This window comes from Pseudomonas sp. L7 (assembly GCF_046605565.1).
GTDB classification, from domain to species: Bacteria; Pseudomonadota; Gammaproteobacteria; order Pseudomonadales; family Pseudomonadaceae; genus Aquipseudomonas; species Aquipseudomonas wayambapalatensis.
This window is the reverse complement of sequence record NZ_CP176784.1, coordinates 3,949,536-4,005,206: the sequence shown is the minus strand read 5'-3', so window position 1 is coordinate 4,005,206 and position 55,671 is coordinate 3,949,536. Positions and strand designations below refer to the sequence as shown.

At 59.6% G+C, this 55,671-nt stretch carries 55 protein-coding genes, 1 tRNA gene and 2 pseudogenes (2 of these 58 running past the window's edge); 39 read left to right on the top strand and 19 right to left on the bottom strand.

Translation table 11 applies throughout. From position 1 onward, the window contains the following. The 21 genes and pseudogenes from ACK3BK_RS18480 to ACK3BK_RS18380 all read left to right on the top strand — a co-directional run. Positions 1-354: the 3' portion of an LPS O-antigen chain length determinant protein WzzB gene (locus ACK3BK_RS18480; protein ID WP_411383046.1), read on the top strand. Its footprint begins 696 nt before the window's first position; only the last 354 of its 1,050 coding nucleotides appear in the window; the start codon falls outside the window, past its left edge; its stop codon occupies positions 352-354. Between the two features lie 173 nt (positions 355-527). Then, a complete protein-coding gene (locus ACK3BK_RS18475) occupies positions 528-1,907 on the top strand; it encodes a Wzz/FepE/Etk N-terminal domain-containing protein (RefSeq protein WP_411383045.1) in 1,380 nt (459 codons plus the stop codon). An 897-nt stretch (positions 1,908-2,804) separates the two neighbouring features. After that, a pseudogene (rfbC, locus tag ACK3BK_RS18470) lies at positions 2,805-3,356 on the top strand (dTDP-4-dehydrorhamnose 3,5-epimerase); the annotation flags it as partial. Beyond that, a complete protein-coding gene (locus ACK3BK_RS18465; RefSeq protein WP_411384493.1) occupies positions 3,330-3,797 on the top strand; it encodes a sugar 3,4-ketoisomerase in 468 nt (155 codons plus the stop codon). The pseudogene rfbC and the gene ACK3BK_RS18465, both read left to right, overlap by 27 nt. After that, positions 3,772-4,239: an acyltransferase gene (locus ACK3BK_RS18460; protein ID WP_411383044.1), complete on the top strand. Its 468-nt coding sequence runs from the start codon at positions 3,772-3,774 to the stop codon at positions 4,237-4,239. Before ACK3BK_RS18465 ends, ACK3BK_RS18460 begins: the two co-directional genes overlap by 26 nt. Further along, entirely contained in the window at positions 4,232-5,329 is a 1,098-nt protein-coding gene (locus tag ACK3BK_RS18455) for a DegT/DnrJ/EryC1/StrS family aminotransferase (protein ID WP_411383043.1), read from the top strand. Before ACK3BK_RS18460 ends, ACK3BK_RS18455 begins: the two co-directional genes overlap by 8 nt. A gap of 142 nt (positions 5,330-5,471) precedes the next feature. Beyond that, positions 5,472-6,743, top strand: coding sequence for an O-antigen translocase (locus ACK3BK_RS18450; RefSeq protein WP_411383042.1), 1,272 nt, complete (start codon positions 5,472-5,474; stop codon positions 6,741-6,743). A gap of 43 nt (positions 6,744-6,786) precedes the next feature. Next, entirely contained in the window at positions 6,787-7,692 is a 906-nt protein-coding gene (locus tag ACK3BK_RS18445) for a glycosyltransferase family 2 protein (RefSeq protein WP_411383041.1), read from the top strand. Next, complete coding sequence (locus tag ACK3BK_RS18440) at positions 7,689-9,038, top strand: hypothetical protein (RefSeq protein ID WP_411383040.1); 1,350 nt, start codon at positions 7,689-7,691, stop codon at positions 9,036-9,038. Before ACK3BK_RS18445 ends, ACK3BK_RS18440 begins: the two co-directional genes overlap by 4 nt. Further along, on the top strand, positions 9,038-9,925 hold the full coding sequence (locus tag ACK3BK_RS18435; RefSeq protein WP_411383039.1) for a glycosyltransferase family 2 protein: 888 nt from the start codon (positions 9,038-9,040) through the stop codon (positions 9,923-9,925). The genes ACK3BK_RS18440 and ACK3BK_RS18435 overlap by 1 nt, the downstream gene beginning before the upstream one ends. A gap of 39 nt (positions 9,926-9,964) precedes the next feature. Continuing rightward, positions 9,965-11,890, top strand: coding sequence for an asparagine synthase (glutamine-hydrolyzing) (asnB, locus tag ACK3BK_RS18430; RefSeq protein ID WP_411383038.1), 1,926 nt, complete (start codon positions 9,965-9,967; stop codon positions 11,888-11,890). A 27-nt stretch (positions 11,891-11,917) separates the two neighbouring features. Continuing rightward, positions 11,918-12,724: a glycosyltransferase gene (locus ACK3BK_RS18425; RefSeq protein ID WP_063545764.1), complete on the top strand. Its 807-nt coding sequence runs from the start codon at positions 11,918-11,920 to the stop codon at positions 12,722-12,724. Positions 12,725-12,730: 6 nt separating this feature from the next. Next, positions 12,731-13,690, top strand: a complete 960-nt coding sequence (locus ACK3BK_RS18420; RefSeq protein WP_411383037.1) for an NAD-dependent epimerase — start codon at positions 12,731-12,733, stop codon at positions 13,688-13,690. Positions 13,691-13,702: 12 nt separating this feature from the next. After that, the gene (locus ACK3BK_RS18415; protein WP_411383036.1) at positions 13,703-15,043 is read left to right on the top strand and encodes a UDP-glucose dehydrogenase family protein; all 1,341 of its coding nucleotides are present in this window, start codon (positions 13,703-13,705) and stop codon (positions 15,041-15,043) included. 1 nt (position 15,044) lies between these two features. Further along, positions 15,045-16,016, top strand: coding sequence for an NAD-dependent epimerase/dehydratase family protein (locus ACK3BK_RS18410; RefSeq protein WP_411383035.1), 972 nt, complete (start codon positions 15,045-15,047; stop codon positions 16,014-16,016). 23 nt (positions 16,017-16,039) lie between these two features. Then, a complete protein-coding gene (locus ACK3BK_RS18405) occupies positions 16,040-17,053 on the top strand; it encodes an MraY family glycosyltransferase (protein ID WP_411383034.1) in 1,014 nt (337 codons plus the stop codon). 36 nt (positions 17,054-17,089) lie between these two features. Then, entirely contained in the window at positions 17,090-19,099 is a 2,010-nt protein-coding gene (locus ACK3BK_RS18400; RefSeq protein ID WP_411383033.1) for a polysaccharide biosynthesis protein, read from the top strand. 136 nt (positions 19,100-19,235) lie between these two features. Further along, complete coding sequence (gene rfbB / locus ACK3BK_RS18395; protein WP_411383032.1) at positions 19,236-20,306, top strand: dTDP-glucose 4,6-dehydratase; 1,071 nt, start codon at positions 19,236-19,238, stop codon at positions 20,304-20,306. Further along, positions 20,303-21,199, top strand: a complete 897-nt coding sequence (gene rfbD / locus ACK3BK_RS18390; RefSeq protein ID WP_411383031.1) for a dTDP-4-dehydrorhamnose reductase — start codon at positions 20,303-20,305, stop codon at positions 21,197-21,199. The genes rfbB and rfbD overlap by 4 nt, the downstream gene beginning before the upstream one ends. After that, entirely contained in the window at positions 21,196-22,086 is an 891-nt protein-coding gene (rfbA, locus tag ACK3BK_RS18385; RefSeq protein WP_063545757.1) for a glucose-1-phosphate thymidylyltransferase RfbA, read from the top strand. The genes rfbD and rfbA overlap by 4 nt, the downstream gene beginning before the upstream one ends. A 468-nt stretch (positions 22,087-22,554) precedes the next feature. Continuing rightward, entirely contained in the window at positions 22,555-22,890 is a 336-nt protein-coding gene (locus ACK3BK_RS18380) for a ComEA family DNA-binding protein (RefSeq protein WP_411383030.1), read from the top strand. A gap of 53 nt (positions 22,891-22,943) precedes the next feature. Here ACK3BK_RS18380 and ACK3BK_RS18375 read toward each other — a convergent pair whose 3' ends face one another. Then, positions 22,944-23,111, bottom strand: coding sequence for a DUF2897 family protein (locus ACK3BK_RS18375; protein WP_411383029.1), 168 nt, complete (start codon positions 23,109-23,111; stop codon positions 22,944-22,946). Between the two features lie 180 nt (positions 23,112-23,291). On the opposite strand from ACK3BK_RS18375, the gene pyrF reads away from it, so the two are divergent. Then, positions 23,292-23,993: an orotidine-5'-phosphate decarboxylase gene (pyrF, locus tag ACK3BK_RS18370; RefSeq protein ID WP_411383028.1), complete on the top strand. Its 702-nt coding sequence runs from the start codon at positions 23,292-23,294 to the stop codon at positions 23,991-23,993. A gap of 75 nt (positions 23,994-24,068) precedes the next feature. Here the strand turns inward: pyrF and ACK3BK_RS18365 are convergent, their stop codons facing one another. Then, positions 24,069-25,070, bottom strand: coding sequence for an NADP-dependent oxidoreductase (locus tag ACK3BK_RS18365; protein ID WP_411383027.1), 1,002 nt, complete (start codon positions 25,068-25,070; stop codon positions 24,069-24,071). 229 nt (positions 25,071-25,299) lie between these two features. Here ACK3BK_RS18365 and ACK3BK_RS18360 point away from each other — a divergent pair, with 229 nt between their 5' ends. Beyond that, positions 25,300-26,061, top strand: coding sequence for an SDR family oxidoreductase (locus ACK3BK_RS18360; protein WP_411383026.1), 762 nt, complete (start codon positions 25,300-25,302; stop codon positions 26,059-26,061). On the opposite strand, the gene ACK3BK_RS18355 is transcribed toward ACK3BK_RS18360, so the two are convergent. Beyond that, positions 26,012-27,187: an MFS transporter gene (locus tag ACK3BK_RS18355; protein WP_411383025.1), complete on the bottom strand. Its 1,176-nt coding sequence runs from the start codon at positions 27,185-27,187 to the stop codon at positions 26,012-26,014. The genes ACK3BK_RS18360 and ACK3BK_RS18355 overlap by 50 nt on opposite strands. A 120-nt stretch (positions 27,188-27,307) precedes the next feature. On the opposite strand from ACK3BK_RS18355, the gene ACK3BK_RS18350 reads away from it, so the two are divergent. The 3 genes and pseudogenes from ACK3BK_RS18350 to ACK3BK_RS18340 all read left to right on the top strand — a co-directional run bounded on the left by ACK3BK_RS18350 (position 27,308) and on the right by ACK3BK_RS18340 (position 30,765). Next, positions 27,308-28,705 (top strand): PLP-dependent aminotransferase family protein, encoded by a 1,398-nt coding sequence (locus ACK3BK_RS18350; RefSeq protein WP_411383024.1) that lies wholly within the window; start codon positions 27,308-27,310, stop codon positions 28,703-28,705. Between the two features lie 116 nt (positions 28,706-28,821). Next, positions 28,822-29,853, top strand: a pseudogene (locus tag ACK3BK_RS18345) (methyl-accepting chemotaxis protein); the annotation flags it as partial. A gap of 36 nt (positions 29,854-29,889) precedes the next feature. Continuing rightward, positions 29,890-30,765 carry a methyl-accepting chemotaxis protein gene (locus tag ACK3BK_RS18340; protein ID WP_371264443.1) on the top strand — a complete coding sequence of 292 codons (876 nt, stop codon included), beginning with the start codon at positions 29,890-29,892 and terminating at the stop codon, positions 30,763-30,765. A gap of 148 nt (positions 30,766-30,913) precedes the next feature. Here the strand turns inward: ACK3BK_RS18340 and ACK3BK_RS18335 are convergent, their stop codons facing one another. Next, entirely contained in the window at positions 30,914-32,104 is a 1,191-nt protein-coding gene (locus ACK3BK_RS18335) for a benzoate/H(+) symporter BenE family transporter (protein WP_186666568.1), read from the bottom strand. Between the two features lie 142 nt (positions 32,105-32,246). On the opposite strand from ACK3BK_RS18335, the gene ACK3BK_RS18330 reads away from it, so the two are divergent. Continuing rightward, entirely contained in the window at positions 32,247-32,849 is a 603-nt protein-coding gene (locus ACK3BK_RS18330) for a glutathione S-transferase family protein (RefSeq protein ID WP_411383023.1), read from the top strand. 48 nt (positions 32,850-32,897) lie between these two features. Here ACK3BK_RS18330 and ACK3BK_RS18325 read toward each other — a convergent pair whose 3' ends face one another. From ACK3BK_RS18325 to ACK3BK_RS18305, 5 genes are all read right to left on the bottom strand, one after another. Beyond that, on the bottom strand, positions 32,898-33,269 hold the full coding sequence (locus ACK3BK_RS18325; protein WP_186711216.1) for a glutaredoxin family protein: 372 nt from the start codon (positions 33,267-33,269) through the stop codon (positions 32,898-32,900). Positions 33,270-33,345: 76 nt separating this feature from the next. Further along, the gene (gene folE / locus ACK3BK_RS18320; protein ID WP_054891992.1) at positions 33,346-33,891 is read right to left on the bottom strand and encodes a GTP cyclohydrolase I FolE; all 546 of its coding nucleotides are present in this window, start codon (positions 33,889-33,891) and stop codon (positions 33,346-33,348) included. A gap of 69 nt (positions 33,892-33,960) precedes the next feature. After that, a complete protein-coding gene (locus ACK3BK_RS18315; protein WP_411383022.1) occupies positions 33,961-34,521 on the bottom strand; it encodes a Smr/MutS family protein in 561 nt (186 codons plus the stop codon). 70 nt (positions 34,522-34,591) lie between these two features. Further along, the gene (locus tag ACK3BK_RS18310; protein WP_411383021.1) at positions 34,592-34,912 is read right to left on the bottom strand and encodes a hypothetical protein; all 321 of its coding nucleotides are present in this window, start codon (positions 34,910-34,912) and stop codon (positions 34,592-34,594) included. 80 nt (positions 34,913-34,992) lie between these two features. Beyond that, the gene (locus tag ACK3BK_RS18305; protein WP_125931680.1) at positions 34,993-35,583 is read right to left on the bottom strand and encodes a cysteine hydrolase family protein; all 591 of its coding nucleotides are present in this window, start codon (positions 35,581-35,583) and stop codon (positions 34,993-34,995) included. 176 nt (positions 35,584-35,759) lie between these two features. Between ACK3BK_RS18305 and prmB the strand changes: the two genes are divergently transcribed. After that, positions 35,760-36,668, top strand: coding sequence for a 50S ribosomal protein L3 N(5)-glutamine methyltransferase (gene prmB / locus ACK3BK_RS18300; protein WP_065862117.1), 909 nt, complete (start codon positions 35,760-35,762; stop codon positions 36,666-36,668). A 36-nt stretch (positions 36,669-36,704) separates the two neighbouring features. On the opposite strand, the gene ACK3BK_RS18295 is transcribed toward prmB, so the two are convergent. Together ACK3BK_RS18295 and ACK3BK_RS18290 are read right to left on the bottom strand one after the other, a co-directional pair. Further along, positions 36,705-37,487 (bottom strand): hypothetical protein, encoded by a 783-nt coding sequence (locus tag ACK3BK_RS18295; RefSeq protein ID WP_186666562.1) that lies wholly within the window; start codon positions 37,485-37,487, stop codon positions 36,705-36,707. Positions 37,488-37,627: 140 nt separating this feature from the next. Then, positions 37,628-38,599 carry an alpha/beta hydrolase gene (locus ACK3BK_RS18290; RefSeq protein WP_411383020.1) on the bottom strand — a complete coding sequence of 324 codons (972 nt, stop codon included), beginning with the start codon at positions 38,597-38,599 and terminating at the stop codon, positions 37,628-37,630. 122 nt (positions 38,600-38,721) lie between these two features. Here ACK3BK_RS18290 and aroC point away from each other — a divergent pair, with 122 nt between their 5' ends. The 3 genes from aroC to ACK3BK_RS18275 all read left to right on the top strand — a co-directional run bounded on the left by aroC (position 38,722) and on the right by ACK3BK_RS18275 (position 41,569). Next, positions 38,722-39,813, top strand: coding sequence for a chorismate synthase (gene aroC, locus ACK3BK_RS18285; RefSeq protein WP_288376179.1), 1,092 nt, complete (start codon positions 38,722-38,724; stop codon positions 39,811-39,813). A gap of 71 nt (positions 39,814-39,884) precedes the next feature. Then, on the top strand, positions 39,885-41,039 hold the full coding sequence (locus ACK3BK_RS18280; RefSeq protein WP_411383019.1) for an MFS transporter: 1,155 nt from the start codon (positions 39,885-39,887) through the stop codon (positions 41,037-41,039). After that, the gene (locus ACK3BK_RS18275; RefSeq protein WP_411383018.1) at positions 41,039-41,569 is read left to right on the top strand and encodes an oxidase; all 531 of its coding nucleotides are present in this window, start codon (positions 41,039-41,041) and stop codon (positions 41,567-41,569) included. The genes ACK3BK_RS18280 and ACK3BK_RS18275 overlap by 1 nt, the downstream gene beginning before the upstream one ends. A 75-nt stretch (positions 41,570-41,644) precedes the next feature. On the opposite strand, the gene ACK3BK_RS18270 is transcribed toward ACK3BK_RS18275, so the two are convergent. After that, a complete protein-coding gene (locus ACK3BK_RS18270) occupies positions 41,645-41,917 on the bottom strand; it encodes a DUF3509 domain-containing protein (protein ID WP_186666558.1) in 273 nt (90 codons plus the stop codon). A gap of 268 nt (positions 41,918-42,185) precedes the next feature. Here ACK3BK_RS18270 and ACK3BK_RS18265 point away from each other — a divergent pair, with 268 nt between their 5' ends. Next, positions 42,186-42,707 carry an ankyrin repeat domain-containing protein gene (locus ACK3BK_RS18265; protein WP_411383017.1) on the top strand — a complete coding sequence of 174 codons (522 nt, stop codon included), beginning with the start codon at positions 42,186-42,188 and terminating at the stop codon, positions 42,705-42,707. A 55-nt stretch (positions 42,708-42,762) separates the two neighbouring features. Continuing rightward, positions 42,763-43,293: a hypothetical protein gene (locus ACK3BK_RS18260; protein ID WP_186666553.1), complete on the top strand. Its 531-nt coding sequence runs from the start codon at positions 42,763-42,765 to the stop codon at positions 43,291-43,293. A gap of 57 nt (positions 43,294-43,350) precedes the next feature. On the opposite strand, the gene ACK3BK_RS18255 is transcribed toward ACK3BK_RS18260, so the two are convergent. After that, positions 43,351-44,289, bottom strand: coding sequence for a ZIP family metal transporter (locus ACK3BK_RS18255; protein ID WP_186666551.1), 939 nt, complete (start codon positions 44,287-44,289; stop codon positions 43,351-43,353). A gap of 128 nt (positions 44,290-44,417) precedes the next feature. On the opposite strand from ACK3BK_RS18255, the gene ACK3BK_RS18250 reads away from it, so the two are divergent. The 4 genes from ACK3BK_RS18250 to ACK3BK_RS18235 all read left to right on the top strand — a co-directional run bounded on the left by ACK3BK_RS18250 (position 44,418) and on the right by ACK3BK_RS18235 (position 47,771). Continuing rightward, a complete protein-coding gene (locus ACK3BK_RS18250) occupies positions 44,418-44,609 on the top strand; it encodes a PLDc N-terminal domain-containing protein (protein WP_186666549.1) in 192 nt (63 codons plus the stop codon). Positions 44,610-44,761: 152 nt separating this feature from the next. Beyond that, positions 44,762-46,840, top strand: coding sequence for an LTA synthase family protein (locus ACK3BK_RS18245; RefSeq protein ID WP_411383016.1), 2,079 nt, complete (start codon positions 44,762-44,764; stop codon positions 46,838-46,840). 178 nt (positions 46,841-47,018) lie between these two features. Then, positions 47,019-47,255 (top strand): hypothetical protein, encoded by a 237-nt coding sequence (locus tag ACK3BK_RS18240; RefSeq protein ID WP_125931685.1) that lies wholly within the window; start codon positions 47,019-47,021, stop codon positions 47,253-47,255. 183 nt (positions 47,256-47,438) lie between these two features. After that, the gene (locus tag ACK3BK_RS18235; protein WP_186666546.1) at positions 47,439-47,771 is read left to right on the top strand and encodes a ribonuclease E inhibitor RraB; all 333 of its coding nucleotides are present in this window, start codon (positions 47,439-47,441) and stop codon (positions 47,769-47,771) included. 37 nt (positions 47,772-47,808) lie between these two features. Here the strand turns inward: ACK3BK_RS18235 and ACK3BK_RS18230 are convergent, their stop codons facing one another. Continuing rightward, a complete protein-coding gene (locus ACK3BK_RS18230; RefSeq protein ID WP_186711227.1) occupies positions 47,809-48,609 on the bottom strand; it encodes a cytochrome c in 801 nt (266 codons plus the stop codon). Between the two features lie 527 nt (positions 48,610-49,136). Between ACK3BK_RS18230 and ACK3BK_RS18225 the strand changes: the two genes are divergently transcribed. Then, positions 49,137-49,871: an amidotransferase gene (locus tag ACK3BK_RS18225; protein WP_411383015.1), complete on the top strand. Its 735-nt coding sequence runs from the start codon at positions 49,137-49,139 to the stop codon at positions 49,869-49,871. 80 nt (positions 49,872-49,951) lie between these two features. Here the strand turns inward: ACK3BK_RS18225 and ACK3BK_RS18220 are convergent, their stop codons facing one another. The 3 genes from ACK3BK_RS18220 to ACK3BK_RS18210 form a co-directional block, all read right to left on the bottom strand. Further along, on the bottom strand, positions 49,952-50,923 hold the full coding sequence (locus tag ACK3BK_RS18220; RefSeq protein WP_054891973.1) for a magnesium and cobalt transport protein CorA: 972 nt from the start codon (positions 50,921-50,923) through the stop codon (positions 49,952-49,954). Between the two features lie 70 nt (positions 50,924-50,993). Then, on the bottom strand, positions 50,994-51,713 hold the full coding sequence (locus tag ACK3BK_RS18215) for a lysophospholipid acyltransferase family protein (protein WP_186711228.1): 720 nt from the start codon (positions 51,711-51,713) through the stop codon (positions 50,994-50,996). Between the two features lie 129 nt (positions 51,714-51,842). Continuing rightward, complete coding sequence (locus ACK3BK_RS18210; RefSeq protein WP_054891971.1) at positions 51,843-52,532, bottom strand: crotonase/enoyl-CoA hydratase family protein; 690 nt, start codon at positions 52,530-52,532, stop codon at positions 51,843-51,845. A gap of 289 nt (positions 52,533-52,821) precedes the next feature. Between ACK3BK_RS18210 and ACK3BK_RS18205 the strand changes: the two genes are divergently transcribed. Next, a tRNA-Ser gene (locus tag ACK3BK_RS18205) sits at positions 52,822-52,911 on the top strand. Between the two features lie 119 nt (positions 52,912-53,030). Here ACK3BK_RS18205 and ACK3BK_RS18200 read toward each other — a convergent pair. Beyond that, positions 53,031-55,160, bottom strand: a complete 2,130-nt coding sequence (locus ACK3BK_RS18200; RefSeq protein WP_411383014.1) for a TonB-dependent siderophore receptor — start codon at positions 55,158-55,160, stop codon at positions 53,031-53,033. Between the two features lie 223 nt (positions 55,161-55,383). Beyond that, on the bottom strand, positions 55,384-55,671 hold the 3' portion of the coding sequence (locus tag ACK3BK_RS18195; RefSeq protein WP_186666536.1) for a hypothetical protein. The gene runs 87 nt beyond the window's last position; 288 of the gene's 375 nt are visible here — the last part of the coding sequence; the start codon falls outside the window, past its right edge; its stop codon occupies positions 55,384-55,386.

Here is a 55,671-nt window from a genome sequence, read left to right as displayed (position 1 = left end):
TCGAGTGCATTATCCAACGAGGTGTCTGCCGGCATGGGTGGCTCTCTGATCTACATGCGCGGCTCCCGAGCGCTGGAGGCAGAGATCGCCAACCTTGAGTCTCGTGCGTCGGATGATCCCTACATCCCGGGGTTGCGCGAGAAACAGGAAAGGCTGATCTTCATGCGTAATCTCAAGATCGACCCAGCGCTGGTCGCAATGTACCAGCAGGACGGGCCAGTCTTTCAGCCCGACAAGCCGATAAAGCCGCGTAAGGCAATCATCATGGCACTGGGGGTGTTCGCGGGTCTGGCTATGGGTGTGCTCGTAGCGTTGGGGCGTGATCAGTGGTTGAGGCGAAGGGCGAGCGATTAAGGCAATTTGATGGCTCAAAAATGCTGTCATGCGTTGTTGTAGGTGTGGGAAGGTGCAACAATACGCCCTTCCCCCATTCACCAATGACATGGATAGCTGGATGAGGTGCACGATGCGCCACTTCTGTTTCTGCCTGTCATGGGTGCTATCCCGTTAGTGTGCAGGCAAAGTCAGTGAACATCGATTCTCGCGGTCCCCGCAGCTCTAGTCCTCCTGAAATAGACGTTTTTGACCTTTTTCGAGCAGTCTGGCGCCGGCGTGTTTTCATCGCTGGCCTGGGTTTGCTTTTCGCGGCGGTCGGTGTCGCCCTGGCCTACGTCATCCCTCCTGAATATGAGACATCAGCTACTTTGCGCCCCGTTGAGCTCAATCAACTGGATGCATTGAATCGCTCTAAAATCTACAGCCTGCCTCCTGATGAAGCGCTGAAACGAGTGGGCGCGAGGTTGGATTCCTATAGCGCACGGTTGGATTATTTTCGCTCCAGGCCAGACCTTGTGCGAGTCTTCACTAAAGAGGGGCAAACGATTGAGCAAGGCTTTCAGGACTTCAACAGCACCGACCTAAGTGTCGTCCAGGCTGACCCGAAAAAAACCGATTTGCTGAGCAATTTTATCGGTTTGAAGATGCGTTATGGAAAGGATATCGATGGCCCGGCCGTTCTCAATGCCTTTGTGGATTATGCTGTGGAGCAAGAGCGGGTTCAGTTGTCACGGGATGTGCAGGTCATTTTGTCCAATCGCCTGGCTGAGGTGAATGCCGAGCTAAACTCGGCGGTCTCCGAGTACCGAACTGCCAACGATGGGCGTATCGCTCGCCTGGAAGAAAGTGATGCCATCAGGCGTGCACAGTTGAACGATGAGCTCAAGGCGCTGCGCGTACAGCTGAAAATGCAGCGTGAATCGCGTTTGGCTGAACTGGATGAGTCTATCGCTATTGCCAACAGTCTGGGACTGAAAAAGCCATCCACTCCCTCCCAGATGGCTGATGAAGGTGTGGTTGGTGGCAACATTATACGCACCGAAGTGAATGACCGACCGGTGCCGCTGTATTTCATGGGTACTGAGGTGCTCGAGGCCGAGCGCAGTACGCTGCGCAAGCGTTCCTCTGATGACTTTGTCGAGCCGAGAATCGGTCAAATTCGCAAAGAGCTCCTGCTACTTTCCAATAACCGTAATGTCGAAGCAATCAAAGCCCGTGCCAATGATCAGGATTTCCTGGAGGGCGTAGAAGCGTTGCGGGTCGAGCGGGAGCGCTTGCAAGCCATTGATACGCAGTTGCAGGGTTTGCAATTGGTAAGCATCGATCAGCGCGCAGTGGCGGCTACCAAGCCGATCAAGCCGCGCAAGGCGTTGATTGTTATTCTGGCGTTTATTGGCGGTATATTGCTTGGTGTGTTGATTGCGCTGATGCGGGCTGCTTTCAAGAGTCATCTACGGCGGATGCGTGTCCTGGAAATAGGTGGTGTGATGGCGTCTGTTGTTCCAGCGGATCTCTCGCGCCAAGTCGGCGTTTTGTCGCCAGAAGTACAGATCAGGGCGGGCAAGGAGTGATATTGCCTTGATGTCATCTTGGTTTGAAGTTGGCAGGAAGCCCTTAGGGGGTCGTATGAAAAGTCTTGGGGCGAAGGTCGGGTAGGCGAAAATAGCCGAGGAGCCGCCGGGGTCACGGTTGTAAATGGGCATTCCGACCGGGCTGGCGCACTAGGCTGTTTCCAACGCAGCATACACCGAGTATCAGGGCTTTTCGTACAGAGTCTAGTAGGTCGGCGCCGTTAAGCGGCCTGTTATTGTATCTGCTCACACCTCGATTCGATAGGCGCCGGCTTGTGCCATTTTACATAGCGCGCGCTTCAGGCACGGGATTGGTCGCTCAGAGCTCAATTGCCCCGTTTGCGATGTCTCTGATCATTCCCACCTGTTCGTTGCTTGGCGGTGGGGCAGATATGTCGGTTTTTTTGCTACTTGGCGGGTCGAATTTCGCTGGCCGCCGCCGGTACGGTATCCATTCGCGGTGTTGTGAGAACTGACGCAACGCATTGATATTTTTTGAATATTGTCTTTGATGGGGGTGTGCCATGCTGGCTTTCCAGTGCGTTTTCGGTCGAATTGCATCGTGATCAACGGTGGGTCCTGAGTCGTTGGCAGAATGCTGTGGTCTCAACAGAGGTTCACTGGCAGAATGAGTCGCTATACCCAGAGACTGTGCATGGGGCCGTCTTCCTAGGCGCTGGTGCGAAAAGTCTGAAGGCATGGTCGGCTAAGGTGAAAACGGTCAGGGGGTGTCGTACGGGATCTGGTTGATGCCCGCGTCGAAGGGCGACTGATCTTTCAGTAACCCCAAGGCACGATGGGTTTGGGTGTTGGTAGTAAGTGGACGTGCTGTTAGTGCAGTTGGGGAATGCTGTATGATACGGATGAATCTGTCGATATTTATATGAGGTTGGTTGGGTGAAGCTTACAAAGACAGATATTGCTGAAGTTGTCATTATCGAACCCACAATATTCGAAGATGAGCGTGGCTGGTTCTACGAGCTTTACAGTGAACCAAAGTTTCACGCGCTGCTCAGAGCGTCTGATTTACCAGTGCCTCGACCTTTCATCCAAGAAAACTGCTCGATGTCGAAGAAAGGGGTTGTTCGAGGTTTGCATTACCAGCTGTCGCCCAGTTCGCAGGGCAAGCTCGTCAATGTGAGCCAAGGCGCCGTTTATGATGTCGCAGTTGATATTCGTAAAGGTTCACCGACGTTCGGGCAATGGGTTGGCGTAACGCTGTCCGCGGCGAACCGAAAGATGCTCTGGATTCCCGAAGGCTTCGCCCATGGCTTCATGGCGCTTGAGGACGATACGGTATTCCAATACCGCACGACTGATACTTATTCCAAAGCTCACGAGCGGAGTCTGGCCTGGGATGATCCTGACTTGGCAATTGAATGGCCAACGACAGCCGCTCCGGTGGTGAGCGAGAAGGATCGCATGGCACCTGGTTTCGCCAAGGCCGAGCATACGAATTATCTGATCCCCGGTAAGGTCGATGTTGTCGAACTGGAATCGCACAGTGACGACCGTGGTAGTTTGATTGGTATTGAGAAGGACCTCAATATTCCGTTCTCGATTAGGCGTGTCTATTATATTTTTGGTACCCAGCAGGATGTCAGTAGGGGCTTCCACGCACATCGTGATTTGCAACAGCTGATTGTTTGTGTCTCTGGTAGTTGCCGGATGGTGCTGGATGATGGTCGTGAACGCGTCGAGCATGTTATCGACAGGCCAAACAAAGCCATTTTCGTTCGTAATATGGTCTGGCGCGAGATGCACGATTTCAGTGAGGACTGCGTGCTGATGGTAGTGGCAAGTGAAGTGTATGACGAGCGCGACTATATTCGTGATTATCAGGATTTCAAGAGGCTGATTGGCAATGACCAGCATTCACAGATTATCTGATGTTCAAACAGATGATGTTGGTGAGGGGACTAGGATCTGGCAGTACGCCGTGGTGCTGCAGGGCGCGCAAATCGGCAGGGGCTGTAATGTTTGTGCGCACACTTTTATCGAAGGTGGTGTTGTCGTGGGTGACAATGTAACCATCAAATGTGGTGTGTACCTTTGGGACGGTGTCAGAGTGGAGAATAATGTCTTCATTGGTCCCAATGCTACGTTTACAAATGACAGGGAGCCTCGCTCCAAGCAGTACCCGGACGTGTATGCAAAAACGTTGCTGAAAGAAGGCTGTAGTATAGGCGCCAATGCGACGCTGCTGCCGGGTATTACGATCGGTAAGCACGCCATGGTGGGTGCTGGTGCCGTTGTGACGAAAGATGTGCCTGACTATGCTGTCGTAGTCGGTAATCCTGCCAAAGTAATCAGGGAGTTGGAACGTGATTGATTTTTTGAGCCTGAAAGCGGTCAATCATCAATATCGAGAAGCGTTGTTGAAAGCGTGCGCTGATGTTATTGATTCAGGCTGGTATATCAATGGCGGTGCATTGAAGCGCTTCGAGGCCAATTTTGCCAACTATAGCGACGTTAAATTTTGCATCGGCGTCGCGAATGGCCTTGATGCGCTGACGCTTACGCTCAAGGCGTGGAAGTTACTCGGGCGATTGAATGATGGCGATGAAGTCATTGTTCCAGGTAATACGTATATCGCGAGTGTGCTCGCCATCACTGAAAGTGGCCTGACCCCAGTGCTTGTCGAGCCCGATTCAGCGACCTTCAACATCGAGCCTGAAGCCATCCGTGCAGCCGTCAATCCACGTACCAAAGTGATTCTGCCTGTACACTTGTACGGGCGTATTGCGCCGATGCCGGCGATTCGGGCCATTGCTGACGAATTTGGTTTACTCGTGCTTGAGGATTCTGCGCAGGCTCACGGTGCTGCAACGCAGGGTAAGAGAGTCGGTGGCTGGGGTGACGCATCCGGCTTCAGTTTCTATCCAGGCAAGAACCTGGGCGCACTGGGCGACGGTGGTGCCATCACCACCAACGATGCGGAGCTGGCAGAAGTGCTGTGTGCTCTTCGCAATTATGGGTCGCACGAGAAGTACAAGAACATCTACGTTGGCGTAAACAGCCGTCTTGATGAAATCCAGGCGGCGATGCTGGATGTGAAGCTCAAGTATCTGGACGATGAGATTGCGCGTCGTCGCCATATTGCAAAGTGTTACGCTCAGGGTATCGAGAGTTCGAGAATCGCTTTGCCGTCGCACGGTGAAGAGGGCGAACATGTCTGGCATCTCTATGTTGTGCGCACCGCAGTTCGCGATGCCCTGCAAGCCCATCTGGCATCAAAAGGGGTGCAGACGTTGGCGCACTACCCGATCCCGCCTCACAAGCAGCAAGCCTACAGACATCTGAATGGACTGAGCCTGCCCGTCACGGAGAAGATCCATGAGGAGGTCCTCAGCTTGCCGATGGATCCGACAATGACTCAGGAGGCGATCGACCACGTCATCGAGGCATGTAACAGCTTCTAGTTCGTTGAAGAGTGCCATGACCTTGTACGGCATTTGGGTGCCTGCAGGGCTCATGGCTTTTGGTGTTCCTCGATGAACTGATAGCACTGTTCGGGGGGGAGGCAGTGATTGGAAAGTCAGATGCTTTTGCGGATCGATACAGATGAATCTCATCAAAACTAGCGTGCTCAACGGTATTGCGGTCGTCACGAAGATGTTGGCGCTGCTTGGTATCAATAAAATGCTCGCGTTGTACGTCGGTCCGGCAGGGTATGCGGCGTTCGGTCAGTTTCAGAATGTTGTTGCATTGATCACTACGCTGATTGGGGGCGCTTTCAATACGGGCGTTACCAAGTACACGGCGGAATACGCAGATGATGCCAAGAGCCGGATTGCGGTGTGGCGCACAGCTGGCACCCTGAGCGTCGTGGTTAGCTTGATTATCGCTTGTCTATTGTTTTTATTTAGGGAGAGGCTCGCTGCAAGGTTTTTGAATGATAGCAGTCTTTCTGATGTATTTACCTGGTTTGCAGTCGGCTTGGTTTTTCTTATTTTAAATACCTTTCTCCTGGCAGTGCTGAATGGCCTCAAGGAGATTGGTAAGTATGTTGTCTGCAATATTGCAGGTAGTGTACTTTCCGTGTTGATCACCGCTATTTTGGTCCATTTTTATGGGTTGAAAGGAGCACTTGTTGCGCTGGCAACCTATCAGTCTGTTGCCTTCTTCTCCACGCTGATCGTTTGTCATCGCTTAGAGTTTTTTAGCTTTTTCATGCTCTTTGGTCAGTTGGATAAGAGCGTCGTAAGGAATCTGCTAAAATATGCAGTCATGGCTATTGTTTCAGCGTCTTGCCTTCCGGTCACTCAAATGTTGATCCGGAGCGAGATCGGGCAGACGCTGGGATGGCATGCGGCGGGATACTGGGAAGCCATGTGGCGATTGAGTTCCGCCTATCTGATGATGGCGACCACGACGTTGTCGATTTACTTCCTACCACGACTATCGGAGCTTAAAACGTATCCGGAACTGATGGCAGAAATCGGATTTGGGTATCGAGTTATCTTGCCATTGACGGTCCTCGCTGCGGTGGTGATTTATGTCTTGAGAGAGCCTGTCGTACTGTTTTTGTTTAGTGCTGACTTTGCACCTGTCACTGACTTGTTTGCTTGGCAGTTGGTCGGTGATTCACTCAAGATTGGCAGTTGGATTATTGCCTATGTGATGTTGGGTAAAGCGATGTTCAAGGCCTTTGTTTTTACTGAAATAATTGGATCGTTTTTATTTTATGTGTTGGCAGTTTTTTTGATTAGGGCTGTAGGCCTCGAGGGCGTAGTTATGGCCTATGCCATCAATTATGCTATTTACTGGGTCCTTGTGTGGATAGTGATTCGTAGGAGTTTGCGGACGATGAGACATCCGGCTGAGCTCGTTTAACAGATTGTTTGACTGAAATTGATGCGTTGCAGGAGCTGGCAAAATGCTGACAGTGGTGATTCCGTCGTACAATCATGCCGACTATATTGTCGAGTCTTTGAGGGCGGCGCTGGCAATTGCAGTGCCAGGCTTGAAGGTTCTTGTTGTAGATGATGGTTCCAGAGATGACTCAATGTCCTTGGTCAGGGAGTATCTGAAGCAGCAGGGTCTTGGTGAGAATGTCACTATTGTAGAAAAAGCGAATGGTGGCTTGGTGTCTTCGCTCAATGAGTCAATGAAGCTCATCGATACTGAGTTTTGTTGGTTTGTTGCTTCTGATGATATTTTGGTTCCCGACGGTGTTGCGCAAGTGTTTGCTGAAATCAAGTCGAAGGAGAACCTGGGCTTTTTAATTGGTGGTGGTCATTACTTCGATGCTGAAGGCGTTTTGGGCCCTATCTATAATGTTCGGCATGAGAGGTTCTTTTCGCTGAATCGCTGCACGCGTGATCGGGAGATGTTTACGCACTATCCATCACCCATTTTATTGCAGTCGACTATTTTTAGAGTTGAAGCACTTAGACGGATTGGCGGCTGGGATCCAGCGTTGCGACTTGATGACTATCCGACCTTTGTAAAGCTGCTGAGTGTTTATGGCGAAGCAGGGCGAGACTTTGGATTCGAACCGGGCATTGATTGTGTTCGCTACCGTCAACATGGCACGAATACCTCAAAAAATTTGTCCGCGCAGCTAAGGATGGTGCGAGGCGCTCTTGTTGCGCTGGCGCCAGATAATCTTCGTCTCGAAGCAGTCGCTAATGCCGCTGCCTATTACTCGTTGAACGCGCTAAAACATGGACGATTTAGCTATTTTGTCGATTTATTCCGCGAGTGTGATTTCAAAGAGATCGTTTTGAGCTTTCTGAAAATGCCGATTGTTGCTGTGCAGCATGTAGTGGGTAGAAAATGAGCGATCTGGATTTTTTTGAATTCGCTTTTTCAAATATTCCAATTTTGCTGACTTGCATGTTTGTAACGACGGGGCTTTTGTATTTTTCAGTTCGTCGATTTGCGTTTTTGGGTTACCTTGATCCTCTCCATTTTTACTGGACATTTACCTTCGGAACTGCCTACGGAATCGTTCTGGCCATGTTCATCGGGGGGCATGTCTCTCTCTATTATGTAGCGTTGTTACTTTCATATGCGCTGACTTTTCTGTTTTTTTTACGGTTCAGTGGTCGTCATGGGCAGCAGATGTATAAATGGGTTGTCGCTCTTCTGGTGCCACATGGCCGAGGCAGAGGGGAGTTCTGGATAGTCCTTCTGATCTACATTTGTTTGGCCGTGTTCTTGATAGCGAGCACCGGTTTTGGATCCAGTGCAGAAACCAACAGATTTGAGCAAAATCGAGGTCTTGGCGCTTTTGTCAGAGTGGCTGACGCGTTTAGGTTGTTTTTGGTGGCATGCATCGCTGTTGTCTGTGTTGAGCGCTGGCGCAACGGTAGACGGAACTATTTGACCCTCGTGCTCGGTTTGGGTTACGTGTTGTTGCTCGTGATAAGTTCTCTTCTGAATGGTGCGAAATTTGCTATTCTCGAGGGTATTTATGCGTCGATTTTTGCGTTGGGTGTCTACGGTTATCGGCTGCGCTTGAATTTCTTAAAAGTAGGTGCTTTGTTTTCTGTTGTTCTTGTGTTTGCTGTGTGGATTTTGAGCAAGAATCTTGAAGGTGCGGGTGTTGATACCCAGGCGTCTGGGGTTTACATGCCGAATACGCCAATGCTCTATGAGCGGCTTGCGTTGAGGATCCTAGCAAACGCTGATAAATACTATTTGTCTTTGCCCAATGGTGTGATTGAAGAGCTAAAGACGGATAGTGTGTTCGTGCAGTTTATTGCTCCATTGGTAAGTGTTACCAAAATGAGCGAAATAGTTGGCTATCCTATCAATGACTATGCTGTCGGGCGGCAGGCACTGCTGTACTGGTACCCCGATAATACCATCGCGGGAGGCCCTACCAGCCACTTCGATCTTTTTTCATACAAGTATTTTGGATTCTTTCCAGGGCTTGTGTTTGCGGCGTTGATGGGTTGGTTTTTAGCCTCTGTGGCAGCGCTTGGCCGTTTGGGGCGTAATCAACGTCCCTATTATGCGGCACTGTGTGCTGCATTGTGGGTGCGTTCGATTGCAATGTTGCTTGAGCCAACCGTCGGGTTGGCTTATGTACTCGATATATTCTTGTTGTTTTTTGTTATCAATTGCATTGGCGTTCTTCTCCGTTTTGCGTCAAAAGGTAATGTTCGGGTGGTGGCGTAATGGGTGCTGGGTTTGCGGGTGATAATGTTTCAATTCTGGTGACCACATACAATCCCTGTGTGGAAGATTTGCTTGAAAATATAAAGTCCTACTTGCACCAGGCTAAATATATTATAATAGTGGATAACTCGGATTGCATCGCGCGCCAGCATGAAGTTGGTGCGTTGGCTGCTTCTTATCCCAGCGTTATCATTAAACAGTTGTCTCGAAATCTAGGTATTGCTGCTGCACAAAATATCGGCATGCAAGCCGCCAAGGCAATGGGTAGCGAGTTTGTCATCGAGATGGACCAAGACTCGAAGCTGCCGGTGGGTTATGTCAACAATCTCATGCACCGCCATGCAGAGTTGACTGAAAAAGGTATCAAAGTCGGCGGCATCGGCCCTCTCGCGGTGCGCAAGGACAGTGATGAGGTCTATGACGGACTCACTCGCAGCGGCGATGTGATCGAAGTTGAATACACCCTGAGTTCCGGGTTTCTCATGCGTTTCGATGCCATTGATGCCGTCGGCTTGAAGAACGAGGACTTGTTCATCGACTTCGTCGATTGGGAATGGTGCTGGCGTAGCCGTGAGCGCGGCTATCGTATCTTCATTGATACCACCTTGGAAATTTCCCACATGCTCGGCGATGGCCATAAGAGAATCCTTGGTCAAAGCATTGGTATGCCATCTCCCATCCGCCATTATTACCAGTTCCGCAATTTTATCTACCTGTTGAGCAAGCCCTTTGTTCCAGGAAGATGGAAATTGAAATACAGTGTCATCATGCTGGCGAAGTTATGCCTCATTCCATTGTGTTTCGATAGAAAAATGAAACGGTTGAGCTTCGCGGTCGCAGGGATAAAAGATGCCATTCGTGGTGCTTGGGGAAAGATTGGAGAATGAATATGCTTTCTCGTTACGCGTCGATTGAGGGTAATTGAAATGTGCGGTTTCGCAGGGCTTCTCTCCCGTTCGACGCTTGGCAGTGATACCGAGCAGATCCTGGAAAACATGGGGCTTGCGATCGAGCATCGAGGGCCTGATTCCAGTGGAATCTGGTTTGATGCCGCTTCAGGTGTCGGTTTTTCCCATCGGCGGCTCTCGATCATGGACGTTTCCAGCCATGGCGCTCAGCCCATGCGCTCAGCCAGTGGCCGTTACATGATCGCCTTCAACGGCGAGATCTATAACCATGTTGACCTGAGAGACAAACTTGCCCGTGATCAGCACGTCATTCAGTGGTCGGGTCATTCTGACACCGAAACATTACTTGCGTGCTTTGAGATCTATGGCATTGAGGCGACGCTTTCCCAGTTGCATGGCATGTTTGCCATCGCATTGTGGGACCGAGACCAAGCGCAATTGACGTTAATGCGAGACCGGTTGGGCGAGAAGCCGCTTTATTACGGTTGGCTCGGTGAGGCGTTTTTGTTCGGTTCTGAACTCAGGGCGTTGAAAGCGGCGCCTGGATTCGAATCGCATGTAGACCCACAGGCGCTATCGCTGTTCCTCCAATTTGGCTATGTGCCTGCGCCGTTCTCGATCTACGACCGCGTCAGTAAACTGATGCCGGGAGAGTATTTGCAGGTATCGCTGCGCGATCCTCAGCCTGTGACGCGTGCGTATTGGAGCGTCGACGAGATCATTCGTAATGGCCTGAATGCTCCGTTTCAGGGAACAGCGGATGAGGCCGTCGGTGCATTAGAAAGCATGCTGAAGACGACCATCGGCAGGCAGATGCTTTCCGATGTGCCGTTGGGGGCATTCTTGTCCGGTGGTGTGGACTCGTCACTCATCGTGGCACTGATGCAGGCCCAGTCTTCAGAGAAGATCAAGACCTTCTCGATTGGCTTCGACGACCCACGTTTCAACGAAGCGCCATATGCCAAGGAAGTGGCTCAGCATATTGGCACGGAGCATGAAGAGCTGTATGTCAGCGCCAGGCAGGCGCTGGATGTCGTCCCGATGCTTCCGGACATCTGGGACGAACCGTTTGCCGACCCTTCGCAGATTCCGACTTTTCTGGTCTCCAAGCTGGCCAAGAGGCAGGTAACCGTTTCGCTTTCCGGCGACGGTGGTGACGAACTTTTTTGCGGCTACAACCGTTACCTGGTGGCTGGCAAACTGTGGCGGTACATGAAGCCGATTCCTGCCGGGCTCAGAGCGGGTGTGGGGCGGCTACTGACAACTGTGGAGCCTGGGGGGTGGGATTCGCTTGGCCGGCGGTTACCGGGTAGCAAAGGGCTGGGCAGTATTGGCGACAAGGTCCATAAGTTGGCTGGGGTATTTGCCGCTCGCGGGCCTCATGATGTCTACAACAATATTGTGTCGAACCATGCACAAGCGAACAATCTGCTGCTTAAACCGGTTACCGATTCCCGTCCCTCGAGGCTGGCCAATCAGGGTTTGTGTGATGTACAGCAGATGATGGCCTGGGATCTGAAGGAATATTTGCCGGGCGACATCCTGACCAAGCTCGACCGGGCGGCAATGGCGGTCTCGCTGGAAGGACGCGCGCCGTTTCTGGATCACTCGGTGGTGGAATTCGCCTGGTCATTGCCCCTCGAGTACAAGTTCCGAGAAGGGGAGACCAAGTGGGCACTCAAGCAGGTCCTCTACAAGCATGTTGATCGTGCGTTGATCGACCGTCCGAAGATGGGGTTTGGCGTTCCGCTGAGAGACTGGCTGATCGGCCCGTTGCGAGAGTGGGCGGAAGCCTTGCTGGATGCCCGCAAGCTGCGAAGTGAAGGTCATTTCAATGTGGATGCCGTACACAGGCTCTGGCAAGAACACGTCGGTGGCAAGCGGAATCATGCGGCAGTTCTCTGGAATGTATTAATGTTCCAGGCGTGGCTGGCGCGTCAGTAGTTTGAATTTTGCAAAAGGATCAGAGCTGTGACTGCTGACTTTTCCGTACTTATCTCGGTTTACGCATCGGAGAAACCCGAGTTTCTGGTGGCATGCCTCGAGAGCTTGACGGTACAGACCTGTAAAGCGCAGGAAGTGGTACTCGTCGAGGATGGGCCGATTTCTGATTCGCTGAAGGCGGTCATTGAGCAATTTCGGTCGAAGCTGCCGATCGTTTCGGTGGTGCTACCTGTAAACGTGGGGCTGGCCAATGCGCTCAATGAAGGGTTGAAATACTGCACCCATGAGCTTGTCGCGCGGATGGACACCGATGACATCTGCCTCCCCGTTCGATTTGAACGGCAGCTGACGTATTTACAAGCCCATCCTGAGGTGACTGTGCTGGGTGCGATGGTTGAAGAATACGATGTGACCATGAGGCATTCGTTGGGGCCGCGCAGACTACCGTTGGACCATGACGCGCTATACGCGTTTTCCAAGCGGCGCAGCCCGCTCAGTCATCCTACCGTCATGTTCCGCAAGTCAGGAGTGCAGGCAGTAGGTGGTTACCCGAGCTTCCGGAAGGCTCAGGACTACGCGCTGTGGTCGCTGATGTTGCAAAAGGGGTACAGGATTGAGAATCTGCCGGACATTCTTTTGAAGATGCGAGCAGGCAGCGAGCTGATGCAACGGCGTGGCAAGGATTATCTCAAGCATGAGCTGGCCATTATCCGTTTCCAGAAGGATATCGGCTTTATCGGTGGCGGTGCGTTTGTCATCAACACGATGTTGCGTTCTATCGTCCGTCGGTCTCCCGCATTTCTTAAACAATTGCTATACAAGTTCGCACGGTAGGCGTAGATGAAAATTTTGATTACTGGCGCTGCTGGATTCATCGGGCATGCGCTGACCAAGGCATTATCGGCCACCGCTGAAAAGGTGGTGGGTGTCGATAATCTCAATGATTATTATGACGTCAGCCTCAAGGAAGCGCGGCTCAAGGATCTTGAGGAGATTGAAAACTTCACATTCATTCGTGCGGATCTTATTGACGCCGAGGCCATCGATAGGGTGTTCTCCGCTAATCAATTCGACTGTGTGGTGAACCTGGCAGCCCAGGCGGGCGTGCGCTACTCGCTCGATAATCCAATGGCTTACGTGCAGAGTAATGTCGTTGGTTTCATGAATATTCTCGAAGGTTGCCGTAATCACAACGTCAAGCGGTTGTTCTATGCGTCTTCGAGTTCTGTCTATGGTCTGAGCAAGGACGTCCCCTTCTCGACTCAACAGTCGGTAGATTGCCCGATCAGCCTTTACGCGGCCACCAAGAAATCGAATGAGCTGATGGCTCATACGTACTCTCATTTGTACGGGATCCAAACCACCGGCCTGAGGTTCTTTACAGTCTACGGCCCGTGGGGACGTCCCGATATGGCGATGTTCAAGTTCACCAAGGCAATTCTCGAAGGCAAGCCGATCGATGTGTATAACCATGGACATCTGTCGCGCGACTTTACCTACATCGATGACATCATCTCCGGCATTCTCCGGTTGCTGCAAAAGCCTGACCTTGATGCTTGCACAGTGTTCAACATCGGTCACGGCAGCCCGGTCAACCTGATGGACTTCATCTACGCCGTGGAGGCCGCAACCGGTATCAAGGCAATCTGTAATTATTTGCCCATGCAACCCGGCGACGTCGAGCAGACATGGGCAGATACTCAGGGGTTGTTTGATGCCGTCGGGTACAAACCGAATGTGCCCGTGCAAGAAGGGGCCGCAAAATTTGTGAATTGGTACCGGTCGTACTACGAAATTTGAAGGTGTAAATAGATGAAGATTACTGTTTTTGGCTCGGGCTATGTTGGGTTGGTCACTGGCACGTGCCTAGCTGATGTTGGCCATCATGTGGTATGTGTTGATGTCGATCAGCGCAAGATCGATAACTTGAAGAGGGGCATTATTCCAATCTACGAGCCTGGCCTCGATGAAATGGTTGTTCGCAACCAGCACGAGGGGCGCCTTGACTTCACCACGGATGCTGCCATGGGCGTTTCGTTCGGTGAGATTCAGTTCATTGCGGTAGGTACTCCGCCGGATGAAGATGGCTCTGCTGATCTCAAGTATGTGCTGGCGGTCGCCAATACGATTGGTCAGTACATGACTGAGCCCAAGATCATTGTCGACAAGTCGACAGTACCTGTAGGCACGGCTGACAAGGTCAAGGAGTCTATCCAGCGTACCTTGGCCTCTCGTGGTGTCGACCTGCAATTCCATGTCTGTTCCAACCCTGAGTTCCTTAAAGAGGGTGCGGCTCTCGAAGACTTCACCAAAGGTGCGCGAATCGTGGTGGGCACTGATTCCGAGCACGTTCGCCGCAAGATGCGCGAGTGCTATGCGCCTTACAGCCGGAACCATGACAAACTGATCTTCATGGATGTTCGCTCTGCCGAGCTGACCAAGTACGCGGCCAACGGCATGCTGGCTACCAAGATTAGCTTCATGAACGAACTGTCCAATCTGGCCGAGCGCCTGGGTGCCGACATCGAGCAGGTACGTATCGGTATCGGTTCGGACCCACGGATTGGTTACAGCTTCATCTACCCTGGGTGTGGTTACGGCGGCTCCTGTTTCCCCAAGGATGTTCAGGCGTTGCACCGTACCGCGCAGGAAGTTGGTTATTCCGCTGATCTGCTCGCGGCTGTCGAGGGCGTTAACAAGCGCCAGAAAGACAAGATGTTCGCTTCGTTCGAGGGTATCTTCGACGGGCAGCTCGAGGGCAAGACGATCGCCGTCTGGGGCCTGGCCTTCAAGCCCAACACCGACGACATGCGCGATGCGCCAAGTCGTCGGCTTATCGAACAACTCTGGCAGGCGGGAGCGAAGGTACGTGTTTTCGATCCCAAGGCCATGGAGGAATTCGAGCGCATCTACGGTAAACGGGCTGATACCCACTACGCGGCGACGCAGGAAGAGGCCCTGGCCGGTGCCGACGCCCTGGCGATCTGTACCGAGTGGAAATCGTTCCGCGCTGTAGACCCGCACATGCTGCGTGGGGCTCTTTCCAGTGCCATCGTGGTCGACGGTCGCAATCTCTTCGACCCGTGGACGATGGCAGAGGCTGGCGTGGCGTATCATGCGATCGGCAGGCCGCACATTGCTCCGGGAGTCTGAAATGGCAGGGCTATGCCAGGTAATGGTTACAGGTGCCTCAGGCTTTGTCGGCAGGCACCTGTGCGAATCTCTGGTCCGAGACGGCTTTTCTGTAAAGGCTGCGGTAAGGCGTGAGTCGGGCCAAGTGCTGGCCGGGGATGTCGTGCAACTGGACTTGATGGATCAGGCCTGCGTGCGGAATAGCCTGATGGGTGTCGATTGCGTTGTTCATTTGGCTGGCCGTGCGCATGTGCTTAATGATCAGGTAGCCGACCCATTGGCCGCTTTCCGGGAGGCGAATGTCGAAACGGCCCTGGCGCTGGCCAAAGCGGCACTGGCCGCCGGAGTCGGGCGATTCATCTTTGTCAGCTCCATTGGTGTAAATGGCAACGAGACCACTGACCAGGCATTTACCGAGCAGAGCGACGCCGCACCAACGGCGGCTTACGCCGTTTCCAAGCTGGAGGCCGAGCAGGCGTTAGGCGAGCTGCTAGCAGGGACTGACATGCAGCTGGTTATTGTGCGTCCTCCACTCATTTATGATGCTGGCGCCCCGGGCAATTTCGCACGCTTGCTGGGCCTGGTGGCCAAAGGTTTGCCGCTGCCGTTTGCTTCATTACATAACCGGCGCAGTCTGGTGTCGTTGAACAACCTGATCAGCTTCCTGACGCTGGTGATTACCCATGAGAAGGCCGCCGGGGAGTTGTTCCTGATTGCGGATGGTGACAGCGTTTCAACCCGTCAGATCGTGGCATCTCTCGCGGCCGGCATGGGACGAAAATCCAGGTGTTTCTACATGCCCAAGCTACTGGCCAAGCTGCTTTTGACTGCCTTGGGGCGCACGGGTATGTATGTGCAATTGTTCAGCTCATTGGAAATCAGCACCAACAAGGCGCGCGACCTGCTGGGCTGGTTGCCGGTCGAAGATCCGGAAGCTGCGCTTGCAGAGGCCGGCAGAAAGTACGTCCAGCGATTGATGGTTGATGCTCAGTAACTAGGAATTGGATTTCACGACTCATGGTTCAGCTACTAATAATAGCGTTGGCTCTGGTAAGTGCTGCGGCATTGACTGGAACGGTAAGGCGCTATGCAATACGCAAAAGTGTGCTTGATATTCCCAATGAGCGCAGCTCGCACTCCGTGCCGACGCCGCGCGGTGGTGGTGTGGCTATCGTTGTGGCTTTCATTGCAGCGACACTGTTGCTCTTCGCGTTCGGCAACGTCAGCCTCGCCACCACGTCGGCGCTGGTGCTCGGCGGGGCTGGCGTGGCGGTCCTTGGCTTTTACGATGACCTAGGGCATATCCCTGCGCGTTGGCGGTTGCTCGGTCATTTTCTCGCGGGTATCTGGATCGTATTCAACCTTGGAGGGTTGGCCCCCATCACGCTTTGGGGAGAGGCGTCGAACCTCGGATTCATAGGCAGCTTGCTGGCTGTGGTGTTCCTGGTATGGATGCTGAATCTCTATAACTTCATGGATGGTATTGACGGGCTTGCCAGTTCCGAAGCCGTTTTTGTCGGGCTATCCGGTGGCTTGATCTACTTCCTCTCGGGGCACGGCGGCCTCGCTGGCCTCAGCTTTGCGCTGGCGGCATCGGGCGCAGGATTCCTGCTGTGGAACTTCCCTCCGGCGAAAATCTTCATGGGCGATGCCGGCAGTGGGTTTCTGGGGGTTGTCATGGGCACGATGGCCCTGATCGCCGGATGGACGTCACCCGATTTCTTCTGGTGTTGGGTAATCCTGCTGGGTGTGTTCGTGGTCGATGCCACGGTCACCTTGCTGCGTCGCCTGATGCGAGGTGAAAAGGTCTATGAAGCGCATAGAAGTCACGCTTACCAGTTTGCCTCGCGGCAGTTCGCAAGCCATAAGAAGGTAACGTTGGCAGCCTGGGGCCTGAACCTGTTCTGGTTGTTCCCGGTAGCACTGCTGGTAGCGTTCTACGGTCTGAATGGCGTGCTTGGCGTATGCTTGGCTTATCTACCGCTGGTAGTGCTCGCTTTGAAATTCCATGCGGGTGAGCGTGAGCTTTGATTTTTTGAAGGATACGAGGCGAGTGGGTAACTGGATATGAAAGCTAGGGAACTGATCGAGCTTCGAAAATATCTGCTTCAATTGCCGCGCAGGGAGAAGCGCACGCTCCAGGTGCTGGTGGATGTGTGCCTGGTGTGGCTGGCCCTGCTGATGGCCTTTGCCGTGCGTCTTGGCCTTGATGACCTGGGTAATCCGCTCAGGGAACACATCTGGCTGTTCGTGACTGCGCCCGTTCTGGCAATACCGCTTTTTGTAAAGTTCGGCATGTACCGGGCAGTGATGCGGTATTTCGGTAACGATGCACTCATCGTCATCGTCAAGGCGGTTTCCCTTTCCGCGCTCTTGCTGGGCGTTTTCGTCTACTGGTATAGCAATCACCAGACTTTGGTACCGCGTTCCGTAATTTTCAACTATTGGTGGTTGAGCCTGGTCATGATAGGCGGGTTGCGCCTGGCCATGCGTCAGTACTTCCTGGGCGACTGGTTCTCGGCAACGCAACACATGCCTTTCGCCTCCCGGGACGATGGTTTGCCGAGAGTGGCGATCTATGGCGCTGGCGCCGCTGGAAACCAGCTTATTGCTGCGCTACGTATGGCCAAGTCGATGAGGCCGGTGGCTTTTATCGATGACGACGTGGAGATTGCCGATCGCATCATTTCCGGGTTGCACGTGTATCGCTCGAATGAAGTTGGCCGAATGATCGATGACACGGGGGCTCAGGAGATTTTGCTCGCGATTCCTAGTGCTAGTCGCAGTCGTCGCAAGGAGATCCTGAGCTTCCTGGAGGGCTTCCCCCTGCATGTTCGCAGTGTTCCCAGCATTCTTGACCTGGCCAGTGGGCGAGTGCAAGTGGGCGACATTCAGGAAGTCGACATCGCCGACCTGCTGGGGCGCGATGTGGTGCCTGCGCAAAACGATCTGCTGGCGCAGTGTATTTCGAACAAGGTGGTGCTGGTCACGGGCGCGGGGGGGTCGATTGGTTCGGAGCTCTGTCGGCAAATCGTCGGGGCAGGGCCGAAAACCTTGTTACTGTACGAGCACAGCGAATACAACCTGTACAGCATCTTGAGTGAGCTGGAACTGAGGATATGTCGTGAGGCATTGCCTGTAACCGTCTTGCCGGTGCTGGGCTCAGTGCGCAACCAGGCGCACTTGCTGGAGGTTATGCAGTCCTGGCGCGTGGAGACTGTCTATCACGCTGCGGCTTACAAGCATGTTCCCATGGTTGAGCACAACATCTCTGAAGGTGTGCAGAACAATGTCATCGGCACACTCTGTTCCGCCCAGGCTGCTGTTCAGGCCGGGGTCGCTAACTTTGTGCTGATCTCAACCGACAAGGCCGTGCGGCCGACCAACGTCATGGGCAGTACCAAGCGGCTTGCCGAGATGGTACTGCAGGCGCTGAGCCGAGAGAGCGCTCCGGTCCTCTTCGGGCAGAAGGATAATGTCGCGCAGGTGAACAAAACACGTTTCACCATGGTGCGTTTCGGTAATGTGCTGGGCTCGTCAGGGTCCGTCATACCTTTGTTCCGCAAGCAGATCATGTCGGGAGGTCCTCTGACGGTAACCCACCCCAAGATCACCCGATACTTCATGACCATTCCTGAAGCGGCTCAGCTGGTTATCCAGGCCGGCTCGATGGGACGTGGAGGGGATGTATTCGTTCTGGATATGGGGGAGCCTGTTCGTATTGCCGAACTGGCAGAGAAGATGATCCACCTGTCAGGATTGAGCATACGCTCGGAAAAGAATCCACATGGCGATATCGCCGTTGAGTTCACGGGGCTTCGGCCAGGTGAAAAACTCTACGAAGAGCTACTGATTGGCGATAACGTCGTCTCCACCCGGCACCCGATGATCATGAGTGCAAACGAGGACTTTTTGCCGTGGGATGTACTCAAGGTCAAGCTTGTTGAATTGCTTGGCGCGGTTGAAACGCATGAATTGGTTACCGTGCGAAAACTGCTGCGTGAACTGGTCAGTGGCTATGTTCCGCAAGGAGAGATCGTGGACCTGCTCTACACGCAACGCAAAAAAGAAATCTGACTTTCGCCCTGCCCGCGAGAGTTTTTTGATAACGCCGAAGGCGCGCGCAGGGGCTGTCTCGGGCATGTCTGTCCGGTCAGGCCATCGCTATTCCGCGCTTTTCGCTTTCAATGATTAGTTTAGTAGGTAGCTGATAATGACTGTTTTAGTAACCGGTGGTGCTGGTTTCATTGGCGCAAATTTTGTTCTCGATTGGTTGGCAGTTTCCGATGAGCCTGTGGTGAATCTGGACAAGCTCACATATGCAGGCAACCTACAGACACTGAACAGTTTGCAGGGTGATGAGCGCCACATTTTCGTGCATGGCGATATCGGAGACTCCCAACAGGTAGCGCGTCTGCTGGAAGAGCATAAGCCCCGTGCCATCGTGAACTTCGCAGCAGAGTCCCATGTCGATCGGTCGATTCACGGGCCTGAGGACTTCATCGAGACCAATATCGTCGGTACCTTCCGCCTGCTCGAAGCGGTGCGCGCGTATTGGGGCGGGCTGGACGAGCAAGCGCGTCAGACATTCCGCTTCCTGCACGTATCTACCGATGAGGTCTATGGTTCTCTGGCTGCTGATGAGCCGGCGTTTACTGAGACCCACCAGTATCAACCGAACAGTCCGTACTCAGCGAGCAAAGCGGCAAGCGATCACCTGGTGCGCTCCTATCACCACACCTATGGCCTACCGGTGCTGACCACCAACTGCTCGAACAACTATGGGCCATTCCACTTTCCGGAAAAGCTCATCCCTCTGATGATCGTCAACGCTTTGGGTGGCAAGGCACTGCCTGTCTACGGTGATGGTCAGCAGATACGTGACTGGCTCTATGTCAAAGATCACTGCAGTGCCATCCGCCGCGTGCTCGAAGCCGGGAAGATGGGAGAGGTATACAACGTCGGCGGCTGGAACGAAAAGCCCAACCTGGAGATCGTCAATCGCGTTTGTGCGCTGTTGGATGAGCTGCGTCCACGTGCTGATGGCAAGCCGTATGGGGAGCAGATTACCTATGTTACCGACCGCCCAGGGCATGATCGCCGCTACGCCATCGATGCACGCAAACTCGAGCGTGAGCTTGGGTGGAAGCCTGCGGAAACCTTCGAGACCGGTATCCGCAAGACGGTTGAATGGTACTTGGATAACTGGGACTGGGTAGAAAACGTGCAGTCCGGTGGCTATCGAGACTGGGTCGAGAAAAATTACGCCGGGCGTTCGGCATGAAAATTCTCCTCCTGGGCAAGGATGGTCAACTGGGGTGGGAGTTACAGCGCAGTCTGGCTGTCTTGGGGCAAGTCCTGGCACTCAGCTCAAGAAGCCATGAGTGTTGTGGTGACTTGACCAACCTCCAGGGGTTGGCGGAAACCGTGCGTACCTTTGCCCCCGATGTCATCGTCAATGCAGCAGCCTACACCGCGGTAGACAAGGCAGAAGGCGAGCGCGAGCAAGCATTTCTGGTCAATGCGCAAGCAGTGAAGGTACTGGCCGGTTTAGCCGCTGAGCTGGGTGCATTGTTGGTGCATTATTCGACGGATTACGTCTTCCCAGGCAATGGCAACGCGCCTTGGAGCGAAGAGGACGCGGTAGGGCCGCTGAATGTCTACGGCGAAAGCAAGCTGGGCGGCGAGCAGGCAATTCTGGCCTCCGGCTGCACAAGCCTGATCTTCCGTACCTGCTGGGTCTATGCCGCTCGCGGCAACAACTTCGCCCGGACCATGCTTCGGCTGGCAACCGAGCGGGACAGTCTGGGTGTCATTGATGACCAGTTCGGGGCTCCTACTGGTGCGGAACTGATTGCCGACGTGACTGCTCATGCCATTGCATGTACACGGCGTGACCCTGCTTTGGCTGGTGTGTACCACCTGGCGGCGTCAGGTGAGACAACCTGGTGCGGTTACGCGCGTTTCGTTCTGGAGCAAGCCGCAGCGCGCGGTTTGTCACTGAAGGTGCACGCCGAGCAGGTCAAACCGCTGACTACAGATGCCTACCCGACACCTGCAAAGCGCCCAGCAAACTCGCGACTCAATACTCACAAACTACAAGAAGCTTTCGCGCTGACGCTGCCTGACTGGCGTCAGGGCGTGGCTCGCATGCTGACCGAGATACACGAAAAATGAGCAAACTAAATCGTAAAGGCATCATCTTGGCCGGCGGGTCGGGTACCCGTCTGCATCCCGCGACCCTGGCTATTTCCAAACAGCTTCTGCCGGTTTACGACAAGCCGATGATCTACTACCCGCTCACCACTCTGATGCTGGCGGGCATTCGCGACATCCTGATCATCTCGACGCCCCAGGACACCCCAAGGTTCGAACAGCTTCTAGGTGACGGGCATCAATGGGGGATCAATATTACCTATGCGGTGCAAGCATCACCTGATGGTTTGGCACAAGCTTTCCTGATTGGTGAACAGTTCATCGGTAATGACCTGTCGGCATTGGTTTTGGGCGACAACATCTACTATGGCCACGACTTCCAAGGGTTGCTGGGAAGTGCCATGGGGCGTACCGATGGCGCCAGTGTATTCGCCTACCATGTGCACGATCCTGAGCGTTATGGTGTGGTTGAATTCGACCAGCGAGGAAAGGCGATCAGCCTGGAAGAGAAGCCAGCCAAGCCGAAGTCGAGTTATGCCGTGACCGGGCTTTATTTTTATGACCGTGATGTGGTCGAAATTGCCAAGGGGATCAAACCCTCGCCGCGCGGTGAGCTGGAAATTACCGACCTCAACCGCGTGTATCTGGAGCAGGGCAAGCTCTCGGTTGAAATCATGGGGCGTGGCTATGCATGGCTAGATACCGGCACGCATGATTCATTGCTTGAAGCTAGCGGCTATATCGCGACTATTGAGCGCCGGCAAGGGTTGAAGGTGGCCTGTCCAGAAGAAGTGGCTTATCGCCAGGACTGGATCGATGCCGAGCAGTTGGAAAAGTTGGCGGCGCCCTTGGCCAAGAATGGTTATGGCCAGTACCTTAAACGACTGTTGGAAACAAAGGTCTACTAAATCCGATATAACCTGTCGTTGAGCCCCCGTTGCAGGCGCTTACGGCAATTGCTTCCTGAACATCAGGCTACTGGTCGGTCTGGTGTTCAGGGTGTGCAATCTTTCGGGTCTATTTCTGGGCGCCTATGAATTTCCTGCCAGGTCTTGTCTCGGGACGAAGTCTTCGCCAGCGCTTTAATACTGCTCGAAAATGAATTGCACGAAGCTTTCTGTAGGAAAAAGTAAAAAAGCTTTGTCTGAATGGAGGTAGTTATTGGGCTTAAATCTTCGAACGCTTTTAATCAACCTCTTGAATGCTGGCGGGCGATTCGTGCAGCCCCGCTTAGTGTAAATGGAGGGTAGGTGTAGGGAAGCGTTGTTCTGTTCAACTTGGTAACATCTCAGTTTCCTGAATCCATGGTTTACGCGCTAGGGTTTGTCAAGCAGCCAACGGAACGCTGCTTTCATTTCACTCAAGGAGTGCCTAACATGCGTAACACCGTCCTGTCCTATCTTCTGCTGCCGCTATTTGCAGCCCTGCCTTTGACACTACACGCGGCTCAAACCACGGTTTCGCAACCAGTAGTAGCAACTGCGACCCAGTCGACAGAACTACAGACAAAGACGTCCAGAATTGACCTGAACAATGCCGATGCCTTGACGTTGCAGCACAATCTCAACGGGATCGGCAAGGCCAAGGCTGAAGCGATCGTGGCCTACCGCGAGGCGAACGGCCCGTTCGATTCTGTGGACGAATTACTGGAAATCAAAGGAATCGGCAGCGCGCTGCTGGAGCGTAATCGCGAAAAGTTGACGGTGGACTAACGCGACATCAAAGCCGGCCGGCAATGCGCTGGTCGGCGCCTTCCAGAATGCTGTTACTTATCCCGCGCCTCCTTGGCATCCATCTCCGCATTCCTCTCATGAACTTTCCTCAACTGCTCCTCGGTCAAGGGCAGTTTCTTCGCCGTATCGCGCAACATCATCAATCCACCGACGATCGAGCCGAGGGCTATGATGAGTATCAGCCAGGCATACCAGGGCATTGTCGTTCTCCTGTGATCGTTAATGTGCCGCGTGTCATTTCATTCGACCGACAACCCAGTCTGTACGTTCAATTATAGCCTCTGGCCATCGCCTGCCCAGCCAGTGGATCTGCGGCCCCCAAACCGCGCCCCACTTCGTTTACAATGCGCGCCGTTTACGACTTGCCAAGAGACCTGACCATGTCCGCCTGCCAGACGCCCCTGATCGTCGCCCTCGATTTCCCTACCCGTGAGGCCGCCCTGAAGCTGGCTGACCAGCTCGATCCGGCGCTGTGCCGGGTCAAGGTCGGCAAGGAGCTGTTCACCAGCAGCGCCTCGGGCATCGTCGAGACCCTCTGCGCCAAGGGCTTCGAAGTCTTCCTCGACCTGAAATTCCATGACATCCCCAACACCACGGCAATGGCGGTCAAGGCTGCCGCGGAGATGGGCGTGTGGATGGTCAACGTGCACTGCTCCGGCGGCCTGCGCATGATGTCGGCCTGCCGTGAGGAGCTGGCCAAGCGCAGCGGGCCGCAGCCGCTGCTGATCGGCGTCACCGTGCTGACCAGCATGGAGCGCGAGGATCTGGCAGGCATTGGCCTGGATATCGATCCGCAGGAGCAGGTGTTGCGCCTGGCAGCGTTGGCGCAGAAGGCCGGTATGGATGGCCTGGTGTGCTCGGCACTGGAAGCGCCGGCACTGAAGGCCGCGCACCCGGCGCTGAAACTGGTGACCCCGGGTATTCGCCCGACGGGCAGCGCCCAGGACGATCAACGCCGCATCCTCACGCCGCGTCAGGCACTGGATGCCGGCTCCGACTATCTGGTGATCGGCCGCCCGATCAGCCAGGCAGCGGATCCAGCGCAGGCGCTGGCGGCGGTGGTGGCCGAGATTCGCGGCTGATCCGCCCCACGGGCTGCCACGCAGCCCATCGCGACACGGGGCCGCTCCCACACGGAGCGGCCAGTTGCAGCCGGTTCAGACTTTCAGCACCAGCTTGCCGAAGTTTTCCCCGCTGAACAGCTTGAGCAGCGTTTCGGGGAAGGTTTCCAGCCCGTCCACAACATCTTCCTTGCTCTTGACCTTGCCACTGGCCAGCCAGCCAGCCATTTCCTGCGCAGCCTTGCCGTACTCCTTGACGTGGTCCATCACCACGAAGCCTTCCATGCGCGCGCGGTTCACCAGCAGCGACAGGTAGTTGGCCGGCCCTTTCACCGCCTCCTTGTTGTTGTACTGACTGATGGCGCCGCAGATCACCACCCGGGCCTTGAAATTCAGGCGGCTCAACACCGCGTCGAGGATGTCGCCACCGACGTTGTCGAAATACACATCCACGCCTTTGGCGCATTCGCGCTTGAGGCCGGCGAGCACATCTTCGGCCTTGTAGTCGATGACACCATCGAAGCCCAGTTCATCCTTGAGGTACTGGCATTTCTGCGTGCCGCCGGCGATCCCCACGACGTGGCAGCCCTTGAGCTTGGCAATCTGCCCGGCGATGCTGCCAACCGCGCCGGCAGCGCCGGAAATGACAACGGTTTCGCCGGCCTTGGGCTGGCCGACGTCGAGCAGGGCGAAGTAGGCGGTCATGCCGGTCATGCCCAGCGCAGACAAATAGCGGGGCAGGGGTGCCAGGCGCGGGTCGATCTTGTGCAGGCCCTGGGGCGTGCCGGTGAAGTAGTCCTGTACGCCAAGGGCGCCGCTGACATGGTCGCCGGGCTTGTAGTCCGGATGTTTGGAGGCGACGACTTCGCCTACGCCCAGTGCGCGCATCACCTCACCCAGGCCCACCGGCGGGATGTAGGACTTGCCTTCGTTCATCCAGCCGCGCATGGCAGGGTCCAGCGACAGGTAGAGGTTGCGCACCTGGATCTGGCCGTCTGTGGGTTCGGCGGCGGGGCCCTGCTGGTAGTCGAAATCTTCGCGGCGCACGGCACCGACGGGGCGTTTGGCGAGCAGGAAGCGGCGGTTGGTCTGGGTCATGGTATCTCTCCCTGTAGATGGCAAAGCCTGTTGATAGACCGTCGAGCCTGGCCAGGCAAGGTTGACCGGGTTGGCGAATGCCCGGTAATCCACCTCGATGATCTGGCCGGCAGCGCACAATCACTGCAAACGATGGTAGTCCAACCGTGCTCCTGATGATGCTGCCCAGCCGGGCGGTGCTCTGACTAGACTCGGTCTCTACTCGATCTCTGTGAAACAGGAGCCTGTGATGAGCATGACTTTTTCTGGCCAGGTCGCCCTGGTCACCGGCGGTGCGGCAGGTATCGGCCGAGCCACGGCCCAGGCGTTCGCCGCCGAAGGGCTGAAGGTGGTGGTGGCAGACCTCGACGTGGCCGGTGGCGAGGCAACCGTCGCACTGATTCGCGAAGCCGGTGGTGACGCGCTGTTCGTGACCTGCGATGTGACCCGCGACAGCGATGTGCGCCAGTTGCACGAGAAGATCATCGACGTCTATGGCCGCCTGGACTACGCGTACAACAACGCCGGCATCGAGATCGAGAAGGGGCGTCTGGCCGAGGGTAGCGAGGCCGAGTTCGACGCGATCATGGGCGTCAACGTCAAAGGCGTCTGGTTGTGCATGAAATACCAGTTGCCGCTGCTGCTTGCCCAGGGCAGTGGCGCGATCGTCAACACAGCGTCGGTCGCCGGGCTGGGCGCAGCACCCAAGATGAGCATCTATGCTGCGTCCAAGCACGCGGTGATCGGCCTGACCAAGTCGGCGGCCATCGAGTATGCGAAGAAGGGGATTCGGGTCAACGCGGTGTGCCCGGCAGTGATCGACACCGACATGTTCCGCCGCGCCTACGAGGCCGATCCGCGCAAGGCCGAGTTCGCCGCAGCGATGCACCCGGTCGGGCGCATCGGCAAGGTCGAGGAGATCGCCAGCGCGGTGCTTTATCTGTGCAGCGATGGGGCGAAGTTCACCACCGGCCATAGCCTGACCGTGGATGGCGGTGCCACGGCCATCTGATCGAGACGCGTGCCGAGATCAGCAACGCCAGCGCCACCGCGACGCAGCCCAGCAGCAGGGCTGCGCCGAACAGCATCAGGGCCATGCGCGAGCCGAGGCGATCACTGAGCAGGCCGGTGAAGATCACCGGCAGGCTGAAACCCAGGTAGGCGAGCAGGAAGAACCCGGCGCTGGCGCGGGTCATCTGGTTCCCTGCGAGAGTGTTTACCGCCGCCAGCCCACCAAGATAGATGAAGCCATAGCAGGCGCTGCTGGCGGCCACTGCGCCTGCCAGTACCGCTGCCAGCCTGCCGTTTTCGGCACCCCAGGCCAACAGGGCGTAGCTCAGTGGCAGGATCGCCAGGCCGAGCAGCGTGGCGCGCACGCTTGCCAGGCGCCGAGCCAGCGGCTGGAACAGCAGGCCGCAACTGATTACGCAGAAGGTGGAAAAGCCCGACCACTCGCTCAGCCCGTGCTGGCGCAGTACACCTGGCAGCAGCGCGATGACCAGCCCGGTGCAGGCCCAGGCCAGCAGGATCGCCAGGCCATAAGGCAGGCTGCCGGGCGGATAGCAGGGCAGGCGCAGCATGGCGCCGCGTTGTGTCGGGCGAGGGTCAGGCAGGCGCCACACCAGCAATAGGGCGACGGCGGCCAGCAGCAGTTGCAGGTAGAAGCTACCCGGGCTCAGGCTCGGGCCACGCAACAGGAACAGACTGGTCAGTGCCGCACCCAGCCCGAAGCCCAACGAGGTGCTGGCGGTTACCCAGTTGGCAGCCCGGGTACTGTCAGCGCCGCCCAGCAGTTCACCCATGTAGGCGGTCGCGGTGGTCGTCGCCAAGGCCGTACCGACGCCCATCAGGAGGCGGGTCATAGCGAGGGTTTCGAGGCCGGGTGCGAGCAGGACGAGGGTTGTGGCCAGCATCGACAGTAGCAATGCGGCCATGATCAGGGGGCGGCGGCCGACCCGGTCCGCCAAGCCACCGAAGGCCAGCAGCACAGGAAGCACACCCACTACATAGCTGGAGAATGCCAGGGCAGTGGCAGCGGCGCCGTATCCGGACAGGTCGGCGTAGGTGGTGTAGAGCGGTGCCTGCAGATTCACGGCGAGGGTGATCAGGCACAGGGTGAAGGCCAGGCGGGCGGGCATGGAGAGTCCATAGGCAAGAGGGTGGTGCAGCCACATTGGCGTGATCACGATGCAGCGACAAGGCACACATTTACGCGATTTATGCTTAACTGTTCCCTTGAAAACAACAAACACTTCACCATGCACATTCCTCTGGATCGCCTCAGCCGCACACCTCTGGTGCAACAACTTACCGAGCATCTGCAAGCCTGGATCGAGACACAGCGCCTGCGCCCCGGTGCGCGGCTGCCGTCGATTCGCACCTTGGCCAGCACTCTAGACGTCAGCCAATCCTGTGTGATCGACGCTTATGACCGTCTGGTGGCCATTGGCTGGCTCGAGGCGCGCCATGGTGCCGGCTTCTTCGTCGCCGAGCGCAAGCCGGGGGTGGCCCAGGAGGATGCCATGCCCTGGGGCGATGCCATCGATGGCAGTTGGCGGCAGTTCAGCGACGGCCACGATGCCATGCTCAAGCTCGGTTGTGGCTGGCTGCCCACCGCCTGGCATGCGCGTGAGGCCCTGGCCCAGGCGATACGTCTGGTCAGCCGTGGCGACCCCGAAGACCTGTTCCGCTATTGCTCGCCGCTGGGGTTGGCCAGCCTGCGCCAGCAGTTGCACAAGCGCCTGTCGCAGCTGGATATCCCCACCGCTCCTGAACGCATTCTCACCACGCAAGGCGGCAGCCATGGCCTTGACCTGCTGGTGCGGACCCTGCTCAAGCCCGGCGATACGGTGGTGGTCGAAAGCCCCGGCTACTACAACCTGTTCACCCTGCTGCGTCAGCATCAAGTGCACATGCTGCCGTTGCCGCGCACGCCTTCGGGCCCTGATGTGCAGGCGCTCGAGCGGTTGCTGGTCGAGCATTGCCCGCGTTGCCTGTTCGTCAACAGTCTGTACCAGAACCCGACTGGCACCAGCCTCAGCCCCAAGACCGCCTACCGCTTGCTGGAGCTGGCGCGCGAGCATGACCTGCGGATCGTCGAGGATGACATCTACGCAGACTTCCAGGACGGCCCGGCCACGCGGCTGGCGACGCTGGACAGCGAACAGCGGGTGATCTACCTGGGCAGCTTTTCCAAGACCCTGAGCAGTGCCCTGCGGGTCGGCTACATCGCCGCCGACGCCGAGCTGATCGGCCAACTGGCGCAGTTGAAGATGGTGACCGGCATCGGGACTTCACGCTTCGTCGAGCAAGTGGTCGGGCAGATGCTAGCCAACGGCAGCTACCGCAAGAGCGTGCAGCGTTTGCGGCTGCGCCTGGCCCAGCACATGGCCAAGTTGCTGGGGCAACTGGAAGCGTTCGGGTGGGAGGTGTTCTGCGAGCCCTATGGCGGCATGTTCGTCTGGGCGCGGGTGCCGAGCCGGGATTTCGCCTGGCTCGATCGCCTGGCGCTGGAGCATTCGGTGCTGCTGACCCCGGGCAGCGCTTTCGATCATCTGGGAGCCGACAGCGACTGGCTGCGCATCAATGTCGCGTACGGGCAGGACATCCGCGCCCAGGCCTTCTTCTCACATGCAGGGCGACCTGCAGATAGCTGAAAACGACAGGGGCATAGCTATTTGACACCATTCTGACGTCAAGCCCTTGTGAGCCGGCCGGCACGGTTGTCACTCTTGGTATTCGGGAACACCTGAATGGGCAAGGGGGAGCGGCGATGGGGGCGACCAAGCGCGGTAGTCTGTCCAATCTGGGCATGGCACGTAAACTCGGCCTGGGCTTCGCCCTGGTGCTGCTGTTGACCCTGGCGGTGGCGGCCATCGGAGTGTACGCCCTGAACAATGTCGGCCAGCGCTTCGATGGGCTGCGGCAGATGGGCGAGGTCAATACCGACCTGCTGCGCCTGCGCCAGCATGAGCAGGCCTTCGCCCTGCGTTCCGACATCAAGGAGGCCGAGGCGCTGCGTGCGGGCTTGCAGACGTTGCTCAAGCGCGTACGTGGCCTGCCGGCACTGGCGGCGAGCGAGGCGGATCTCAATGCCTATGGCCAGGCCTTCGATGCCTTTGTCGAGGCCGTGCAGGCCAAGGAGCTGGCGCTGGATACGGCTGGCTGGTCGGTTTCCAGCGTCGCCAACAATCTCGATGTGCTGCAGGCCGGGCTGGCGGACGATGGCGCCTACACCCTCAAGCAGTCTCAGGGCCAGCAGGGCAGCGAGTTTCTCGATCAGGCCGCGCAGGTGGCCCAGGTCTCGCGGCTGATGCTGCAGGCGATGGACGAGGCGCGGGTGCGTCTGGAGCAGGGGCGCAAGGGGGAAGAGGTGGTGTCCGGCGGGCGCATCGCGCAGACGGTCGAGGCGGCGAATCTGGTCGATCAGCTCAAGACCTCCGTCACCGATTCCGGTTACCAGAGCGTGCTGGGTGAAGTGGCCGGGCATATCGCCACCTTCTCCGACAAACTCAACGAATACACCGATGAACTGGCCAAGGAGCAGGGCACCAAGACCCAGTTGCAGGCCAGCGCCGAACAGGTCACCAGCCGGGTTGACCAGGCCTATGCGGCGCAGCAGGAAGCCATGCGCCAGGAGCTGCTGCACAACGCGCTGGCCATCGCCATCGCCACGGCCCTGGCGTTGCTGGTGGGCATCGTTGCCGCCTGGCTGATCACGCGCGCCGTGGTCGGGCCGCTCAAACGGGTGATCGACAGTGCCCAGCGCATCGCGGCCGGCGATCTGGTGGTCGAGGCGCAAGTGGCGGGGCGCGATGAGGTGGGGCAACTCACTCTGGCCATGCAGCAGATGGCCGCGGGGCTGTCAGGTATCGTCAGCGGATTGCAGCAGGGCATCGAACAATTGGCCGGCAACGCTCAGGCGTTGTCGGCGGTGACCGAGCAGACCAACCGCGAGGTGGGCAGCCAGAAGGAGGAGACCGAACAGGTCGCCACCGCGATGCAGCAGATGACTGCGACCGTGCACGATGTGGCGCGCAACGCCGAGGAGGCAGCGCAGGCGGCACAGGATGCCGACGACAAGGTCGAGTCCGGTCAGCAGGTGGTGCGCCAGAGCATGCAGCGCATCGAACAGCTGGCCGAGGCTGCGGAAACCGCCAGCGCCGGCATCGACAGCCTGAGTGCCGAGATCCACACCATCGGCGATGTACTGGAAGTGATCAAGAGCGTCGCCGAGCAGACCAACCTGCTGGCGCTCAACGCGGCGATCGAGGCCGCGCGCGCCGGTGAGCAGGGCCGTGGTTTTGCTGTGGTGGCTGATGAAGTGCGGGCCTTGGCGCGGCGTACCCGGCAGTCGACCGAGGAGATCGAGCGCCTGGTGGCCAGCCTGCGCGGCAATGCCCAGCAGTCGGTGGCGCAGATTCGTGGCAGTACCGAGCTGGTGCGCATGGCCGTGGCCGATGCGCTGCATACCGAAAGCGCCCTGGGCAGCATCGCCTCGGCGGTGTCGCTGATCCAGCAGATGAACCAGCAGATCGCTGCGGCAGCGGAGCAGCAGAGCTCGGTGGCCGAGGAGATCAGCCGCAGCGTCACACAGATTCGCGGCAGTGCGGATCAGGCGGCGTTGGCGATGCAGGATAATGCGCGGTCGAGTGTGGAGCTGGCGCAGTTGGGAGATGAGTTGAAGGGGATGGTGGGGCATTTCCGCTTGGGATGAGGCTGGCCTCTTCGCGGGCAAGTCGCAGCGGCGAACCGCCGCTCCCACAGGTACGGCGCAGCCTTCAATACTGCTGGACCTCTGTAGGAGCGGCGGTTCGCCGCTGCGACTTGCCCGCGAAGAGGTCGGTACAGGCAACCAATAACCTTTACCCCTTGCGCGGACTCAGTATCAGCAAGGTAATCACCCCCGCCACGATCCCCCAGAACGCCGAACCGATCGAAAACAGCGTCAGCCCCGAGGCCGTCACCATGAAGGTGATCAGCGCCGCCTCACGCTCCCGTGCCTCGCTCATCGCCACGGTCAACCCGTTCATGATCGAGCCGAACAGCGCCAGCGCCGCGATCGACAACACCAGCTCCTTTGGCAGCGCCGCGAACAGCGCGGCCAAGGTCGCGCCGAACACCCCGGCGATGCCATAGAAGATTCCACACCAGAGCGCCGCGGTATAGCGCTTGGCCGGGTCTTCATGGGCATGTGGGCCGGTGCAGATCGCCGCGCTGATGGCTGCCAGGTTGACCCCGTGCGAACCGAAGGGTGCCAGCAGCAGCGAGGCGAAACCGGTCGCCGAGATCAGCGGCGAGGCCGGCACCTGGTAGCCGTCGGCGCGCAGCACGGCAACGCCGGGCATGTTCTGCGAGGTCATCGCCACCACGAACAGCGGGATGCCGATGCTGATGGTCGCTGCCAACGAGAAGCTCGGCGTGGTCCAGACCGGTTTTGCCACCTCCAGATTGAAGTGGCTGAAGTCCAGCAGCCCCAGCATGCCGGACAGCGTCGTGCCGACCACCAGCGCGGCCAGCACGCAATAGCGCGGCGACAGGCGCTTGACCAGCAGGTAGCTGAAGAACATGCCCAGTACCAGCAGAGTGCGATGCTGGGCGGCGACGAAGATTTCGCTGCCGATCTTGAACAGGATCCCAGCCAGCAAGGCCGACGCCAGCGACGCCGGAATACGCCGCACCAGGCGCTCGAAACTGCCGGTCAAGCCGCAGACCAGCACCAGCACGGCGCAGGTGATGTAAGCGCCGATGGCTTCGCCATAGCTGACACCGCCAAGGCTGGTGATCAGCAACGCTGCGCCCGGCGTCGACCAGGCCACGGTGATCGGGGTGCGGTAGCGCAGTGACAGGCCGATGCTGCACACCGCCATGCCGATCGACAGGGCCCATATCCACGAGGAAATCTGCGCGGTGGTCAACCCGGCGGCCTGGCCAGCCTGGAACATCAGCACCAGGGAGCTGGTATAGCCGGTCAGCATGGCGATGAAACCGGCGACCACCGCCGATGGGGCGCTGTCCGCCAGTGGGCGCAGACGCGTGGAAGTGGCGTCGGTCATGGGGCATTCCTTGTTCATGTAAGCAGTTTTTTCAGATTAACGCGGGCGAATCGGAAGCTTGCCATACAGCAGTCATTGCTTTTAGCCGTACAGTCCCCAACTATTGGGCGCTGACCTGCAACTGCACAGGAGGGGAGGGGCGATGTACAAGGTTTATGGGGATTACCAGTCGGGCAACTGCTACAAGATCAAGTTGATGCTGAATCTTCTGGGGCGCCCATATGAGTGGCACTCGGTGGACATTCTCAAAGGCGAAACCGAGACCCCCGAGTTTCTGGCCAGAAACCCCAATGGCAAGGTACCGGTGCTGGAGCTCGAAGACGGTACTTGCCTGTGGGAATCCAACGCGATCCTCAACTTCCTCGCCGATGGCAGCGAGTTCCTGCCGGCCGAGCCGCGCTTGCGCACCCAGGTGCTGCAATGGCAGTTCTTCGAGCAGTACAGCCATGAGCCTTACATCGCCGTGGCGCGTTTCATCCAGTTCTACCTGGGGTTGCCGGACGAGCGCCTCGAGGAATATCGCAAGTTGCACAAAGGTGGCTACAAGGCCCTCAAGGTGATGGAGCGTCAGTTGCAGATGACGCCGTACCTGGTGGGCGAGCAGTATTCGATCGCTGATGTCGCGTTGTATGCCTACACCCACGTGGCGCAGGAGGGTGGGTTCGACCTGGCCGAGTATCCGGGGGTGAGGGCCTGGCTGGTGCGGGTGGCCAGCCATCCGCGGCATGTGCAGATGGTGGATTGATCGGCCTGGCAGCGGCGCAGCCCTTGTGGCGGCCGCTGCAGGCCAGGCTCAGACCGACCCGAAGCGCTTTTCCAGATAGCCAATGATGTCCTTGGATTCATACATCCAGGTCACCTTGCCGTCCTCTTCGATACGCAGGCACGGCACCTTTACCCGGCCGCCGCCTTCCTGCAGCGCCTGGCGGTGTTGCGGGTCGTTCTTCGCATCGCGCAGTGCCACCGGCACGTTGAGGCGGTGCAGGGCACGGCGGGTCTTGACGCAGAACGGGCAGGCGTGGAACTGGTACAGCGCCAGCCCCTTGGCCTGTTGCTCGACCTGGACCTGGGCGGCGGCGTCGCGCTTGCGCTTGGCCGGGCGGCTGATCCAGTCGCCGAACACGATGAGCTGGCCGAGGCCGACCCGCAGGGCTTTGACGATCATGGGCAACTCCTGATCTGTGGGGCACAACGGAAAATAAAAAGCCGACCCCGAGGGGTCGGCTTCGCGCAGAGTCCGATCACTTGATCAGGCTGAGGAATTCACTGCGGGTGGCGGCGTTCTCGCGGAACTCGCCAAGCATCACCGAAGTGATCATGCTCGAGTTCTGTTTCTCGACGCCGCGCATCATCATGCACATGTGCTTGGCTTCGATGACCACCGCAACGCCTGCGGCGCCGGTAACCTTCTCCACGGCCTCGGCGATCTGACGGCTGAGGTTTTCCTGGATCTGCAGGCGACGTGCGTACATGTCGACGATCCGTGCCACCTTGGACAGCCCCAGCACCTTGCCCTTGGGCAGGTAGGCCACATGGGCCTTGCCGATGAACGGCAGCATGTGGTGTTCGCACATCGAATAGAGCTCGATGTCCCGGACCAGCACCATCTCGCTGTTGTCCGAAGTGAACAGCGCACCGTTGGTGACTTCTTCCAGGGTTTGTTCATAACCGCGGCAAAGGTACTTCATGGCCTTTGCGGCCCGCTTGGGCGTGTCGAGCAGGCCCTCACGGGAGACGTCCTCGCCGATCTGGCTGAGGATCTCGGTGTAGTTCTGTTCCAGGGACATGGATCTACCTGTGGGAAAAAACGCAAAAACGAAGGTTACGGCGGCAAACGCGGCGCTGCAAGCGTGATGTCATTCGTCGCGACCGTCGAGCATGGTCCGCTTGAGCATCACGTACAAGGCGCCGGTGCCGCCATGACGGGCCTGGCAAGAGACGAAACCGAGCACCTGCGGGTGCTGGCGCAGCCAGGTGTTGACGTGGCTCTTGATCATCGGGCGCTTGCCGTCGATACGCGCAGCCTTGCCATGGGTGACCCGCACGCAGCGCACTTCCAGCTTGGTGGCTTCGGCGATGAAGTCCCACAGCGTTTCGCGCGCGCGTTCAACGGTCATGCCGTGCAGGTCGAGGCTGCCCTCGAAGGCGATCTGGCCGAGCTTGAGCTTGCGGATCTGGCTTTCCTGCACGCCGTCGCGGCGCCACATCAGCTCGTCTTCGGCGCCAACGTCGATGACGAACTGGTCCGACATGCCATCGACTACCCGCGGCTGGTCGCTGCGCACGGTCGCAGCCTGGCGCAGGCCGGCCAATTGCTTGCGGTCGGCCTTGGGCTTGCCGACTTCGGCGCGGTCGTGCGCGATGGGCTTGACGCCCCGCACCTCGCTGCGGAAGAGGGAAAAGTCGTCGTCTTGCATGTGTGCCTCCACGTGGGCGGCGTATTCTACGCGATCGGCCCCGCGTCGTCAGTACCGCTGCGGCCAACGCTCAATCATGCTTTTTCATCAAGTGCGGCGACAGGTTCAGCTCCCGTCCACGGCGCAGGCGAATGCGGCTGCGCCGCCAGAAGCGCACCCCCAGGTACAGCATCAGCAACCCGATCACCGTGAGGATGGCCGACAAGGGACGGTTGGCGTTGAGTTCGGCCAGGGCCTGGTAGTTGCCCAGCAGCCCGGCGATACCGGCCATGGCCAGGAGAATGCCCAAGGTGGCGAGCAGGGCGGACAGGCCGGCAGCCAGGCGCGCGCCCCAGTTGCCCGGCTCGTGCGGGCGCAGGCGCCTGGCATCGAAACTGCCTTTGAGCTTCATTCCGTGTTCCTCTGTAGGTATCCGGAATCAGACCTGTGCTCGCCCTTCGGGTTCCGCCCGGCTGCCGGGCGGTTGCGCAGTCAGATCAGGCTGGCGGTCGGGGCGACACAGGCAAAGTTGTCGGCCATCACGGCCATCTCGCACTGGTGGATCTGCGCGGCCGGGATGACCGTATCCTTGAGCGCCAGGTCACGGGTGGCCGAGGCGTCTTCCACCAGAGTGCAGCGATAACCATAGTCCTTGGCGCGGCGCACCGTGGTGCTGACGCTGGAGTGGCTCATGAAACCGCAGACGATCAGGTCCAGGTGGCCGAGCTCCTGCAGCGTCTCGTGCAGCTTGGTGTTCTTGAAGGCGTTGGGCATGCGCTTCTCGATGACGATTTCATCGCCTTGCGGCTCGAGGCCCGGAATGAATTCGCCGGCCGGCCCCTGTGGGTCGAAGCGGCCACCGACGGTGCCGAGGTGGCGGACATGGATGATCGGACGGCCGGCCTTGCGGGCAGCCTCGAGCAACTTGGCAATGTTCGCCACGGCCTCGTCCATGCCCGACAGCGCCAGCGGACCGCTCAGGTACTCCTTTTGCGCGTCGATGACGATCAGGCTGGCTTGGCTCAGCCTGGCCGGCGGGTAGTCGCGGCCGGTGAGGCGGAACATCGTGGTTGGAACGGACATCAAGGGCTCCTTGGAAGGGCTTTTATCCCTCTATTCTCCCTTGCCTCGGCGCCAATGTGAATGGTTGACAACGCAGACGGCATGATTACTGGCCTGTGGCTATCCGAACGGGAACCGGTGGAACATTTCAGCCGGGGGACTGTTAGACTTTCGCACAGTCTGAAAAGGAGTACTCCGTGATCACATCCCGCCTGCGCACCCTGCGCGACCACATCCGCTGGGCGGTCAGCCGCTTCCATGAGCACGAGCTGTTCTTCGGCCATGGCGCCGACAACGCCTGGGACGAGGCCCGCCTGCTGGTGCTCGGTGCCGTGCACTTGCCCTGGGAGGTGGCCGACAGCTACCTGGACTGCCAGCTGGAGGATGACGAGCGGGTGCGCCTGCAGCACTTGCTCAAGCGACGCATCGAGGAGCGGGTACCGACCGCCTACCTGCTGGGCGAGGCGTGGTTCTGTGGCATGTCGTTCATCGTCGACGAACGCGTACTGATACCGCGCTCCCCGATCGGCGAATTGATCGAGAAGCGCTTCGAGCCTTGGCTGGCCAGCGAGCCGGCGCGGATCCTCGACCTGTGCACCGGCTCCGGCTGCATCGGTATCGTTGCCGCCGATGTGTTCCAGGAGGCCGAGGTGGTACTGGCCGACCTGTCCTTCGACGCACTCGAAGTGGCCAATCAGAATATCGAGCGCCACGGCCTCGACCAGCGGGTGTTCACCGTGCAGGGCGATGGTTTCGCCGGGCTGCCTGGGCAGCGTTTCGACCTGATCCTGTCCAATCCGCCTTATGTCGACGCCGAGGATTTCGCCGACATGCCCACCGAATACCACCACGAGCCGGAGCTTGGCCTGGCCTGTGGCAACGACGGTCTGGACCTAGTGCGACGCATGCTTGCCGAAGCCGCTGATCACCTGACCGAGAAGGGCTTGTTGATCGTCGAGGTGGGCAACAGCCAGGTGCATGTCGAAGCCCTCTACCCGGAGGTGGACTTCGCCTGGCTGGAGTTCGAGCGCGGTGGCCACGGCGTGTTCATGCTCACGGCGCAACAGTGCCGGGACCACCAGGAGCTGTTTGCTTCGCGAGTATGAGGCTTCGGTCGCGGGGCAGGCCCCCGCGATCCGGCGTCAGCGGGTGGCGATCCAGATCAGCAGGCCGGCCTGGAACACCGCAAAGGCCACCAGGCAGGTGATGGTGAAGCGCAGGCCGCTGTCCTCGCGGCGGTACTTGGCCACACGCTCGTCACGCTCGCGCAGTTGCGCTTCCTTCTCCTGCAGTTTCTGCTCGGCCTGCTGCAGCATGGTCGCCGCCTCGAGCATGTCGACGCGCTGCACCTTCTCGCTGCTCCAGAGGCTCTTGAGCTGGCCAACCGGGGTCTCGACGGTTCGGGCCTTGAGCATCTGGCCGTCGGCATATTCCACTTCCAGCCCTACGCTGCGCAGCACATGGTCGCGGCGCAGGCGCGAGTCTTCGTTGAGGGCATCCTTGCTCGGCAGGGCCATGCCCTCGACCTGATAGTGCGACCACTTGCGCTGCAGCCATTGTACGGCCTGGGCCAGCAAGTAACGGCCCAGCCCACGGTTGAGCGGTTCCAGTTGCAGGCCGGCTTCGTCGCCGATGCGCACGACACGGTGTTCATGGTCGACCCGCACGTCGAGGCGGTTCTGCTCCTTGCGTACCTTCTGGCCTGGCAGCAGGATTTCCATGCGCAGCAGGCTGTTGGCCTTGTCGTGGCGCTCGGCGTAGCCGAATTGCACGAAGCGCAGCGGTCGCGCGCCGCTGTTGCGATCGGTGGGCAGCGGCGCCAGGCGCAGCAGTTGAAAGTGTTCAGCGGCCAGGTCGGCCCAGGGCAGCGGTGCGCTCTCTGGGGGTTGTTCTTCGGTCGCCTCGGCGGCGGGGGCATCGGTCATCAGGGCAATCCTCAAGTGCACGGGCCGGTTGATGCCATGCGCGGGCGCGCAACGGTCGCTGCGCGATAAGGCTCTTTGGCATCACCGCCTCTTGCCATGCGTTATCGGCAGCACCGGGCAAGACCTGAGGGGTAAAAGTGTCAGGCGGACTGCAAGCGGTGGATGAAGGCGACGATCCGCTCGCCCAGCTCATGAGCCAGGGGCAGGTCAGGATTGCTGTAACTGTCGCGTTGCTCGCTCATCGCCCGCGGGCTGATGCGCAGCATATGGTTCATGCCGTCGATCAGCACCAGTTCCGCGTCCGGCTTGGCGGCTTTCAGGCGCTTGGCGTCGTCGACCTCGACCTGTACGTCATTGCGGCCCTGGACGATCAGCGCCGGCACCTGCAGACGCGAAAAGGCCGTGGCCGGGTCCTGGCGGAACAGTGAGATCAGGTAGGGCTGCACCGTAGGTCGAAACACCTCGCGCAAGGGCGTGGGCACATCCAGGCTGGTCTGGCCGGCCTGGAGGCGGTCGAGCAGGCTGTTGCCGCGGGCCAGTTGCGCCGCAGACAGCCGCTGGGCCAGTTGTTCACGCAGCACGTCGGCGATGGGGCGGCCGCTGCCGGCCAGGGTGATCACCGCGCTGGCGCCGGCCTGATTGGCGGCGAGGCTGGCGATCAGCGCGCCTTCGCTGTGGCCGATCAGGATCACCGGGCCGAAGCGTGGGTCGGCTTGCAGCTTGTGCGCCCAGGCCACGACATCGGCGACATAGCCTTCGACGCTCAGGTCGCGTTCGTCGGGCGCTGCGGGCTGGCTGGCGGCGACCCCGCGCTTGTCGTAGCGCACGCTGGCGATGTGCTCGTTGGCGAGCAGTTGGGCCAGGCGCTTTAGGTTGTCGATGCGCCCGGATGCCGGGTTGTTGCCATCGCGGTCGGTCGGGCCGGAGCCGGCGATGATCAGCGCCACCGGCGGCGGGGTATCCTGCAGCGGCAGCAGCAGGCTGCCGTGCAGCACGCCATGACCAGTGTCCAGGTCGATGGGATGCTTGAGCACGGTAGGGGCGGCGGCCTGGGCCAGGCTTGCGCAGAACAGCAAGAGCAGGGCGACGATGCGCATCTTCGGATACTGCATGGGGAGATGTTCGGTTGGACCTGGAGCGCGAACGAAGGTTCTCGCGATTTTTTTCGCAAAGCTGCGGCTTTCCGTATACTGGCGGCCTCTTTCAAGTTCAGGCTGATTTTCGCGGAGCGTCCATGTCCGGCAATACCTACGGCAAGCTGTTCACCGTCACCACCGCAGGCGAAAGCCATGGCCCCGCGCTGGTCGCCATCGTCGACGGCTGCCCGCCGGGCCTGGAAATCTCGCTGGCCGACCTGCAGCACGACCTGGATCGTCGCAAGCCCGGTACCAGCCGGCACACCACCCAGCGCCAGGAAGCCGACGAAGTCGAAATCCTCTCCGGGGTGTTCGAAGGTCGCACCACCGGTTGCTCGATCGGTCTGCTGATCCGCAACACCGACCAGAAGTCCAAGGACTACTCGGCCATCAAGGATCTGTTCCGCCCGGCCCACGCCGACTACACCTACCACCACAAGTACGGCATCCGCGATTACCGTGGCGGTGGCCGCAGCTCGGCGCGGGAAACCGCCATGCGCGTGGCTGCCGGTGCCATCGCCAAGAAGTTCCTGGCCACCCAGGGCATTCGCGTGCGCGGCTACATGAGCCAGTTGGGCCCGATCGAAATTCCCTTCAAGACCTGGGACAGCGTCGAGCAGAACGCCTTCTTCAGCCCCGACCCGGACAAGGTCCCTGAGCTTGAGGCGTACATGGACCAACTGCGCCGCGACCAGGATTCGGTCGGCGCGAAGATCACCGTGGTCGCCGAGGGCGTGATGCCGGGCCTGGGCGAGCCGATCTTCGACCGCCTCGACGCCGAACTGGCCCACGCGCTGATGAGCATCAACGCGGTCAAGGGCGTGGAGATCGGCGCAGGGTTCGCCAGCATCGCCCAGCGCGGCAGCGAGCACCGCGACGAGCTCACCCCGGAAGGCTTCCTCAGCAATAACGCCGGCGGCATCCTCGGCGGTATTTCGTCGGGTCAGCCGATCGTTGCCCATCTGGCGCTCAAGCCCACTTCGAGCATTACCGTGCCGGGCCGCTCGATCGACGTCGATGGCAACCCGGTCGACGTCGTCACCAAGGGCCGTCATGACCCGTGCGTGGGCATTCGCGCCACGCCGATCGCCGAGGCGATGATGGCCATCGTGCTGATGGACCACCTGCTGCGCCAGCGTGCGCAGAATGCCGATGTGAAGGTCGACACCCCGGTGCTGGGCCAGCTCTGATTCAGCCAGGCCCGGCCTCTTCGCGGACGTGCCCGCGAAGAGGCCGGTAAAGGTCCCCACAAGGCCCACCCATGCACCCCATCCCCTACTGGCGTCTGTCCAGCTTCTACCTCTGCTACTTCGCCTTGCTCGGTGCCACCGCACCTTTCCTGGCCCTGTACTTCGATCACCTGGGTTTACCCCCGGCACGCATCGGCGAGCTGGTGGCGATCCCCATGCTCATGCGTTGCATCGCTCCCAACCTGTGGGGCTGGTTGGGTGATCGCAGCGGGCGGCGCCTGCTGATCGTGCGCCTGGGAGCGTTGTGCACGCTGGCGACCTTTTCCCTGATCTTCTTCGCCAAGAGCTACGCCTGGCTGGCGCTGGTCATGGCCCTGCACGCGTTCTTCTGGCATGCGGTGCTGCCGCAGTTCGAAGTGATCACCCTGGCGCACCTGCATGGACAGACCTCGCGCTACAGCCAGGTCCGGCTATGGGGTTCGATCGGCTTCATCCTCACTGTGGTCGGGTTGGGGCGATTGTTCGAATGGTTGAGCCTGGACGTCTACCCGCTGGCGATGGTCAGCATCATGGCCGGCATCGTCATCGCCAGCCTGTGGGTGCCCAATGCCCAGCCGGTCGAGCATGCCGAACGGCGCGCGGCGGGGGGCTTTCTCAAGCAGTTGGCGGCACCGGGAGTGCTGGCGTTCTATGTCTGCGTGGCGCTGATGCAGCTCAGCCACGGTCCGTACTACACCTTCCTGACCCTGCATCTGGAACACCTGGGCTACAGCCGCGGCGCCATCGGCCTGCTGTGGGCGCTCGGGGTGGTCGCCGAGGTGCTGATGTTCATGCTGATGAGCCGGATCTTCGCGCGCTTCCCGGTGCGCAGTGTGCTGTTGGTGAGCTTCTTGCTGGCCTCGTTGCGCTGGCTGCTGCTGGGCAGCCTTGCCGATATCCCGGCAGTGCTGATCCTCGCCCAGTTGCTGCATGCAGCCACCTTCGGTTGCTTCCACGCCGCCTCCATCGCCTTCGTCCAGTCCAGCTTCGGCGCTCGCCAGCAGGGGCAGGGCCAGGCGCTGTATGCGGCGCTGTCCGGCACCGGTGGCGCGCTGGGCGCGCTCTATTCGGGCTACAGCTGGAAACTGCTCGGCCCGCAGTTCACCTTTGGTATGGCCAGCGTCGCAGCGCTGGCTGCAGCCGTTATCATTGCCCTTCGTTCGCAACAGACCAGGAACAGCCCCTGATGAGCATTCTCAGCGTTTTTCATTCCAGCAGCCCGCAGCTGGCGCACAAGGTGCTGACCCACCATGAAGACATTGCCGCTACCCTGGCCGAGCAGGGCGTGCAATTTGCACGACACGAGCACGGACTGCGTATTCGTCCGGGCAGCGCCGAGGCACAGGTGCGCGAAGAGGCCGCTGGCTTGATCGACACACTGATGACCGCGCACGGTTGCAAGGGATTGATGCTGCTGAACCGCGACGGCGATCAGCTGGTCGAGGTCGATCTGCGTGATGAGCACGCGCATGACGCCGTCGAGGTATTTGCCGTGGTGAGCGGGCGAGGCCAGATCAGCCTGCGCCTGGGTGAGCAGGTGTTTGCGCTGCTGTGCGAGAAGGGCGATGTGCTGGTGGTGCCTGCGCAGACCCGTCGCTGGATCGACCTGGGCGATACACCGTTCTGTCTGGCCTTGCGCCTGTTCGGCAACGAGCAGGGCATCACCATGACTGGCGACGAGCAGGCACGACAGTTTGTGGGGATGAGCGAGCTGTAATAGATCGCGGGGCAATCCTCTTCCCACAGAATCCCTTCGTGGAAGGAGGATTGCCCCGCGAAACGGGCGGCACTGTCAACGATAGGTTGGCAGGGCGAAACGTTGCTGGCTCTGCAGCATGGAGATCACCGGCAGCTCGCTGGCCTGCTCGGCCAGGTCGCGGCGAATGGCGCTGATGGCCCAGGACAGCTGTTCGGCACTGTGCAGTTGTGCATAGGACAGCACGCGGCGAGTCACGGTGCCGTCGGCGGCGCGCAGGGTCAGCAGGATGCCGCCGTCCGGACGGGACTTGGTGTCGACCTGATAGGCCGCGAAGACCGAGACGAATTTTTCCTGGATGAGGTCCATATCAACTCCTGACGTGTAGGTTTGCAGACGTGAGTTGATGGTTGCAGTGACCGTGCCAGGCCTTAATAAAAAATAAAATCCTTTAAAAACAACAAGTTAAGTTAATTCAAGGAGTCAGCTGCCGTGCATTGTGCATGGTCGTGCATTTTGCACAGTGCATTTTGCAAGGTCATAGAGCCTGCCTCTCGGTCCCATAGAATCTGAACCTTTGCCGCTCGACGATGGCCTGACACAAAATTGGGCCATCACACTTGCCAGGAGGTTCCAGATGTCCGACCAACAACCCACCGCCATGACAGAAGAAGAATCCGCCGCCTTCGCCGAAGAAGTGTTCGAGCGCGCCCGTCGTGGCGATGCCACCATTCTCGAGCGTCTGCTGGACGGTGGCCTGCCGGCCAACCTGCGCAATCACAAGGGCGACACCTTGCTGATGCTGGCGAGCTACCACGGTCATCACGAGGCGGTGAAAGTGCTGCTGGCCCATGGCGCGGACCCCTTGATCGCCAACGACAATGGCCAGTTGCCGATTGCCGGTGCAGCCTTCAAGGGCGACCTGGCGATGATCCGGTTGTTCATCGAACACGGAGTGCCGGTGGACGCGGCGGCGGGCGATGGCCGTACGGCATTGATGCTGGCAGCGATGTTCAACCGCAGCGAAATCCTCGACTATCTCCTGGCCCAGGGCGCTGATCCGGCGCGCCAGGATGCACGTGGCGCCACCGCACTGGTCGCAGCGCAGACCATGGGTGCCAGCGAAGCAGCCGCTCGCCTGCAGGCGCTGGCAGGCTGACACCTCGGGGGGTATCCTTGGCGCCTTTTTCGCCAATCGCCAAGCAGGGCCCCCCATGAAAAACCAGTTGCTCGAATTCATCAGCCTCATCGGCGCCGGTTGCCTGCGCGAGGCTGACATCGAGCGTATCGCCGACGAGGCCGCCCAGGCCTACGCCGACCCTGCCGCTTTTCTTGCGGCCAATCCAGACATCAACTACGACGACAGTTTCCCGATCCCACTGGGCGAATGGGTAGTGCTCGGCAGTCTGCCGGACACCGTGGTGTTCCAGGCCGACAGCTACCAGGACCTGTTCCAGGCGATCACCGATTCGTTCGACAAGAGCGTGCCATTCACCCTCAAGCCCAAGCAACTGGCGCGCACCGAGCCGCTGACCGCGCTCAACCGCATCCAGGTGCAGATGGGTGCACTGAACAAGGAAGCGGGCGGCTATGTGCTGCTGAACTTCAGCCAGTTGCTCGATGACGAGCTGCAGATGGTGATGGTCGGTCAGCAGGACCTGGCGCGCGCGCTGGAGCTGGGCGCCGAGTTGGGCATCAAGGTGGAACCGGCGTTGGAGGCCTTGAAGGTCGCGGTGCACGTCTGACGCTGTGATTGTGTGTTGCAGGGGCGGCGAACGCCGCCCCTATGGGGCTCCTGCAGATCAGCCCAGCGCGGTGTCGAGGAACATCATCACCGCAAAGCCGCCCATCAGGCCCAGGGTTGCCGAGGTCTGGTGACCGTTGCGATGGGTTTCCGGAATCACCTCGTGCGACACCACGAAGATCATCGCGCCCGCTGCCAGGCCCATGCTGATTGGGTAGGCGAGGGCGAAGCCGGTGGAGATGCCCAGGCCTATCACTGCCCCCAGCGGCTCCATCAGGCCAGAGCCGATCGCCACCAGCGCGGCCTTGAAGTTCGACAGTCCTGTGGCGCGCAGGGCCATGGCCACGGCCAGGCCTTCGGGAATGTCCTGGATCGCGATGGCGCTGGTCAGTGGCAGGCCGATGCTCATGTCACCGTTGGTGAAACTCACGCCGATGGCCATGCCCTCGGGCAGGTTGTGCAGGGTGATGGCGAGCACGAACAGCCACACCCGGCTGATTCGTTCAGCGTCCGGCCCACAAGGGCCAGTGCTCTCGTGCTCGTGTGGGGTGAAGCGGTCCAGGCCGAGCATCAGCAGCACGCCCAGGCCCATGCCCAGCACGACGACGCCCGCAGCGGCGGGGCCGTTGCCGGTGATTTCCCGGGCGGCATCCAGACCCGGCAGGATCAGCGAGAACGAGCTGGCGGCGAGCATCATGCCGGCAGCGAAACCCAGCATCACATCCTGGCTGCGCGCACTGACATCGCGCAGCACCACGGCCAGCACCGCGCCCAGGGCCGTGGCGCCGAAGCCCGACAGCCCACCCAGCACCGCCAGGTGCAGGTTCTGCGAATGATCGCCGTTGACGGCATTCCACAGGCTGGCCAGCAGCAGGAAGACGATCGCCAGCAGGCTCAAGCCAAGGCCTGCACTGAGCCAGGGGGTACTCAGCGCTTGCTGGCGCCAGGCATGGATGAGTGAAGGAGGGGCGGCGCTGTGGCTGTGGGCGGGTGGCATGGGAACCTCGAAAGCGATGGATGACAGCAGTCTATCCAGTGACCTGCCAGCCCGGCCAAGGATTCCCTTATATCGTGCCGATAGCGGACTATGCTCAGCCACAGGAACGTTCACGCAGGAGCTGCAGCATGGGATCTACATTCAACGGCCTGGTCGGGCTGATCATTCTTGCCCTAGATATCTGGGCGATCATCAACGTGCTGAAAAGCGGCAGCGAGACAGGGATCAAGATCCTGTGGATTCTGCTCATCCTGCTGTTGCCTGTGCTGGGCCTGATCATCTGGGCAATTGCAGGGCCACGGGGCAACGTGCGCCTCTGACCGTTCATCGTGACAAAATTTTCACACGGCATTAACCAAACTCCGCGCCGCACATTTAATGTATGGGCCCTTGCCGGCGATTGTCCGGCACAGGACTGCGAGGCTGCGTCCAGCGCCTTTCCCAACCCCGAAATCCTAGGATCTTCCCATTCATGGCTAACACGGATGCCTTGAAGCAACGGGCCGCGTCGGCACCGTTCTCGCCGACCCTCAAATCGCACCTCGCCTACACCTTGCTCAGCGGCCTGCTGATCATGCTGATGCTCAGCCTGGTACGCCTTGCGCTGCTGGTCTACAACAGCGACATGATCGGCGACACCCCGTACTCCACGGTGGCCGAAGGCTTCCTCAACGGCCTGCGCTTCGACCTGCGGGTGGTGGTGTACCTGAGCATCCCGCTGCTGCTGGCCATGAACAGCCCCTGGGCCATGGCGCGGCGCGGCTTCTTCCGATTCTGGCTGACCGTCACCTCCAGCATCGTGATGTTCCTTGGCCTGATGGAGCTGGACTTCTACCGTGAATTCCACCAGCGCCTGAACGGCCTGGTCTTCCAGTACATCAAGGAAGACCCCAAGACCGTCATGAGCATGCTCTGGTACGGCTTCCCGGTGGTTCGCTACCTGCTGGCGTGGCTGTTCGGCACCTGGCTGCTGAGCCTGCTGTTCAAGGGTATCGACCGCCTGACTCGCGGTGGCCAGGGCAGCGGCCAGATCGTCGCTCAGCGCCGTGTCGCACCCTGGTACGCCCGCCTGGCGGTGTTCATGGTCATCCTGGTGGTGGCGGTGGTCGCCGCCCGCGGCACCCTGCGCCAGGGCCCACCCATGCGCTGGGGTGATGCCTTCACCACCGACTCCAACTTCGTCAACCAGCTGGGCCTGAACGGCACCTTGACGCTGATCGACGCCGCCAAGAGCCGCTTCGGTGAAGACCGCGCCAATATCTGGAAACCGGTACTGGAAACCGGAGTCGCCCAGCAAAGTGTGCGTGACCTGCTGCTGACCCCCAACGACACGCTGGTCGATGCCGACCAGGCGGCCATCCGCCGAGACTTCGTGCCGCCGGCCGGCAACACCTTGCCGATCAAGAACGTGGTAGTGATCCTCATGGAGAGCTTCGCCGGTCACTCGGTGGGCGCCCTGGGCAGCCCGAACAACATCACCCCGTACTTCGACAAGCTGGCCAAGGAGGGGCTGTTGTTCGACCGCTTCTTCTCCAACGGTACCCACACCCACCAGGGCATGTTCGCCACCATGGCGTGCTTCCCCAACCTGCCGGGCTTCGAGTACCTGATGCAGACCCCAGAGGGCGGACACAAGCTCTCGGGCCTGCCGGCACTGCTCAGCGCCCGCGACTACGATGATGTCTACGTCTACAACGGCGACTTCGCCTGGGACAACCAGTCCGGGTTCTTCGGCAACCAGGGCATGACCACCTTCATCGGCCGCAACGACTTTGTCAATCCGGTGTTCTCCGACCCGACCTGGGGCGTTTCGGACCAGGACATGTTCGACCGTGCCAATCAGGAGCTGGCCCACAACTACGGCAAGAAACCGTTCTACGCCTTGCTCCAGACCCTCTCCAACCACACCCCGTACGCCTTGCCCAAGGACCTGCCGGTGGAGAAGGTCACCGGCCAAGGCCGCCTGGATGAGCACCTGACCGCCATGCGTTACTCCGACTGGGCGTTGGGGCAGTTCTTCGAGAAGGCGCGCAAGGAGCCCTACTTCAAGGAGACCCTGTTCGTGATCGTCGGCGACCACGGTTTCGGTAACCACCAACAGGTCACCGAGCTGGATCTGGGCCGTTTCAACGTGCCGCTGCTGCTGATCGCCCCGGGTATCCAGGACAAGTTCGGTGCGGTCAACCATACCGTTGGCACCCAGGTCGATATCGTGCCGACCATTATGGGGCGCCTGGGGGGCGACACCCGTCACCAGTGCTGGGGTCGTGACCTGCTCAACCTGCCGGCCGGTGACCAGGGCGTAGGCATGATCAAGCCATCGGGCAGCGAGCAGATCGTTGGCCTGGTGCAGGGTGATCACATCCTCATCGAGTCCAAGGACATGACGCCACGGATGTATCGCTACCAGCTGGGGCGTGAGTTCAAGGCCGAACTGATCGAAAGTCCGGACCAGCCGGAAATGCTCAAGAAGCTCGAGGCCTATATCCAGACCGCGACCAAGAGTCTGCTGGACAACACCGCCGGTGTGGTTCACGGCAAGCCTGAGTAACGGCTACCCGTGTGCAGAAGCCCGCCGATGATGGCGGGCTTTTTCATTTGCGGCCTCTGTCATCGCTTGCTGAAGAAATCTTCATCTCCATCTCTCAGCCACTCTGAACATCAGCCTTTGTGTATGGTCAGCTAAGTACGGATATCACTGACCGTTGTGCTTCCAAGAGGGTCGATCAATGAAAGAGTGGGAAGTCATCTTTGCTGATCAGAAAGGTGTACCGCAGTCCCTGCTGCTCAAAAGCGAGCATCTGCCCAGTGAAGAGGATGCGGCGCGGGCCATCCGCTCCAAGCTGTTTCCGCTCATGGATGAACTGGACCTCAACGATTTCCAGGACCGAAAGCCTTCCCCTACCGCGCTGTGGCTCAAGGAGCAGAACGGCGTGATCATCACCACCATTCACGAAGCGCCCTGAACGGGGCAACTGGCAAGGTGCCGTCATCCGCACTACGCTGGACAGAGGCGTTGGTCTTCTGCGGGTCTACGCCGTTTTCATTCGCGTCTTGCATCAGCTCGAACTGCCAGGCCCCTTGCGGGCTGCCGGCAGGTGCGTAGTGCACGGAAAGTCTATCCCTTGGGTTTTTCAGGAGGACGTTTCATGAGCAGCCAGAACGAAGACATCAGCAGCAGCGTGCTTCGCCAGATGAAAGCGGGTGGTTTCGACTTCACCCAGATCCATCCCATCGAGTTCTATGCCACTTTTCCAGACGAAGTCGGGGCACGCCGGGCCGCGGGGCAATTCCGCGGGGAGTCGATCAATGCCCAGGTACGCGAGCGCGATGACGGCGCCTGGCACCTGGAACTGAGCAAGGTCATGTACGCCACCTACCGAGGGATCGGGGCTTTCGAGGAGGCCTTCGAGGCGGTGATCTCGCCGCTGGGAGGAGAGGTCGAGGGTTGGGGCGTCAAACAGGAAAGACCCATCGCCTGACGCGTTCGGGGCTGCATTGCGGCCCCGCGCATTCCTCTCAAGGTCGCCGCTTGGCCATGTGCCCGAGGTAGGCGATCAGCGCATCGAGCTCCTGCTCGCTCAACACATCCTTCGAGAACCCCGGCATGCGAGCCTGCGGCCACTGCCTGAGGCTCTGCGGGTCGCGAATGTACAGGCGCAGGTAACCCGGCTGGAAGTACTCGGTGGGATTGTGCGGCAGGTTCAGGTCTGGTCCGAACTGGGCATCCCCCGCACCGTTGAGGCGATGACAGGCCAGGCAGTTCTGCTGGAACAGTGCAAAACCCTGGCGTATCGGGTCTTGCGCGGGGAGTTCGGGCGCAGGCAACAGGGCAGGGAAACGCTCGGCGACCGGCGCCAGGCGGCGGATGCTGGCGATCTGGTAGGGCCATTGCTCGGGACGGATGCCGCTGGCTTGCGGGTTGGTCCAGACCAGGTAGAACGGGCCGGCACCGGGTTTGTCCTGGGCCAGCGCTGGCCACGGCTGGCGCGGATCTTCCACCGCCACCCAGGCCCGTGCCGGACCTTCCTGCAGCAACTGCGCAGCGGGCATCTCCGCGGCAAAGCCATCCAGTGCCACCGCTTGCAGGTGATCGCCAGGCTTCACTCCTTCGAGCAGGGTGGCCAGTGGCACGGCGCGGTAATGCATGGGGCGTTTGTAGGCGACATCCTGGGGGATGTCGATTGCACGCGCCTGCGGGTGTTCGAGCAATTGCTCGGATTGCCATTGGCGTTGACCGTTGCCCAGCTCCAGCGTCAATTGCGCGGCTGCCAGCGGCAGGCTGACCAGCAGCAACAGCAAACTCAGGCAATGACGCATGAACGATCTCCAACCCTGAAAGGTCGGCAGATTACTCCTGCGCAGCCTGTGAATGCCACCGCTGCCGTCAGCCGAACAAGCGTGTCAGGTTCGGCAGGATCAGCAGCAACGTGGTGGCGAAGAGTATGAGTCCGGCTTGGCGTACTTTCGATTGTCTGAACATGGCGGACCGCCTTCTTGTTGTTATTCCTGAATAGCCTTTGGCTTCCTTGTCTTGCGTCGGGTCGATCACTGTGGCGTATGAAACGCAGGCCTTGCGTGCCTCTTGCGTAGATATCTACACCCAACAGTAGGGCGAACACCGGGCCTGTTTGAGAACCCTTTGTTCTAAGCGTAACAGCAGGCATTTCCGAACGTTATGAGGCCACTGGCCATTTAGCTGGCATGCTCTGACTAGACACATCGTGGAGGCTGCGCGGGCAGGGCCTGCAAGGTGACCGTTCGTCAGTGCACACCTCTTGCTTGTACGTGTCTTTCGCGTCAGTCTCTACATCAGATTCCACCACATGTCGTTCAGGACTATCCCTATGTCGTTACGCATCTGCATCCTTGAAACCGATGTCCTGCGACCGGAGTTGACCGCGCAGTACCAGGGCTACGGAAGGATGTTCGAGCAGCTGTTCTCGCGTCAGCCGATCGCCGCCGAGTTTCGCGTCTACAACGTGATGAACGGCGAGTACCCACCCGAAGGTGAAACCTTCGATGCCTACCTTGTGACCGGCAGCAAGGCCGACTCGTTCGGTTCCGATCCCTGGATTCAGACCCTCAAGGCCTACCTGCTCAAGCTCTATGAGCGGGGCGAGAAGCTGCTGGGTGTCTGTTTTGGTCACCAGTTGCTGGCGTTGGTGTTGGGTGGCAAGGCCGAGCGCGCCGACCGCGGTTGGGGGCTGGGTATCCACCGCTACAGCCTGGCGGCCCATGCGCCGTGGATGGATCCTGAAGTGACCGAGCTGACCCTGCTGATCAGCCACCAGGACCAGGTGACCGCGTTGCCTGAAGGCGCGACCCTGATCGCCTCCAGCGATTTCTGCCCGAATGCGGCCTATCACGTGGGTGACCAGGTGCTGTGCTTCCAGGGGCATCCGGAGTTTGTCCACGACTATTCCCGTGCGCTGCTCGATGCGCGCCAGGACGTTCTGGGGGATGAGGTGTATCACAAGGCGGTGGCGAGCCTTGCCACCGAGCACCAGGGCGATCTGGTGGGCGAGTGGATGCTGCGGTTCGTCAAGCAACCGCGCAAGGGCAAGCAGAGCGCTGCCTGAGCCTGCCACTGCGTCGTTCTTTTCGCGGGGTTGTCGGGGCACCGAACCGCCGCGAAAAGAACGACCCGGTACTCAGCCGGTTACAACCATCCCGAGCGCTTGAAGCTCGCGTACAGCCCCGCACATCCCGCCCCGATCACCCCCAGCACCGCAAAATAGCCGTAGTGCCAGCCCAGCTCCGGCATGTTCTGGAAGTTCATCCCGTAGATCCCGGCAATGGCCGTGGGGAAGGCGAGTATCGCCGCCCAGGCAGCGAACTTGCGCTGCACGATGCTCTGGCGTGACGACTCCAGCAGCATGCCGATCTCGATGGTCTGGCTGGCGATGTCGCGTATGCCGACAAGGTCTTCCATCTGCCGTGTGACGTGGATCTGCACGTCGCGAAAGTACGGGCGCATGTTCTTGTCGATGAAAGGGAAGCTCAGGCGCTGCAGTTCTTCGCCGATCTCCACCATCGGCGCCACGTAGCGGCGCAGCCGCAGGATGTCGCGACGCAAGCTGTGCAGGCGGCGGATGTCCTGCTCTTGCAGCGAGCCGCTGAGCACGCTTTGCTCCAGCTCCTCGATCTCGCCATGGATCGCCTCGCTGACGGGCTGGTAGTTTTCGGTGACGAAGTCGAGCAGGGCGTAAAGCACGAAGTCCTCGCCGTGCTCGAGCAGCAGCGGCCGCGCTTCACAGCGTTGGCGCACCAGGGCGTAGGATTTCGAATGACCGTTGCGGCAGGTGATGATGTAGCCGTTGCCCGCAAAAATGTGGGTCTCGATGAACTCCAGCTTGCCCTCATGGCGCACCGGCGAATAGGTGACGATGAACAGCGCATCGCCGAAGGTTTCGAGCTTGGGGCGGCTGTGTTTCTCGAGGGCGTCCTCGATGGCCAGTTCGTGCAGGCCGAACTGGCGTTGCAGGTTGGCCAGTTCCTGGGCGTTGGGCTCTTCCAGGCCGATCCAGACGAAATGCCCGGGCTTGCGTGCCCATTCGCTGCCTTCATCCAGGCTGATGTTGGTGACCTTTCTCCCGGCGCTGTACACCGCCGCTGCGACGACTCGACCCATGGTTGCCTGCTTCTTCGGTTGGACACCTCGACAGCTTGGGCCGTGCTGCGGCGCAGAGCAAGCTGGCGGCTCAGGCGTGCGGCAATTCCCGCTCCATGCGGTCGATGCACTGCTGCATCTGCAGGCGGCATTGCTCCATCAGCGCGGGCACGTCCTGCTGGCCCAGGCCATGGGTGGCGATCGGCGGCAACGAGCGGACGATCACCGTGCGCCGTCGCCAGCTGTTGAGGCTCAGGCGCCTGGAGTAGCGGCTGACGCACACCGGCACGATCGGCACGCCGGCCTCGACTGCCATGTGGAACGCGCCTTTCTTGAACGCCAGCAGCTGTTCCGCCGGGTTGCGCGTGCCTTCGGGGAAGATCCAGATCGAGGTGTCATCGCGCAGGATCCGTGTGGTCAGTTGCATCGCCTTGCGCGCCTGGTAGGCATTCTTGCGGTCCACCAGCACGTTGCCGCCGAGCCAGAACAATTGGCCGAACAACGGAATCCAGCCCAGGCTCTTCTTGCCGATGGCGACCGTACGCCGTGGAACCACCTGGCCGAGGATGAACAGGTCGTAGTTGGATTGATGATTGGCAACGATCACGCAGCCGGGCGGCTGGTCCCACAAGGGGCCGACTTCGGCCTTGACCCGGATGCGCATGAACCAGGCTGCCGGCACGCTGTAGAGGCGGGCGAACAGGCGGCTGTTATCGGGGTTGAAGGGGCGGCACAGGCCGATGACCAGGCCGACGGCGCCGACCAGCAGGAAGTGCAGCGCCAGAAGGAGCATGCGAAGCATATAGAGCATGATACGGCTCACACCAGACAGTCGCGGCGCAGTGTACGACCGTGCACTGGTCAGGGCAAACCGGCGAACAGAGCCCGGTCGCGTCATGGCTTGCTGGAGCGGCGCGCGGCGGCTCCAGCAAGCCTGGTTTCAGCCCATGTGGCCCTTGTCGGCCTCGATCGCCTTGTCGAGCGTCTCCAGCAGCGCCTTGCGCACTTTGCGCTTGGTGTTCTTGTGCGCCAGCATGTTCAGTTTCTTCAGCTCCCGCGCCGCGCTCAGCGCCGTTTCCTGCAGTTGCTCGGCCGGCACCACCTTGTCGAGGAACCCGGCCACCACCGCCCCGTGCGGGTCGAACACTTCGGCATTGTTCACCGAGCGCTGGAAGGTCGAGCGGGTCAGGCGGTCGCGGGCCAGTTCGATTCCGGCATGGTGCATGGTCATGCCGATCTGGACCTCGTTCAGGCAGATCTTGTAAGGGCCTTCGACACCGATGCGGTAGTCGGCCGACAGCAGCAGGAACGCGCCTTTGGCCACGGCATTGCCGGGGCAGGCGACGATCACCGGGAAAGGGTGCGAGAGCAGGCGGCGGGCCAGGGTGGAGCCGGCGGTGACCAGGTCGATAGCCTCTTTGGGGCCGGCGGTCATCACCTTGAGATCGTAGCCGCCGGAAAGAATGCCTGGCTGGCCGGTGATGATCACCACGGCACGTTCTTCCTCGGCGCGGTCCAGTGCTGCGTTGAAGGCGGTGATGACGTCCGGCGAGATCGCGTTGACCTTGCCGTTGTTCAGGGTCAGGGTGGCGATGCCGTCTTCGGCGTGGTAGGTAATCAACTCGCTCATGACAGAGTCCTTTGGGTGGCGTGGCGATGACGTTACCCAGCAGCGCAGGCCAGGTAAAGCGCCAAGGCTGACTGGCCAGTCAGCCTGCGTCACCGACCCCGTGTGGTGCCGGGGCAGGCGCCAGGAATGCGGAAAAAGCGCAGGCCAGATTGGCAGCATCGCCCTGGCTGGCCGGGTTTTTCCGGGGTGAGGCTTAAGCGCATGAAAATTCTGAAAAAAATGCTTGCCAAAGAAAGGGTCTTCTACTAAATTAGCGCGCCTCGACAGGCTGAATAGCTTGAAGAGATCCGGTGAAGTGTCCGAGTGGTCGAAGGAGCACGCCTGGAAAGTGTGTATACGAGAAATCGTATCAAGGGTTCAAATCCCTTCTTCACCGCCACATTCCACGAGAAACCCCTGAATCGAAAGGTTCAGGGGTTTTTTGTTTGCGTGAAATCCGGCTTGGCTGGCTCGCCCGCGAATACCGACTCAACCGGTGCTCGCAGGCGGGCGATATCTTCAGAAACTGACCGAAGCCGACAGTCGTGCCGTGCGCGGTGCCCCCTGGAACAGATAGTTGTCCCCCAGATAGTCCCCCACGTCACGCCAGTAGCGCTTGTCGAAGACGTTGTCGACCGTCAGGCGCAGCACGGTGTCGTAGTCACCGATGCGGGTGCGGTAGCGGCTGCCGATATCGAATAACGTGTAGCCACCCACCTCGACGTTACCCGCTTGGCTTGCGTACTTGCTGGCGCTGTAGCGTGCACCGCCGAGCAGTGCCAGGCCCGGCACCGGGAGGTTGTATTCGGCCTGCAGCGCCGCGCGCAGGCGGGGCACGTTGATCGCCTGGTGGCCCTCGTAGACGTCGGTGCCGCTGTTCTGCACCCGGGCGCGGATCGCGGCGGCGCTGGCGTGCAGTTGCAGGTTGGACGTCACCCAGCCGCTGGCGCCCAGCTCCAGGCCGGTGTTCTTCTGTTGGCCTTGCTGCACATAGATCGGGGCCGTGCCGTCCTGTGGGCGGGCGTACTGGTAGGCCTGGCGGATCTGGAACAGCGCTGCGCTCAGGCTCATGCCTTTCCAGTCGCGCTTGATACCCACTTCCAATTGGCGCGACAGGGTCGGAGCGAGAATTTCGTAGCGATTGCTGGCGAACCAGGGCGCGGTACCGCCTGCCGACAGGCCTTTGGACCAGCTTGCGTACAGCGTGGTGTCCGCTTGCGGTTTGTAGATCAGCGCGGCGTTGGGCAGCAACTGGTACTGGCGGGTATGACGGCCCGGTGTGCCGGTTTCGTCCCAGGTCTTCTCGTCCAAACGCACTTCGCGGGCGCCGAGCACGGTCTGCCATTGCTCGTTGAAGCTGATGCGGTCGCTGACGAACAGGCCGTACTGGCGGCTGTCCAGGCGGCGTTCGCTGTGGCCGATCGGTTTGTCGGACGGATCCAGCGCTGGTGCACCGGTGTAGATATTTCCGCTGTCCAACCATTCGTTGTAGTACGGACGCTGATCGAGGGTCCGACGCTGCGCGCTGCTGCCGACCGTCAGCTCGTGCTGCACGCCCAAGGCGTCGAAGCGCCCTTCGAGGGTGGCCTGCAGTTCGTCGATGCGTCGTGTGTCATCGGGGCTGCGGAAATCGTAGATGTCGTAGTCGCCATTGCTGCCGAAGAACGCACCCTCGCTGGAGCCCCAGGCGAACGCACTGTAGTCGTCGATCACCACCTGGCTGCGCGAAGCGTTGAGCGCGCCGGTCCAGGCCTCGTTGAAGCGGTACTCGAAGCGCCCGCCCAGGTTCAGCGAGTCGTTCGTCACAGGCTTGGCCCAATGCTGGTAGGCCAGGCGGTCGTCCGGGTCGATGCCGTGGGGCACCTGGGTGCCGCCCAGCAGCTGGTAGCCGGGCACCGAGCGCTGTTCGCGGTGCTGGTACTCGGCATCGAGTTGCAGGGTGGCATCGGGGTTGATCTGCCAGTCGAATGCCAGCGAGGCGAAGTCGCGCTTGCCGTCGGCGTGGTCGACGTAGGAACGGATGTCTTCATGCGCGAGGTTGGCGCGCAGGCCGAACTGCTTCTCGCTGCCGAACCAGCCGCCGAGGTCGGTGGCCAGGTAGCGTTCGCCCTGCTCGTTGGTCGAGACAGTGACACTGCGTACGTCCTCGGCGCGCTTGGTCACATAGTTGACCAGCCCGCCGGGCTCCGATACGCCGCTCTGCAACCCCGACAGCCCCTTGAGCAATTCGACCTGCTGCTTGTTCTCCAGCGCCACGTTCTGCTCGCCGGCGATGGTCTGGCCATTGATCCGGTAGCTGCTGGCGGCATTGAGCTCGAAGCCGCGCACGTTGAAGTTCTCGTAGTAGCCGACGGGGGCGTAGCTTTCGCCGACCGAGGCATCGCTTTGCAGCACTTCGCTGAGCGTGCGCACCTGGCGGTCGTCGAGCAACTGGCGGCTGAATACGCTGACCGAGGCCGGGGTGTCGAGCAGTGGCGCGGCATGCCAGCCGCCGACCTGGGCTTCACCAGGTTGATAGCCGTCGTCGCTGCGCTCGGTGACCTGCAAGGGGGCGAGGGTCACGCGTTCATCGGCCAGACCATGGCCAGCATGCAGCGCAAGGCCCAGGCCGAGCAGGCCGAGGGGCAGGCGGGGGCGAAGCGGGGTCATGCAAGGCTCCTTGGAAAACGGACGCGCCGGTATGCTCCGGCTATTGTCGGTGAGGCGGTTGGCAAAGGGGGCGCAATGGTAGCAGGGGTGTCAGGGGCTGTGCGGTGTTCTTTTCGCAAGCAAGCCCGCTCCCACGAACTCAGAGCAGCGTGATACCTGTGGGAGCGGGCTTGCCCGCGAAAAGAACACCTCGATCATTCAGACGAACTCAAATCAGCTTGCTTTATTGCTGACTTGGTTTTTGCCGCTGGCGCCAGGTGTCGTCGATCTTCGACCAGGTCTTGCCATCGGTAATGGCCAGCAGCTTGCGGCCATCCTTGAACGTGGCAAGAAAGGTGGCTTCTTCCTCTTTGCCGCCCAGCCACAAGCCGGCGAGCAGGCCGACCGGTCCGGCCACCAAGGCACCGGCCACACCCCAGCCGAGGGTGGCGCCCAGGTTGCGGTTCGATTCCAGGCTGGCAAGCCTGAGGTCCTTGATACGGGCCAGTGAGATGCGCTCACCGGCCTGGCT

Coding starts and splice junctions, on each gene's coding strand:
- ACK3BK_RS18445 (WP_411383041.1), top strand. CDS start 6,787: ATGCTGACAGTGGTGATTCCGTCGTACAATCATGCCGACTATATTGTC.
- ACK3BK_RS18315 (WP_411383022.1), bottom strand. CDS start 34,521: ATGCAAGACGACGACTTTTCCCTCTTCCGCAGCGAGGTGCGGGGCGTC.
- pyrF (WP_411383028.1), top strand. CDS start 23,292: ATGTCCGCCTGCCAGACGCCCCTGATCGTCGCCCTCGATTTCCCTACC.
- rfbD (WP_411383031.1), top strand. CDS start 20,303: ATGAAAATTCTCCTCCTGGGCAAGGATGGTCAACTGGGGTGGGAGTTA.
- ACK3BK_RS18265 (WP_411383017.1), top strand. CDS start 42,186: ATGTCCGACCAACAACCCACCGCCATGACAGAAGAAGAATCCGCCGCC.
- ACK3BK_RS18325 (WP_186711216.1), bottom strand. CDS start 33,269: ATGATCGTCAAAGCCCTGCGGGTCGGCCTCGGCCAGCTCATCGTGTTC.
- ACK3BK_RS18230 (WP_186711227.1), bottom strand. CDS start 48,609: ATGCGTCATTGCCTGAGTTTGCTGTTGCTGCTGGTCAGCCTGCCGCTG.
- aroC (WP_288376179.1), top strand. CDS start 38,722: ATGTCCGGCAATACCTACGGCAAGCTGTTCACCGTCACCACCGCAGGC.
- ACK3BK_RS18280 (WP_411383019.1), top strand. CDS start 39,885: ATGCACCCCATCCCCTACTGGCGTCTGTCCAGCTTCTACCTCTGCTAC.
- rfbA (WP_063545757.1), top strand. CDS start 21,196: ATGAGCAAACTAAATCGTAAAGGCATCATCTTGGCCGGCGGGTCGGGT.
- ACK3BK_RS18400 (WP_411383033.1), top strand. CDS start 17,090: ATGAAAGCTAGGGAACTGATCGAGCTTCGAAAATATCTGCTTCAATTG.
- ACK3BK_RS18290 (WP_411383020.1), bottom strand. CDS start 38,599: ATGCAGTATCCGAAGATGCGCATCGTCGCCCTGCTCTTGCTGTTCTGC.
- ACK3BK_RS18410 (WP_411383035.1), top strand. CDS start 15,045: ATGGCAGGGCTATGCCAGGTAATGGTTACAGGTGCCTCAGGCTTTGTC.
- ACK3BK_RS18460 (WP_411383044.1), top strand. CDS start 3,772: ATGACCAGCATTCACAGATTATCTGATGTTCAAACAGATGATGTTGGT.
- ACK3BK_RS18375 (WP_411383029.1), bottom strand. CDS start 23,111: ATGCCCTGGTATGCCTGGCTGATACTCATCATAGCCCTCGGCTCGATC.
- ACK3BK_RS18310 (WP_411383021.1), bottom strand. CDS start 34,912: ATGAAGCTCAAAGGCAGTTTCGATGCCAGGCGCCTGCGCCCGCACGAG.
- ACK3BK_RS18440 (WP_411383040.1), top strand. CDS start 7,689: ATGAGCGATCTGGATTTTTTTGAATTCGCTTTTTCAAATATTCCAATT.
- ACK3BK_RS18405 (WP_411383034.1), top strand. CDS start 16,040: ATGGTTCAGCTACTAATAATAGCGTTGGCTCTGGTAAGTGCTGCGGCA.
- ACK3BK_RS18360 (WP_411383026.1), top strand. CDS start 25,300: ATGAGCATGACTTTTTCTGGCCAGGTCGCCCTGGTCACCGGCGGTGCG.
- ACK3BK_RS18245 (WP_411383016.1), top strand. CDS start 44,762: ATGGCTAACACGGATGCCTTGAAGCAACGGGCCGCGTCGGCACCGTTC.
- ACK3BK_RS18420 (WP_411383037.1), top strand. CDS start 12,731: ATGAAAATTTTGATTACTGGCGCTGCTGGATTCATCGGGCATGCGCTG.
- ACK3BK_RS18250 (WP_186666549.1), top strand. CDS start 44,418: ATGGGATCTACATTCAACGGCCTGGTCGGGCTGATCATTCTTGCCCTA.
- ACK3BK_RS18200 (WP_411383014.1), bottom strand. CDS start 55,160: ATGACCCCGCTTCGCCCCCGCCTGCCCCTCGGCCTGCTCGGCCTGGGC.
- ACK3BK_RS18340 (WP_371264443.1), top strand. CDS start 29,890: ATGCAGCAGATGGCCGCGGGGCTGTCAGGTATCGTCAGCGGATTGCAG.
- rfbB (WP_411383032.1), top strand. CDS start 19,236: ATGACTGTTTTAGTAACCGGTGGTGCTGGTTTCATTGGCGCAAATTTT.
- ACK3BK_RS18465 (WP_411384493.1), top strand. CDS start 3,330: ATGGCACCTGGTTTCGCCAAGGCCGAGCATACGAATTATCTGATCCCC.
- ACK3BK_RS18270 (WP_186666558.1), bottom strand. CDS start 41,917: ATGGACCTCATCCAGGAAAAATTCGTCTCGGTCTTCGCGGCCTATCAG.
- ACK3BK_RS18415 (WP_411383036.1), top strand. CDS start 13,703: ATGAAGATTACTGTTTTTGGCTCGGGCTATGTTGGGTTGGTCACTGGC.
- ACK3BK_RS18380 (WP_411383030.1), top strand. CDS start 22,555: ATGCGTAACACCGTCCTGTCCTATCTTCTGCTGCCGCTATTTGCAGCC.
- ACK3BK_RS18330 (WP_411383023.1), top strand. CDS start 32,247: ATGTACAAGGTTTATGGGGATTACCAGTCGGGCAACTGCTACAAGATC.
- ACK3BK_RS18235 (WP_186666546.1), top strand. CDS start 47,439: ATGAGCAGCCAGAACGAAGACATCAGCAGCAGCGTGCTTCGCCAGATG.
- ACK3BK_RS18210 (WP_054891971.1), bottom strand. CDS start 52,532: ATGAGCGAGTTGATTACCTACCACGCCGAAGACGGCATCGCCACCCTG.
- ACK3BK_RS18355 (WP_411383025.1), bottom strand. CDS start 27,187: ATGCCCGCCCGCCTGGCCTTCACCCTGTGCCTGATCACCCTCGCCGTG.
- ACK3BK_RS18240 (WP_125931685.1), top strand. CDS start 47,019: ATGAAAGAGTGGGAAGTCATCTTTGCTGATCAGAAAGGTGTACCGCAG.
- ACK3BK_RS18350 (WP_411383024.1), top strand. CDS start 27,308: ATGCACATTCCTCTGGATCGCCTCAGCCGCACACCTCTGGTGCAACAA.
- ACK3BK_RS18365 (WP_411383027.1), bottom strand. CDS start 25,070: ATGACCCAGACCAACCGCCGCTTCCTGCTCGCCAAACGCCCCGTCGGT.
- ACK3BK_RS18305 (WP_125931680.1), bottom strand. CDS start 35,583: ATGTCCGTTCCAACCACGATGTTCCGCCTCACCGGCCGCGACTACCCG.
- asnB (WP_411383038.1), top strand. CDS start 9,965: ATGTGCGGTTTCGCAGGGCTTCTCTCCCGTTCGACGCTTGGCAGTGAT.
- ACK3BK_RS18435 (WP_411383039.1), top strand. CDS start 9,038: ATGGGTGCTGGGTTTGCGGGTGATAATGTTTCAATTCTGGTGACCACA.
- ACK3BK_RS18215 (WP_186711228.1), bottom strand. CDS start 51,713: ATGCTCTATATGCTTCGCATGCTCCTTCTGGCGCTGCACTTCCTGCTG.
- folE (WP_054891992.1), bottom strand. CDS start 33,891: ATGTCCCTGGAACAGAACTACACCGAGATCCTCAGCCAGATCGGCGAG.
- ACK3BK_RS18275 (WP_411383018.1), top strand. CDS start 41,039: ATGAGCATTCTCAGCGTTTTTCATTCCAGCAGCCCGCAGCTGGCGCAC.
- ACK3BK_RS18450 (WP_411383042.1), top strand. CDS start 5,472: ATGAATCTCATCAAAACTAGCGTGCTCAACGGTATTGCGGTCGTCACG.
- ACK3BK_RS18255 (WP_186666551.1), bottom strand. CDS start 44,289: ATGCCACCCGCCCACAGCCACAGCGCCGCCCCTCCTTCACTCATCCAT.
- ACK3BK_RS18295 (WP_186666562.1), bottom strand. CDS start 37,487: ATGACCGATGCCCCCGCCGCCGAGGCGACCGAAGAACAACCCCCAGAG.
- ACK3BK_RS18335 (WP_186666568.1), bottom strand. CDS start 32,104: ATGACCGACGCCACTTCCACGCGTCTGCGCCCACTGGCGGACAGCGCC.
- ACK3BK_RS18225 (WP_411383015.1), top strand. CDS start 49,137: ATGTCGTTACGCATCTGCATCCTTGAAACCGATGTCCTGCGACCGGAG.
- ACK3BK_RS18220 (WP_054891973.1), bottom strand. CDS start 50,923: ATGGGTCGAGTCGTCGCAGCGGCGGTGTACAGCGCCGGGAGAAAGGTC.
- ACK3BK_RS18260 (WP_186666553.1), top strand. CDS start 42,763: ATGAAAAACCAGTTGCTCGAATTCATCAGCCTCATCGGCGCCGGTTGC.